This window comes from Nocardia amikacinitolerans NBRC 108937 (genome assembly GCF_001612615.1).
Taxonomy (GTDB): domain Bacteria; phylum Actinomycetota; class Actinomycetes; order Mycobacteriales; family Mycobacteriaceae; genus Nocardia; species Nocardia amikacinitolerans.
In genome coordinates, this window is the sequence record NZ_BDAU01000024.1 from 1 (window position 1) to 52,266 (window position 52,266).

Genomic DNA, 52,266 nt, shown 5'->3' on the forward strand with positions numbered 1-52,266 from the left:
GAAAGCCGAGCACCGCGAAACTCGGCGCCAACCCTAGGCACACGCCCACCGGAGCCCCTGCGCCTGCCCGCAACGCTGCGCCAAGGGTTGAACCCTCGGTGCAGCACCGGAGTTCGCGCATCACCTCTCGGCGCACTCAGCCCGAGAACGCCGGAAGCCACTGCACAGGTGACGTCTCGCGAATATGAACCAGCACGTCGAACGCGCCCGCCAGCGACGGCACGCTGATGTACGCCTCGGCGTCCTTCGCCGGGTCGTAGATCCCGCTGATCGTGCGCAGCTCGGCCGGGGCGTGGCGCCATGCGTCCACCAATTCGGTTGCCGCCGTGCGCAAATCGACAGAGAACGCCAGCAGGCCCACTTCGCCGAGCAGCGCGTCAACCAGCTCCGGCCGTGGCCGCGGCGCCTGCGCCATCCCGAGATCGCCGTGGTGGAATCCGATGGCGACGGCGACGTAGTCCGTGCCGAAGTGATCGCGCAGGTGGGCGCCCGTCCCGCGGAACTCGCCCGCGGCCGAGCCGACGCCGAGCGCCTGCGCGCTGACGTGGGCGATCCCGTCCCAGTACGCGATCTTCGCGCCGGTCTCGCGCTGCCATTCGATGACGCGCTCGGCCGACGGCCGCTCGTCGCGGGCGAAGCCGCCCTGCCCGGCGACGCTGTGCTCGTGGAACTCGACGATCAGTCGCGCGTGTGCGCGTGCCGTGCGGTGCTCTTCGGTGTCGGGCAGTCCGTCGAGCAGAGCGAACGCGTCGCGGGCGTGTTCGGCGAACGGCCGTCCGGGGTGAATGCCTTGGTGGCGCTGGACGTGCTCATCGATCTGGTGCGCGGTGCGGATCGGGTTCAGGTGGGATTCGGCACGCGCCAGCCGATCCGGTGCGACCCGGCGCAGATAGTCCAGCACCGCGTCGTAGTCGGAGGCCTCCGCATGCGGCGGTTCGACGCCGAAGACGCGGATCGGATCGTCCGGATGCTGCTGATTGAAAAGCCTGATCCAGCCCAGCGTTTCGACCATCTCGACCGTCCGCAGCGGCCGCCACGCCCCGGCCAGCGCGGTTTCCGGATCGCCCGCCCCGGTGCGGACGTACTCGTCGAGGCGTTCGCCGGAACGCGCGCTGTCCTGAATCGCCAACGCGCGGAACCCGTGCCGTTCGACGAGCGCGCGGAAGAGCCGCTCCCGCACGCCGTAGGTCTGCCGGGAGAACCTGGTCGACTCGCCGAGCCCGACGATCGTCGCCGAGCCGAGGGTCCCGACGAGTTCGTCGAGATCCGGCCCGACGACGCCCGGCTCGGTGTTCGCCACGGGGCGTGCGGTGGTGCGCAGCCAGGCCGCCAGTTCGGCGGAGGCGATGCTGGATGCAGAAGTCACTGTTCCTCCCGGAGTTCGCGTTCTGCCGCCAGCCTCATACATCAAGCATTGTTGAGGTCAAGCGCTCCGGGAAAAGGGATTACAACGTCGTACGCATCAACACCACGTTGTACTGACTGTGCACCGTCGTCATGAAGTACAGATCGCGCCCGGTCTGATACGGGAAGATCGACGGCGCGTAGGCCGACGGCAGCTCCCTCGAATCGATCAATACCTCCGGCTCGCTCCACGGCCCCTCGGGCGAAGAGGCCCGCCGCATCACGACCGAATTGAACGGGTCGGTGGTCAGCGAGATGTACTGGCCCAGATAGTCGTTCCACATGACCGACAGTTCGCCGACGCCGCCCATGATCGGCGCCGCCGCGTTGACGTCGTTCTTGCGCCAGCCTTCGCCGTCCCAGTACTCGTACTCGCCGAGGTTCTGGATGTCGTGCTCGCGCACCCGGGCGATGAACGCGGCGTTGTCGCGTCCGGAGGGTGTGCCGTACTCGTAGACGTATCCGCCGCTCTTCAGGAAGGCGTTCATCTGGAAGTTGGCGTTGCCGCCCTCGTTCGGGCGCCGGGTGTGCCCGAGATCGGCCCAGGTCTCACCGTTGTCGGCGGAAGCGGCCAGGCCCGAGTAATTGGTGGTCCACTCGCCGACGTTGTCCCAGGTCTTCACCGACATCAAGCTCATGTACTGGACGCCGTCGACCGAGATACCCGCGGTGGGAATGCGGCTGATTTCGATGAACGGAATCTTCGGGCTCGGAATGAGATCGCGCGCCTGCCCGAAGACATCGCGCACCGCGCTGTCGAAATAGATGCCGTTGGCGGGGTCCTTGGTATTGCTGCGCACCAGGATGTTGCTGCGCCAGGCCCACATGCTGCCCGCGAGCAGGTTGGGAAAGCCGAGTCCGGCGGTATCGCCGAACGCGGTCAGCATCTCGCCGTGGCCGTTGTCCCACATGATGCCCAGATCGGTGCCGAGCACGTTGTAGGTCTGGGTGTTGTTGGGGCTCGCCATGCCGGTCACCTGGAACACCGCTCGGCTTCGACCGGCCAGATTCGGCAGGCCGGTGGTGCCGTTGAGCACCGGAATCGGGTTGATCGCGTTTGGGTTTGCCGTGGCGGGGGTAGTTGCCGTGAGAAGCAAGGCCGTGCCACCCGCCAGAGTCGAAAGCAGGATTCTTGCGGTCTTGTTCAAAGTCGTGGGCCCTCCGGGTCTCGCCGAAACAGGCCCCGACACACCACCCCCCGATGTGTTCCGAAGCACATTTCGAATGGCTGGCAAATCGACCGAAATGCTAGCAGTCGAACCGGGGAAATTGGTGGCTTGCGATCTTGTCCCTACGAATTGTTGCTTTCGTTGTGCGATCTTCCATCTCGCTTCATGGCCAAGCGCAGTATCAACGGCAGCTGCGTCGCGCGCTCGATTCCGAAGGTGCGCCGGGCCGACGCGTGCCATGACCGCTCGAAGAGCCGCTTGGCGCCCGCGACCGCGTGCGGCGAGCGTGCCGCGATGCGTTCGGCCAGCTTCTCGGCGGCCGCCAGCGGGTCGGCGGTCACCTCGGTGATCAGGCCGATGCGCTCCGCGTAGGCGGCGTCGACCACATCCGCGGTCATGGTCAACAGCAGCGCCTTGTCGATGCCGATCAACCGGGAAAGGGTCGCCGCGCCGGTCATATCCGGGACCAGGCCGTGCTTGGCCTCCATCACCGAGAACTCCGAGTCGGGCGTGGCGAAGCGAACGTCGGCCGCCAGCGCGATCTGCAGTCCGCCGCCGAAACAGCGACCGTGCACCGCCGCGATGACCGGAACTTCCAGTCGCCGCCAGGCCCAGCAGGCCTCCTGAAACGTGTTGGTGCCGCGCCACGGCAGCGGCACGAAATTGAGCGCGCCCGCGAGCGGGTCCTTGGTCGCTTTGGCGACGTCCAAGCCGCTGCTGAAGCTGGGGCCGTTGCCGGACAGGATCACGGCGCGGACGTCCTTGCGTTTCGCGACCGTGCGCGCGGCGTCGACCAAGCCCTCGAGCATCCCGATGGTCAGGCCGTTGTGCTTGTCCGGCCGGTTGAGGTTCACGTAGGCGCGGTCGCCGTCGAACCGGAGCGCGATGTGGGAGTCCATGGCCAGATCTTACTCGCGAGTCAGTTCTTGTCCACGGGCTATTGCCCTGGTCGGAGGGGTCTGCTTCAATCGAAATCAAGTTACCGTCAATGTTGACGGTAACTGGAGTGAAGCGGAGGAACAATGCTGCCAGCCGGAATGGATCCGCGGACGCCGGTGCTCGTCGGCGTCGGGCAGGTCGTGCACAGGACGGGGGAGCCGGGGCTGCCCGGCCCGGTCGAACTCGCCACCGAATCGCTGCGCCGGGCGGGCGCGGACAGCGGCACCGGTGATCGGCTGCTGCGCGCCGCCGATCTGGTCGCCGCGGTCGCGCCGGTCAGCAAGCCATATCCGGATCTTGGTGCGCTGGTGGCGGCCGAACTAGGTGCCGCGCCGAAGCGCACGATGCAGTCCGTGCGATTCGGTGGTGACGCGCCGCAGCGGCTGCTCAACACGGTCGCGCAGGCCATTGCCGACGGGCGGTCCGAGGTCGCCCTCATCACCGGCGCCGAGTCCGTGGCCTCGTGGAACGCCGCGACGCGAGCGGGAACCGCGCCCGGCTGGCCTGAGCAGTCCGAGGATGTCGCGCCGACCGAGGTGATCGGCTCGGACAAGGCGCCCAACTCAGAGATGGAGACCGCGGCCGGGCTGTGGGGTCCTGTCTACTTCTACGCGCTGATGGAGACCGCCCTGCGCGGCAGGCTAGGGCTGAGCGAGGACGCGCACCGCGAGCGGATCGGCGGACTGTGGTCGCGCTTGTCGGCGGTGGCCGCGAAGAACCCCTACGCCTGGCTGCCCGCCGAGCAGACGGTCGCCGATCTGGTGACGCCCTCGTCGAGCAACCGGCTGGTGTCGACCCCGTACCCGAAACTGCTGGTCGCGAACCTGTCCGTCGATCTCGGCGCGGGACTGATCGTGTGCAGCGCGGCCGCCGCCGACGCCGCGGGAGTCCCGCGCGATTGGTGGGTCTTCCCGCACGGCGGCGCGACCGCGACGGACGTCTGGTTCGTCTCCGAGCGCGCCGACATGAGCGCATCGCCCGCGATCGCGGCGGCGGGCCGGTCCGCGCTCGGCGCGGCGGGCATCGGCATCGACGATGTCGCGCACGTCGACCTGTACTCCTGCTTCCCCGTCGCGGTGCAGGTCGCCGCGGAGGCGCTCGGTCTGCCGATCGACGACCCTGCGCGGCCGCTCTCGGTCACCGGCGGGCTGACTTTCGCGGGCGGGCCGGGCAACAACTACGCGACGCACTCGATCGCTACCCTCGCCACGCGGCTGCGCGAGGATCCCGGCTCTTACGGTCTGGCGACCGCGCTCGGCTGGTACATCACCAAGCACGGCGTCGGCGTCTACTCGACTCGCCCGCCCGCCAACCTGTTTCGCGCGGTCGAGGCCGAGGTACCAGACGCGCGTCGCGAGACCGCTCCCGGCTACACCGGCCCGGCGACCATCGAGGCCTACACCGTCGCCTACCGCAAGGGCCCCGCGCCGGAGCACGCCGACGAACCCGAGGCGGTGGTGATCAGCGCGCTGAATCCGACGGGCGCACGCATACTTGTTCGGGTTTCCGACGCCGAGACCATCGCGGCGTTCACCGACGGCGATCCGATCGGCGCGAGCGCCCAGATCACCGCCGCCGACCAGCTCACCCTGCGCACCGAGAGGACCCTCCGATGACCGACCAGGTACTCGTCGAACGCCGCGACGCGATCACGCTGTTGACTGTCAACCGGCCCGAGGCACGCAATGCGATCGATCTCGCCACCGCGCAGGCCATCGAAGCGGCCGTCGACGAATTCGAGGCCGACGCCGACGCGCGCGTGCTGGTGCTGACCGGCGCGGGCGGAACCTTCAGCGCGGGAATGGATCTCGTCGCGGCGTCGAAGGGCGAGATGCCGATGACACAGCGCCGCGGCCCGCTCGGTATCGCGGCGAAACCGCCCGCCAAGCCGATGATCTCGGCCGTCGAGGGTTTCGCGCTCGCGGGTGGTTTCGAGCTGGCGCTCTCGGGCGATCTGATCGTCGCGGCGCGGGACGCGCAGTTCGGAATCCCCGAGGTGAAGCGGGGTCTGGTGGCCGCGGGCGGCGGTGTTCTCCGGCTGACCCAGCGCCTGCCGCGCCCCATCGCGGCCGAGCTCGCGCTGACCGGCGGCCGCATCGGCGCCGAGCGGCTGTATCAGCTCGGGCTGGTCAACCGGGTCACCGAGCCGGGCGCCGCGCTGTCGAGCGCGCTGGAGCTGGCCGCCGAAATCGTCGCGGCCGCACCGCTTTCCGTTGCCGCGAGCAAGCGCATCATCGACGAGTCGCCGGACTGGACGGTGGCCGAGGCGTTCGCCAAGCAGGGTGAGATTGCGCTGCCCGCGCTGTTCTCCAAGGACGCCGCCGAGGGTGCGCTGGCGTTCGCGCAGAAGCGCGAACCGAAGTGGCGGGGGCGCTGACCCGATGACGGAACGCGTCCGGGAGACGCAGGCGCAGCGCCGCGCGCGGATGCGCACCCGGCTCCTGGACGCGGCGATCGAGAGCTTGGTCGAGGTCGGTTACGCGGGCACGACGACGCTCGAGGTGCAGAACCGCGCCGGAGTACCGCGCGGCACGTTGCAGCACCACTTCCCGACCAAGCCGGACCTGCTCGCCGGTGCCGTCGAACATCTTGCGGCGCGCCGATTGGCCCAGCTGACAACCGAATTCACGGCGATCCCCGAGGACGTCGATCGGCTGGCGACCGCCGTCGAGCTCACCATGCGCATGTTCAGCGGTTCGTCTTTCCTTGCCGCACTGGAGATCTGGGTCGGCGCCCGCACCGACGCGGAACTGCGTGCGGCCTTCCTGCCCTTGGAACAGCGCCTCTTCGAGCTGATGCACACCAGCATCCGCGACATCTTCCGCGCCGAGTTCCCCGACGATCCCCGGGTGCCGACGATCACCGAGTTCACCATCGAGATCATGACCGGCCTCGCCATGCGAGTGCTGTTGACGGGCAATGTGGAGCGAAACCGAATCCTGCAGCAGCGCTGGACCAATGCCGTCCGTGTCCTACTCGGCACGGCCCCGCCCGGCACCCTTCTCGACCCCCGCCCGGTGTGAATGTCAGCCCGACCGAAGGTTCCCGCGCTGGGTCCGGCCTGGCCACCCGCCCGCTGTGAAGTCCGCCCGACCGATGCCCCGCCGCGCTGGGTCCGGCCTGGCCGCCCGCCTGCTGTGAAGTCCGCCCGACTGAAGGTGCCCGCCGCGCTGGGTCCGGCTTGGACGGTCGCCTGCTGTGAAGTCCGCCCGACTGAAGGTGCCCGCCGCGCTGGGTCCGGCTTGGACGGTCGCCTGCTGTGAAGTCCGCCCGACTGAAGGTGCCCGCCGCGCTGGGTCCGGCTTGGACGGTCGCCCGCTGTGAAGTCAGCCCGACTGAAGGTGCCCCCGAGCCAGCCAGACGGACCGGATGTCACCTTCGCTCGAAATGTCACCCACGGTTGGGATCGACCGAAGGCGGCCTTCGGTCGGACTGGGTGGGTGGCGGCCACATTCGGTCGGCGGCGGGTCAGCGGGTGTGCGCTACCTGCGGTGCGCATCCAGCTGGTCCAGTAGCAGCCGCGCGCAGCCTTCTGGGTCGTCGAAGTACGGCGAGTGCCCGCTGCCGCGCAGCGTGACGTGCTTGGCGTTGGGCAGTTCCGCGCGCGCCCTGCGGTGCTGGGTTGCATAGGTGAGCAGGATGTCGCGGTTGCCCCAGGCGACGGTGACGGGAATGTCTGCGAGCGCACCGATTTCGGGCAGGCGGACGTCGGTGAAGGAGGCCAGCGCTTCGGCGAAACCGGTCGACTCGATCGCGCCCTCGGCGGTGCCGATCGCGACCTGCGCGTCCACCGCCCACGGCTTGCCGAAGATCAGGGACAGGAAGACGGTGCGGCCCGCGGCCGTGCCGAGGATCTTCGGGAGCAGCGGACGCAGAGTGCGCGCGAGAACGACCGACTTGCCAAGCGACTGCTGGCACCACACCCGGCCCGCGGTGTCCCAGAATCCGGCCGGGGAGTACGCGGTGACCGAGCGGGCCAGCCCGCGCGCGCCCAGTTTCAATGCGATCAGCCCGCCCATCGAGTTGCCGCCGAGGTGCGGACGCTCGATGCCCTGCGCTGCGAGCCACTCGGCCAGCGCGTCGGTGAGTTCGTCGACGGTGGTGTGCGGCAACGGGTCCGAGCGACCGAAGCCGGGCAGATCGACGGCGATCACGTCGAAAGACGCGGCGAGCGTGTCGATGATCGGCCCCCAGATCTGCCAGCGGCTGCCGACGCCGTGCACCAGGACCAGCGGTTCGCCCGTGCCGACTCGGTGATGGTTCCACGCAGTCATGCTCGTCCTTCGTCTGTTGGCGGTGCGCCAACAGTATCAGGGCATCCGCGTTTCCGCTGGCAGAGTGCTCGTGCGCGGGTACGATAAATGGTATGGCAACGCGTAAGGTCACCCTCTCGCTGGACGAGGCGGCCTGGTCGTTCGCGGAACAGGCGGCGGCCAGGGCGGGCATGTCGCCGTCGGCGTGGATTTCCAAGGCAGCGCGGCGGGAAGCGGTGCGCACGGGCGTCGGTCCGGTGACCGACGTGGCGGCGGAAGCCGCGGCCGACGAGGCGGAGCTGGCCGCCGCCGAGGAGGCGATGCGTGCGCAGGGGTGAACTGTGGAGCTATCACCCGCACGGTTCGCCTCGGCGCCGTACCGTCGTGCTCATCAGCAGCGACGGCATCAACGACTCCCCACGGCAATGGCTGATCGCCGCCGAACTGCTCGACCAGGATCCGCAGGACATCCTCGCGGTCCAGGTGCCAGGGCGCGGCTGGGTGCACGCGGGCAATATCGGCCGCATCTATCGCGGCTGGCTCGCCGAGCGCATCGATGACATGGACGCCGAGGTGCTGGAACGGTTGGACACCGCGCTGCGCGCCGCGATGGACTTGTGACGGGGGCGGGTTTGCCTGCGGATGGTGTGGTTCTCTGCACGAATACCCTGCAACGGGAAGGCACGGTCTGCTCGTGTGCCGTCACCGCACAAGCGCACGTGCCAGGGGCGGGAGCGGGGGCGGGTGTGCCTGCGGATGGTGTGGTTCTCCGCACGAATACCTGGCAACGGGAAGACACGGTCTGCTCGTGCGCCGTCACCGCACAAGCGCACATCCCCAGGGGCGGGGCGGGTGTGCCTGCGGATGGTGTGGTTCTCCGCATGAGTACCCTGCAACGGGGAGGCACGGTCTGCCGTCAACGGACATGACCACCTGGCTACCCGCGAACGAGCGGGGCGGGTATATCTGATCGGGTGCGGAAATCGGTGATCGCGGTGGCGTGTGTCGCGCTACCGCTGTTGGCGGGTTGTGGGGACGAGACGAGCACGGCGTCGGATACGGCGACCACGAGTGCGCCTTCGGTCACGTCCACGGCACCTGCCCTGCCCGCGGGGGACCTGAGCCAGGCCGACATCGCCGCGGCGCTGGCCGGAAAGGGGTTGCCCCCGAAGCAATCCGAGTGCGTCGCGCGAATCTACGTGGAGGAGAAGATCTCTCAGGACGGGTTGCGCAGGATTCTCGCCGCGGATCTGAGCGGCCCGGTCGATCCGGTGCTGCTCGGGCTCAGCGCCGAAGACCGGACGCGGGTGGGCACCGCCAGCCAGCGGATGGTGCAGGAGTGCATTTTCTGAGGGCCGGGGACGCGGCCACGCGACCGCGGCGAGCGGTTTACCGATCTCCTGGTGTCCACCCGTGCGGCCACGACCGATCGGAGCGGAACCGGTTGCCGAAGAGCAGGTGCACTCCCGGACGCAGCTCGAGGACGGACGTTCGATGCGGCTGCTCGGCCCGAGTTGTGCCAGTGACGCCTCGGGGACGGCGTTCGACGCGGTCGCTCGCCTGGAGTTGTGCCCGTCGACCTCTCCCGAGGCGTCAGATCGCGATCGTCAGATCGATCTCGGCGTGTGAGCCGTCGACGAGATCCTCGGCGATCCGGACCGGTTTCTTCACCGGCAGCACGTACGTCCCTCGCTTCTTGTCCGGGAACAACGAGGTAGACCACGTGCTCGCGCCGATCCTGACGTGCACGCGGACCGCACCGAACCCACCCGATCGGTGCCCGTAGCGCTCCTCGATCTCGTCGGCGATCTCCTCGGGCAGCGACACGAAATGCCAGGAGCCCTCGCCGGAGTGCTCCCACACCCGCGCCGTGAACGAATACCGCGAACCAGCCACGTGGTGACTGTAACGGTGCGGTCCGACATCGGACCGGCCCTGCGCAACAGCCGGACCGACACCGCCGCCGGTTCTCCTGATTTCGATCGCGGTGCGCGCAACCCGTGAGTACGCCGACCATCCGGTTCATCGTGGGGTGATGACATCCCCACCGGCCTTCGCGGACCTCCTGCGGTACAACTTCGAAACCCCCACCGACGGAACGGGTTTGCGTCGCGCGTTCGCGAACTTCCCGAGCGGTGTCGTCGCGGTCTGCGCCGAGGTCGACGGCGCACCGCACGGTCTCGCCGTCAGCACCTTCGTGCCCGTCTCCCTCGATCCGCCGCTGGTCTCCTTCTGCGTGCAGCACAGTTCCTCGACCTGGCCGCGCCTGGCAACCGCGTCTCACCTCGGCCTGAGCCTGCTCGGCACGAACCAGACCGACGCCGCCCGCGCGCTCGGCGCCCGCGACGGAGACCGCTTCCGCGCCAGCGAATTACACCGCGGAACCGGTGACGCCGTCTTCATCCGCGGAGCGTCCGCGTGGATCGAGGGCGTCCCCGAGGCGCAGGTTCCCGCGGGCGACCATCTCGTCGTCATCCTGCGAATCCACCGCCTCGCCACCCGCCACGACATCGACCCTCTCGTCTTCCACGGCAGCCGCTTCCGCCGCCTGCACGCCGAACCGAGCGAGATCGCCGACGTGGCGAGCTGACCACTCCCGGCTCTACCCTGGGCCGGTGCCCCTAGTCGAGGTGACCTACGCGCCCCACGTCCCCGAGTCGACCCTGCACGCCCTGGCCGAGCACCTCCCACACCTGGTCTCGCTCGCCGTGGAGTGCCCCGAGGAGCCCTACGACGGCGACCTCCAACCCGGCGATGTCGAACTCCGCTTCCGCCCCCTCGGCCCCTACGACCGCAGCGGCCTGGAGGCGGTCATCGAGATCCGCTCCAAGTACTTCGACTCCCGCGCCGCCACCCGCCAATCCCGCGTCGACACCCTCCACAGCGCGATCACCGCCCACACCCCCCTCACCGACTTCGGCATCTACCTCACCATGCCGGTCGCCGCCTGGGGCCAGACGGAGTAGCCCACGAGCAGCAAATTTCGGTGGTGGAGCCGATGGCGGGACTCGAACCCGACCGGTCTGCAGGAGCCCGATAGCTCAACAGGCCTAATACGTCGGACGCTCTGGATCCGTGCACCGTTCCGAGGAACAGGTAGTGCGTTGTGCGGGAACCACTTTGGTAGTCAACACCGTATGCCGTTAGAGTACGGGCAATTCGGTTGTGGGCGGGCCGGATTCGGTCGGTTATCGCCTGAGGAGCGGGTGGTCGCGGGTTCGAGTCCCGCCGAGGACTCCGGTTCTCGTAGCTCAGTGGGATAGAGCACCTGAAACGCCGGTCGGAACACCACGACCGCCCACTTCCGAATTGTCAGTGAAGACGGCCACGGGACCGCCTGATGACGGCGGCAAAGAGCGCCGCCCATGTTTCGTTGTCGTAGGTGTGCGCCAGGCGAGTTTCATTCGCCGCTGAACGGTTTCGAGCGAGTCATTTCATTCCCGCACCCGGCCCGAATCGGGGATCAGGCGGCCAGCGTCCTTCAGGGTCGCGTGGGCAGAAGTCTTCGCCCGGCATTCGCCGACGAGACAGTGGCGATGGATCTGCATCGTCGAATGCGCCGCGGCCACACTGGACGCTGCGTAGGTAGTGCTGTGGCATCCTCCGTGGCCGAGCAGCGCGAGGTCGAACTCGAATGGCTCCGTGTCCAACATCAGTGTGCCCGAGCCGCTAATGGTGGAACGTCGAGCGCGTTGCGGCCGCGCGATGTGTTGATGTAGGCGCGCCCGTTGTCGGTGAAGTCCCAGCGGTCACCGCAGCGATGAAGCCAGCCGCGGTAGGCAAGTTCGTCGACCGCGGCTCGCACCGACCTCCGGCTCAGTCCCGTATCGACTGCGACTTCCGCAATCGACTGCGGGCCATGCTGCTTCACCGCAGCCATCACCCGCGCTTCCGTAATGGTCATCGGCTGTACCCCTCCGCGTCAGTGTGCTTGGGATGCACCCGACGCCGGGGATGCAGGCAGGCCCGCCCGGCCCGACTCGAGGGGCTGACCGGGCGATCGCTCCGCCGCTCCGGGGCCAGGCTATTCACCCGGCGTCGGGGCACTGACGGACACTACGAACGGAGCGCCCAGTCCATCTACAAACTTGCGCGAACTTGCGCACCTCCTTTGAGATCAGTGACGAAAAACCCCCCGTCGATGGATGATTGGAGGACGTGCGCAAGTCCGCGCACACTGCGGGAAGGGGAAATCGGATGCGTCTAAGGTTCCTCGGTAGTGGCGGTTCTCATCAGAACGGCTGTCCGACTCTCTACACGACAGACCGCGACACTTACGTAGTGCAAGGCTGGGTCACCGATCGGCCGGGCACCGTCGAGATTCCACACCTCCTGCTCGGTTTCGCCGAGCCGGATACGTTTATCGGCGCGGCACTCACGGATACGGGGCGCGGCACGTTCACGATCACGGGCGCACCGGTCACAGACCCGGATGCGCCCGCGCACATGGCGATACCCGAGCAGGAGGCGGGTATCGAGGTGCCCAAGCAGGAAAGGACGTTCTACGGTGCAACTGTTGCAGGGTGACGCGATCAACGAACTGATCAGCGAGTGCAAGCGGGAGGCCCTGCACCTGGAATTGCTCGACGCCTACGACAACCCGGAGGAGTCCGCCGAGTTCCGACGGTTCCTAGCAGGCGAGCCCGACGATTACGCCTGGATGAACGGGTGGGCGGGATTCGTTCGCGAGCTCGGTGACCGGAACGTCGCGATGTGTCGGGCGCGAGTGGTCACCGTGCCGCATACCGATTGGACCCGTTGGGGTCTGGAGGTTGCGGCCGTCAATGTTGCTGCGGGCGAGGATGTCCGCTATTTGCCTCGACACTTGATCGACCCCGCCGACATCGGTGTCGACGACTGGTGGTTGCTCGACGACCAACTCGTCATCTACACCCTGTTCGACAGCGGCGGCGCGTGCATGGGCGCGGCGGCAACGACCGATCGGCACCTAGTCGGCCGGTGCCGTGAGATATGGGACCGCCTTTGGAGCAAGGCTGTTCCGCACGCTGAATACCACGTGACGACACCGCGGTGACGAACGCTGTACACGAAGCGCGCGAAGCTCTCGGGCTGCGGCTCCGAGAGCTTCGCCGCGACGCCGAGCTCACCGCGCGCCGCCTCGCCGAGCTCGCGGGCTGGCACGAGTCCAAAGTGTCGCGCATCGAGCACGGCAAGCAAACCCCGGCCGAGGCCGACCTCCGCGCCTGGTGCGAGCACACCGGTCACGACAACCAGCTCGCCGACCTCGTCGCGACTCTGCGCAATATCGAGGCGGCATACCTCGAATGGCGGCGTGTCCTGGGCACCGGGATCCGCCGACCCCAGAAGGCGCGCGTGCGCCTAGAGGCTCGAACGAAGTCGATGCGGTGGTACGAACCGACCGTGTTTCCAGGACTTTTGCAGACCCCCGCCTACGCCGAGGGGATTCTTCGCAAGGTGATCGCGTTCTACGGCATCCCCGACGACCTCGAGGAGGGCGTCGCAGCGCGCATCGAACGACAGCACGTGCTCTACGGGCGCCGCCGGTTCAATTTCGTTGTCGCCGAGCAGGTTCTGCACACCACCGTCGGCGACGACGATGTGATGCGCGGTCAGCTCGACCGCGTGCTGAACGTCATGACGTTGCCGAGCATTGCGTTCGGCGTCATCCCGGCCGCCGCCACGTACGAGGCGCCCGCCACGAACGGCTTCGCGATCTTCGACACCAGGCTTGTCCAGGTCGAAACGATCAGCGCCGAGTTGGCGGTCACGCAGCCGCGCGAGATTGCCCTGTACGAGAAGATGTTCACCGTGCTCGCCGGGCAGGCGCTCTACGGCGACGCCGCCCGTGTCCTGATCCGCGACGCACTCCAGTCTCGGCGCAAGTAGACCGCACCGTGCGCGGAGCAGCGCCGGAAGATCAGTAGCGGTCGTCGACTTCGTGATCGTTCTCAGCGACCGCCTGATGCACGTCGGCGACCCTGACCGCCGCGCCGGACGTCCCGGGCAGCAGTCCGCCCGGGTCTCGTCCTTTAGTTCGGGCCAGCACCGAAACGGCTTCGGAAACCGCCGTGTTGGCGTCCGGGCGCAGTTTCGATGCTTGGCACCTGTTCGGCGAGCCCGGGCCGCCTGATGAGCCCCGGCGTACAAGTCGGGCCGTGGGCCCTGTGGAGCCGCCACGCCCGGCCCCAATGTGGACGTTGGTGTCGAGAGCGATTCGGGTGCAGGCGTGTTCGCTCAGGAGTTGTGCGAGTCGGCGCGCTCGGCGCGTGCGATCGAGGCTCGTGCGTGGCCGCCGCGATGGCTGTTACACGGGCTCCACCATAGGCTCCACCTTTGGCTACAGGCCCTGGTCGAAGAAAGGCCCCAACCAAACAAACCTGCTGGTCAGGGCCCTGAAACACTGGAGCCGATGACGGGAATCGAACCCGCGCTGTCTGCTTGGGAAGCAGAAGTTCTACCATTGAACTACATCGGCGTGTGCGTAGACGCGTCCGCGACTCTATCAGAACCGGCCCTGTGGCGGTCAACTTCCACACCTGCCGGTCGGGTCCGCGGCGGCTGTTGGAGGCGCTTCTCGCAATCGACCCATTCGAGGTAGCCGGTGCCCGTGATCGGGGTTCCCGCGTGGATGCCGCGATAGGTGTGCGCACCTCGCAGTGCGTCCATCCCGGCGGCGTGACCTTGCGTGCGGCCGCAGGATGATCGCCTGCGTGAAAGGGGTGGTGGGGCCGTCTGCGTCGATCGATGCGCGGGGAGGACGTGATCGACCAGGGCGCAGGGCTACGGTACGGATCCGCCGAGCCAGCGGTGCGCGGATCTGGCCCGTCGTTCGATTCAGCGGGTGTGAGCCGTGAAATCAATCCAGTTTCGAAGAACCTCGCCAAGGCCGTCGGTGCTCGGATCGTCGGTGGCCCAAGCGGTGTAGCCGTCGGGGCGGATGAGGACGGTGGAGGGCGTCGGGATGTCGCCGAGACCGGGAATGGTCCAGTTGGCGACGTGGCTTCGGGCGGAGACGACCTCGACAGAGCGGTTCCACTCGGTGTCCAGCGGCTGGGTTTCGGCGAGCCGGAGCAGGACGGGGCGGGCGGGGCGGAGGAGTTCGTGGACGCGGGTTGGGCCTGCGGCGGTGGTGACGTCCACGTCGGGCACGCGACGGCCGGCGAGCGGGTGGTCGCAGCCGGTGGCGTAGCGGATATCCAGGGCGGTGATCATCAGCCCGAGGCGGTAGCGAACCTCGTCGGCGGCGATGAGCTCGCCCACGATGTCGCGCAAGGCATCGGTGTGCGGGCCGGAGCGGGAGAGAGCGGTTTGGGCGCGGGTGTTGTGCAGCACGCGGGCGGCGACGGGATGACGTTCGGCCTGGTAGGTGTCGAGCAGGGAATCGGGTGCGTCGGCGCGTAGCACGGCGGCGAGTTTCCAGCCCAGGTTCACCGCGTCCTGGACACCGAGGTTCAGTCCCTGACCGCCCGCCGGATAGTGGATGTGCGCGGCGTCGCCCGCCAGGAACACGCGACCGGCGCGATAGCGGGCGGCCTGCCGCGCCGCGTCGCCGTAGTGCGACACCCAGCGGGGACTGTGCATGCCGAAATCTTCGCCCGTGATGTCGAGGAAGTTGGCCCGGAAGTCCGCGAAGGAGAGTTTCGCGCCGCGCTCGAGCACCCGGTCGTGCCGCTGGACGATGAGCCGGTACCAGCCCGGCTGGAGTTCGACGACCGAGTAGTCGCCCGCGCCGCGCCGCCGACCGAAGAAGGGCTCGGCGGGTGGCTCGGCCAATTCGACGTCGGCGAGCATGCCGGTCATCGTCGCGTGGGTGCCCGCGAATTCGATGCCTGCCAGCTTGCGCACCGCGCTGCGCCCGCCGTCGCAGCCGACGAGGTAGGCCGCGCGCATTCGACGGACGCCCTGCGCGCCGCCAATCTCGACTTCCACCCCGGAGTCGTCTCGGCGAAACCCGATCACCGGCGAATCCCACGCCACGGTGGCGCCGAGTTCTGCTGCGCGCCTTTCGAGTTCGCGCTCGATCAGCGACTGCGGCAGCACCAGGGTGAAGGGGTAGCGAGTCGCGAAATCGCTGAAATCCAACGGGATTCCGGCGAAGTGACCGGCCTGGAGCGGCCGCCCCTGCGTGAGCACACCGTCGAGCATGCCGCGCTGATCGAGGATTTCCATGGTCCTGGCGTGTATGCCGCCCGCCCGAGACTCCCCGGTCCGCGCGGGCAGCGCGTCGAGGAGCGCCACCTCCAGCCCGAGGATCCGCAGTTCACACGCCAGCATCAGGCCCGTCGGTCCGGCTCCGGCGATCACCACATCGAACAAATCCGGTCAGGTGAAGCTGGACCCCGAGGTGATCGCGGATGCCGCGCTGACCCTGCTCGACGAGGTCGGCCTCGACGGCCTGACCATGCGCAAGGTCGCGGCGGCGCTGAACGTGCAGGCGCCCGCGCTGTACTGGCACGTCGCGAACAAGCGCGAGTTACTGGACGTGATGGCGCGGGCGGTCTTCGTTTCCGCGGTGGCGGACGTCGAGGCGCCGCGGCGTGGCGAGGATTGGCGGGACTGGCTCGTCGCGCTCGCGGGTCGGCTGCGGCGCGCCATGCTCGGCTATCGCGACGGGGCGAAGGTGCTGGCGGGCACCTATATCAGCGACGAATCAATGTGGCGCACGGTGGAATTGACGCTGCGCACGCTGGAGGACGCGGGATTCTCGAAACGACGAGCCGCGCGGGTCTTTCCAATCCTGTTGCACTACACCGTCGGCTTCGTCATCGAAGAACAGGCGCGCACCGGCGGCGAATACGGCGACCGCGACCCCTACCGGCCCGAGCGGCTCGCCGACCTGGTCGACGCGGACCGTTTCCCGCTCACCGCTCAGCTGGTGACCGAGGTGTTCGCGGGCGACACCGACGCGGAGTTCGCCGATGGCCTGCGCGTCATCCTCGCGGGCATCCACGCCGTCGGTATCGAACCCGCCGACTGACCCCTGTCCCAGGCTCTTCCGTGCAGATGCTTCGCACAGGTTCACGGTCGTTCTACCGCTGCGAAGCGTGCTCGAGGTCTATGCGGACAGAGCGTGCGGGCGCCTGCGGGTTTCACGCGGATCAGTCGTGCGATTCACACGGTTCTACCCGCCGCGAAGCCTGTGGCAGGTCACGCGTGCGGATGGCGGCGAGCGAGGCGTGGGTCAGGACGCGGTCTCCAAGTCCGCCTTCAACCGCTCGAGCGTCCGCCGAATGTTCCCACGCTGGAACTCCGCGAACCCGGGCTTGCCGGTCGCGATCTTGTCGAACCAGAGCGTCGGCAGATCGGGCCAACCCCGTCGATCGTCGGTCCAGGTTTCGGTGATCAGCGTTCCCTCTGGCACCGCCTCGAAGCGGTACTCCCAGCTGGCGATGGCGACCGGGAGGACCGGTTTGCGCAGACCGTAGCGGCGGACCTTGAACGCGAAGCGGCTGCCGCGGTCGGCGGCGGTGACCTCGCAGCCGGTGGACCAGCGCACGCCGCGGCGGATGTTGGTGCCGACGAAGCGCATGCCGACGCGGGCGGGTGCGCCGGGTTCGGCGACGAGCGCGCCGGTGTTCTCCGGGCTCCAGCGGTGGATCTGGGTGACGTCGCTGACACGGTCGTATGCCGTCACCGGGTCGATCGCGACGACGATGCTGTCGGAGACTTGCTTTGTTCGCGGCACGGATCGACTGTAGCGGCGGCCCGGGAGCGCAGCGTGAGGTAGCGGAAAACGGCCAGGCAGAGCAGGATCCACAGCGCCCCGATGGACCAGCCGGCGAGCACGTCGGTGGGCCAGTGCACGCCGAGGTAGACCCGCGAGGCGCCGACGGCGGCGATGAACAGGACGGCGATCAGCGCCGCGCCAACTCTGGCCGCCGCGTGCGCCAGCATGGGGATGAGCACGATGGCCACGATCCCGACCACCACGAATGTGCCCGTGCTGTGGCCGGACGGATAGGACAGGCTGTTCTCCACGGCGAGGCGGTCGGCGACGGGCGGGCGTTCCCGGCCGACGAGTCTCTTCGCGATCGCGACGATGAGTGCGGCGCCGAGCCCGGTCACGGCGATGAGCACCGCGCGCAACCGGTCGCGCTCGCGCAGCAGCGCCGCGCAGACGATCACGGTGAGGATCGTCATGGACAACGTGTCACCGCAGTTGCTGACCATCTGCGCGGTCGGCGTGAGCACCCCATTGCGGTTGTCGACGGCCCACCCCGAGAGCTCCGGGTCCATCGTCGCGAGCCCGCTGCTGTCGAGCACGTTGCGGGTGAGCACGGTGATGAACGCCGCGAGCAGGACGCCGAGCGCGACGAGCGTCGGGATCGTTGGCAGCGTTCTGCGGAGATTCGAGGTCACTGCTCCTAGGTTGCCCGCTCGCGCTGAGAATTAACTGAAGAACGGCAGCCGCCCGCCGAACGGCCCGATTCGCCGAACGCTACGCTCGTGCCGTGCTGCTTTCCGATCGTGACCTCCGTGCGGAGATCGCCGCTGGGCGTCTCGGGGTCGAGCCGTTGCTGGAGAGCCTGATCCAGCCGTCGAGTATCGACGTTCGCCTGGACCGGATGTTCCGCGTCTTCGACAACACCCGCTACACCCACATCGATCCCGCGCAGCGCCAAGACGAGCTGACCAGCCTGGTCGAGCCCGCGTCCGGCGAACCGTTCGTGCTGCACCCCGGCGAGTTCGTGCTCGGCTCCACGCTGGAGGTGTGCACGCTGCCGGACGATCTGGCGGGACGACTGGAGGGCAAGTCGAGTCTCGGCCGCTTGGGCCTGCTCACGCATTCGACGGCGGGCTTCATCGATCCCGGCTTCAGCGGCCACATCACGCTGGAACTGTCGAACGTCGCGAACCTGCCGATCACGCTGTGGCCGGGCATGAAGATCGGCCAGCTGTGCCTGTTCCGTTTGACCAGCCCCGCGGAGCACCCGTACGGCAGCGCGGTCGCTGGTTCCAAGTACCAGGGCCAGCGCGGGCCGACTCCGTCGCGCTCCTACCTGAACTTCCCGCTGCCGACCGAGGTGGTCGACGCCACGGAATCGCGGTAGGTCGCGACCCACGACCGAATCCGCCCCGCCGACTGCCAACAAAGGAGGCGGATTCGGCCGCCGATCGGCGGCGAGGACCGACGACGCATTCAGTCCCCGCCGCCCGCTCCCACCGCCAGCGCCGTCGTGACGACGGTGGACAGCGGCGGAAGCGTGTCGCCGCGGCTCGGCGGGTTCACCCAGAAGCACCCTTCCCGGGTGAAGCGTCCGAGCCCCGTCGGCAACATCACTGCACTGCCGATGGCAGGTATTCCGATATCCAGACGGTTCAGCACCTCCAGCACCTGCGCGCCGGGACGGCTGTCCGGCTCGGCAAGGAAGCTCCATCGGATCTGCCTGGCCAGCATGGGACCCCTCGTCCCCTGCTGTTCCAGTGCCGCCCTGACCTTTTCGGCTCGGACGGTCGGCAGATGAACGACGCAGACTCGGCCGCTGATCGGCAGCATCACGAAACCGCCACGCTCGGTTACGGGTAGCCCGTACTCGTGCCGGTAGAACGCCACCCAATCCTCCACTGTTCTGAGTTTGTCCACGTTCACGGCCAACTCCTTGCCTCCTGCTACCAGGGTCGGGCCATCGACCGCGACTCGGCATCGCCCCCATGCCCGCCTTCTACTGCCAATCCGCTGCCCTTGACCGAGAGAACCTCGCCGACCTGGGCCGCCGAATCGCGCAGCGCCCATAGCAACTGCGAATTATGTGTGGCAGTCACCACTTCGCCCTCGTACCCTGGATGAAAGTTCGTGCGGAAGGGATGACACCGTGATCCGGCACTGGTCAGGGAGAGAGACCCGCGCCCTTCGCGATGCCAAGCGGATGAGTATCCGGGAATTCGCGGCGCATCTCGGCGTCCACGAACGCCTGGTGTCCAAGTGGGAGGCGGGGGGCAGCCGAGTCCATCCGCGTCCCGTCAACCAAGCCGCGCTCGATACATCCCTTGCCAGGTCCGACGAAGTTGTGCGGGCACGGTTCGCGGCGCTGATCGGCGAATCGCCGGTCGATGGATCTGCCGCCGGATTCGACGTGCGTTCCGCAGCGGGGGCGCGTACGAGTTATTCGAGCGACGCGGACCTTCTTGCTCTCATAGACGCCGGTGCGATGAGAGGTGATGCGTTAGCAGCGATTTCGGAGAGGGATCTGATCATGGCGGCTGCCCACGAGGCCAGCGAACACGCAGGCCGGGCCGAGAGCACCAATGTGGGTGCGTCCACGTTGGAACAGCTCGACGCCGATGTCACGCGCATCGCGAACGAGTACGTGCATATTCCGCCTGTTCCGATGATGGTGGAGATGCTTCGGGTACGGCGCCGGGTGTATCGACTGCTCGAGGGACATCAGCGCCCGGCCGACACCAGCCACCTCTACCTGCTCGCGGGTACGTTGTCCGGACTGCTCGCGAACGCGAGCACCGACCTCGGCTACTACGACGCGGCGGGCGAACAGGCAAGGGCGGCATGGGCCTACGCCGAGCTGTGCGGGCACAACGGACTGCGCGCCTGGACGCGCGGCATGCACGCGCTCATCGAGTACTGGTCGGAGCGTCCGCGCCGGGCCGTGCTGCTCGCGCAGAGCGGGCAGGACTTCGCCGATTCGGCGACCGCCAAGGTCCGGCTGCTCAATATCGAGGCGAGGATCTGGTCCAAGATCGGCAGCGCCGCCGACACCGACCGCTGCATCCGCGCCGCCGACGAGGCGCGCGAGGTGGCCGCCACCGACGACCTGCACGACGAGATCGGCGGCGTCTTCGGATTCCCCGACGCCAAGGCCCAGTACTACGCGGGCGCCACCTACATCCATCTCGGCCAGGCCGAGCCCGCGCTCACCGCGACCGAGCGCGCCATCGACCTCTACTCGAACGGTCCATCGGAGAAGCGCTCGTACGGCGCCGAGGCGCTGGCCCGGGTGGACAGCGCGGCCGCGCACCTGATCAACGGCAGCCTGGACGGCGCAGCCGAGGCACTGCACCCGGTGCTCGGACTGGCCGAGGACAAGCGCATCGCCCAACTCGAGGAGCGGCTCACCGGGGTGCGAAGACGGATCGCGCAGCCCGCGTTCCGCGACGCGTCCGAGGCCCGTCATCTGGACGAACGCATCGAGGAGTTCTGCGGCTCGACCGCGGCCAAGGGCATCCCACCTGGCAATTCCGCGACCTGACGCGGCCTGACTAGCGTTGCTCCGCCTTTGCTACGGTCGTTGCGGCGGTCGACATGCTTCGTCGGCAGCGCCGAATTTCCCCTTGCAGGGGGATGGCACCATGGGAAGGTGAGCCCGAGTCATCTCCCCCACCATCCGCCGCGCGTTCTGGAGCAGTCCACGAAGTTGCAGAACGTCGTCTACGAGATCCGTGGACCGGTACACGCGCACGCGGCACGGCTGGAGGCGGAGGGCCACCGCATCCTCAAGCTGAACATCGGCAATCCGGCGCCGTTCGGTTTCGAGGCGCCCGATGTGATCATGCGCGACATCATCGCCGCGCTGCCCTACGCCCAGGGTTACTCGGAATCCAAGGGCATCCTGTCGGCTCGGCGCGCCATCGTGACCCGCTACGAGCTGGTGCCCGGCTTCCCCGTACTGGACGTGGACGACGTCTACCTGGGCAACGGCGTCTCCGAGCTGATCACCATCACCATGCAGGCGCTGCTGGACAACGGCGACGAGGTGCTGATCCCGGCGCCGGACTACCCGCTGTGGACGGCGATGACGAGCCTGGCGGGCGGCACCCCGGTGCACTACCTGTGCGACGAGTCCAACGGCTGGCAGCCCGACGTCGCCGACATCGAGTCGAAGATCACCGACAAGACCAAGGCGCTGCTGGTGATCAACCCGAACAACCCGACCGGCGCGGTCTACTCGACCGAGGTGCTCCAGCAGCTTGTCGACCTGGCGCGCAAGCATCAGCTGCTGCTGCTCGCCGACGAGATCTACGACAAGATCCTCTACGACGACGCCAAGCACATCTCGCTGGCCAGCCTCGCGCCCGACCTGCTGTGCCTGACCTTCAACGGCCTGTCCAAGGCCTACCGGGTCGCCGGATACCGCTCGGGTTGGCTGGCCATCACCGGCCCGAAGGATCACGCCGCGGGGTTCCTGGAGGGCATCGACCTGCTCGCTTCCTCCCGGCTGTGCCCGAATGTGCCCGCGCAGCACGCGATTCAAGTCGCGCTCGGCGGGCACCAGAGCATCGAGGACCTGATCCTGCCCGGCGGGCGGCTGCTCGAGCAGCGCGACGTCGCGTGGGAGCGGCTGAACATGATTCCCGGTGTGTCGTGCGTCAAGCCGAAGGGCGCGCTCTACGCGTTCCCGCGGCTGGATCCGAATGTGTACGACATCCACGACGATTCGAAGCTGGTTCTCGATCTGTTGCTTCAGGAGAAGATCCTGATGGTGCAGGGCACCGGCTTCAATTGGCCGAACCACGATCATCTGCGGATCGTCACGCTGCCGTGGGCCCGCGACCTCGCGGTCGCGATCGAGCGATTCGGCAACTTCCTGGCGAGCTATCGACAGTGATCTGCGTCGCGGGTCTCCAGGGCCTAATCGCCCCGCTTCTGGGTCGAAAACATACCGAATGTATGGATAGAAGCGAGTTTTGAAGACCCGCTAGCGCAAAAGAGCAACTTTTGTGTACAGTGGCTCTTGGCACTTCGAGTGCCCGGTCGGGTTGCCTACCCCCCCTGGGCAACCTGGCCTCGGGTTCGGCCGCCTACCCCCCTGGGCCGCCGGCCTGCGGGCGGCGGAGACATCCCCCTGCTCTCCGCCGCCCCGTCCCGCCTCTCCGCGTATAAGGCCAGACTCGGGTGCGTGGTCGGCTTGCGTTGGCGGCTGGCGGTGGGTGGGCTGCTCAGTTGGCCCGTACCCGGTGAGTTACCCGGATCTTGCGAGATCAGTTGTTGCGTAGCGATGCCCGTGGTGTTCGGCCTGTTCTCGAGAACGACATCTCTGGCTTCGGCACCGCGCAGTTGTCTCGCGGAGTCGGCTCTTGCGAGACGGCCCTTCGGCGGTCAGGCCGGAATCCGGTCGGCGGCAAGGAAATCGTCGACGAAGCCCAGTGCTCGGTTTTCCAATCCCGCATAGTGGGCATCGCGGACCGCGCCGGTGAGGGCTTCGTCGAGCAGCAGGTTGCCCGCGGCGTCCAGGCGCTGCCGCTTCTCCTCCGCGCCGGGCAACAGTCCCACCGACGACTGTGTGAAACCGCAGTAGTAGGCGATGCCGTCGTTGAGTTGCGCGCTCAGCGCATCCTGCATGAATTCGACGAGTGCGTCGTCGTCTGCCACGCCCGCCAGCCCAAGCCACAGCATCCGCTTGCCGGCGAGCCTGGGTTTGCTACGGCCGTAGGCGAATCCGTAGTTCCACACCCGATCGATCCAGCCCTTCAGGATTGCGGGGACCTGCATCCAGTACACGGGGAACGCCGCGACGATCACGTCGGCGGCGAGGATGCGCCGCATATGGTTTTCGACTTCGGGGGAGTAGGCCTTCTCCCGGTTCCCCCATTCCGGGAGGTCGGCGGCCGTCATCCGGGGATCGAAGTTCTCGGCGTGCAGGTCGAGCAGGTCGATCCGGTAGCCGTCCGCGGTGAGCCGCCGGGTGGCCAGTTCGGCGATATGGGCGGTCAGCGAATCGGGCCGGGGGTGGGCGACGACGACCAGCGCGGTGCGCGCGGTCGCGGGGTCCACGGTCGGGTTGTGCGGCACGGGGCCTCCTCGGTGGGGTCCGGAGTCTCGGACGATCGGTTGTGCGGTCTGGGTCAATTTCACACCCCGGGGCGATGGACGATCTATGGGTAAAGGTCTACATCTGATAGGAGTTCGTCTACCCTCGATGGTGTGGACCCATTGAGCAAACTGCTGGGCGGTATCCGTGCCGAAGGAGCTGTGGTCACGACCGCGGTCTTGGAAGGACCGTGGAGCATCCGGTTCGCCGACGAGGCGCCGCTGACCATGGTCACCGTGCTGCGCGGTGGGGGAACGCTGCTGCTGCCTGGCGGTCTGGAGCGTCGGATCACGGCGGGGGACAGTGCGATCGTGCGCGGCCCGGAGGCATTCGTCCTCGTCGACCGCGCGGAGACGGTCACCTTGCCGCACGAGGAGTACGAGGTCGCCTGCTTCGCTCCGGACGCGAAATGCGATTCCGCGCTGGACGGCGGTCGCTGGGGCAACGACCCCACGGGTGAGACCGCTCTGATAGTCGGCGCCTATCGGGCGTCCGGCCGACGACACGAACGGCTGTTGCGCGCTCTGCCACCCGTCCTGGTAGTGACCGATGACGTTGACGTGTGCGAGTGGATGGAGTCGATCGCCGCGGATGCGGCCCGGCGTCCGGCCGGAGCGCAGGCGATGATGGACCGGCTGCTCGACTGGGCGCTGGTGTGCACGCTGCGCACCTGGTTCGAGGAGCTGGACGCCGACGCGCCGGGTTGGTATCGCGGGCCGTCCGATCCGGTGGTCGGACCGGCGTTGGCGGCCATGCACGGAAAGCCTGCCGCCGGTTGGACGGTCGCGTCGCTTGCCGCTGAGGCGGGCGTATCGCGGGCGCTGTTCGCACGGCGGTTCTCCGAGGTCATGGGGCAGTCGCCCCTGGCGTATCTCACCGGATGCCGGATGGATGAGGCGGAGGAGTTACTGGCCGACCGGAGTCTCACCGTGGCGCAGGTGGCGAAGGCCGTCGGTTATGCGGACGCTTTCGGTTTCAGTGCGGCGTTCAAACGACACCGGGGTGTCCGCCCCAGCGATTTCCGCGCCATCGCTGATCTCGGAGCGTGAACAGGTGCTCGGTCGTGTCCCGGTGGTGGTTGGGAGCCTGATCTTGAAAACGACATCCTTTAAGCTCGGCACCGCGCAGTTGCCTCGGGGGAGTCAGCTCTTGCCGTCCGGCATGAGCATCCGGGGCCACGACGGACAGGGAGTTCGGTGACCGATCACCATCACCACCACCACGATCATTCCGGCCCGATCGCGATCGGCGATACCGCCGCGCGCGTCGTGGTCGGGCTGCTCGCCGTCATCGGCGCGCTCACCGTCATCGCCACGATCTGGTTGTGGCCAAGCCGTCAGCACGTCGAGATTCCGCTGCCGATGCAGAACGCGGGCGGCGGCGCGGTGGTGACCGAGGCGGGCACGGTCGTCGCGCAGGATGTGGGGCCGTGCGGCAGTCCGTCGATCGGCAAGGTGTTCGCCGACAAGCCCGAGCCGCCGCGCACCAACGCCTACACCTGCCAGCGCAGCCTGATCACCATCGACTCCGGTCCGCACGAGGGCAACAAGACGCTGCTGGAAATCGCGCCGGGCCCGGGGCAACCCGATCTGCGCGCCGGTGACGAGATCCGGGTCGTCCGGCAGACCGATCCGACGGGCACCCCGCTGTACTCCTTCGAGGACTATTCGCGCGGGCTGCCGCTGACGCTGATCGCGCTCGCCTTCGTGGTGGTGATCATCGTGGTGGCGCGCTGGCGCGGCGTGCGTGCGCTGATCGGTCTGGTGTTCGCGTTCGCGGTGCTGGTGATGTTCCTGCTGCCCGCGCTGCTGGACGGCAAGCCGGCGATTCCGGTCGCGTTGACGGCCGGGTCGCTGATCCTCTACGCCGTGCTGTATCTCGCGCACGGCGTCAATCTGCGCACCAGTTCCGCGTTGCTCGGCACGCTGTCGGCGATGCTGCTCGCCGCGGGGTTGTCCTGGCTGGCGATCGAGATGACTCATCTCACCGGTCTGTCCGAGGAACAGAACACCAACGTCGCCACCTATATCGAGCACGTCAGCATCACCGGCCTGCTGCTCGCGGGCTTCATCATCGGCTCGCTCGGTGTGCTCAACGACGTCACCATCACCCAGGCCTCGGCCGCCTTCGAGCTCGCCGCGCTGGACGAATCCGCTTCGCGCCGCGAGGTTTACACTGCCGCCATGCGGGTCGGCCGAGACCACATCGCCAGCACCGTCTACACCCTGGTGCTCGCCTACGCCGGCGGTGCGCTGCCGCTGCTACTGCTGTTCAGCGTCGCGGGCCGCTCCATCCGCGACGTGCTCGCAGGCGACGCGGTCGCCATCGAGATCGCGCGCTCCTCGGTCGGCGGTATCGCGCTGGCCCTTTCTGTGCCGCTGACCACCGGCATCGCGGCGCTGCTCGCGCGTCCGTTCGGACACAACAAGAAGGTGTCCGCACCCGCCCCGCGGCACGGGCGGCATTCGCGGGTGTGAGCGGTGTGCGCTCGCGCTGTGGCGTGGGCGACAGGTCGTATTCTCGGCCCGCGGAGGTCGATGCCAGCCACGCTCGGGACGGCTTACCGCGCTGGGGGAGTGCGGCTCCCGTATGACTCGAGGTGGCATTGTCCGGTGGCGGCGGGCGGGGTCGCGTGTCGCCATCACTGTTGACGTGCGGCGCGTGCCTGCCCTGTCACGGAGGCCGACGCCTGTGCCACGCTCGGAATGTCCTGCCGCACTAGAGGAGCAGGAGTGCGGATCCAGTATGCGGGGTCCGGTGGCGGCGGGAGATGGCGGCGCACGGCGGTCCGACCTCGGCGGCGAACGCCTCGGTGGCGGTGGCGCATGTCGTCCGACCTGCGGCGGGAGTGCGGATGGCTCGCGTCGCGGGGAGTTCTCAGGGTGAGAAGCTGACCCGAGATGGCGGTCCCGCACGGCGACAGGGCGGCCGTGCGCGGTGGTGTGGTCGACGGCGGCGACGGCTCATGCAAGCGATCTGGCGCACGGGTGGTAAGGGCGCGGGGAGCTCAGCGCGGTGGCGACGGGCGCACGATGGTTCGCACTCAGGCGGGATTGCCTCGGCGGGGCGGTGCATGTCGTCCGACCTGCGGTGGGAGTGGCGAGGACCTGGCGAGTCGGCAGGTGAGGCTGACCGGCGATGATTGCGGTCCCCGCGCGCGGCGACGGAGCGGCGGCGCACTGGGGTGTGGTCTGGGTCGGCGATGGCTCATGCCACCGACGCGGTGCACGGGCGCGCGGGGTTCAGCGCGGGGGCGGTGGTGGCGGGAAGGGGAAGACTTCGGGCGGGATGGTCGGGACCACGATCGGCGGGAGGCCGGGGACGACGAAGGTGTTCGGGCCCTGGGTGGGCGGTGGGGTCGTGGTGGTCTGGCGGCGCGGGGGCGGGGCGGCGATCGATTCCTCGGTCTCCGTCGTGGTGGCCGGTGCGACCGCGATCTGCGGATCGAGGGTGGTTGTGCGCGGCACGCCGCTCGGCGAGACCGACGTCGAGCCCTCGCTGCTCTGCGAATCCCGTTCCAGCACTTGGGGTCCGTAGCCCAGGCCGAGTCCGATCGCGGCGACGACGGCCAACGCGCTGACGGTCAGCACGGCGCCGTTCAGTTCGCGCTTCTCGCGGCGGCGCGGGTTGGCGGCGAGCCAGTCGTCGGCGAGACCGTCGATATCGTCGATGTCGTCCGGCTGCGGCCTGCCTTTCGGGCGCTTCGGGCGGCGCTTGGGCGGCGCCGACAACCAGGCCGGCGAGAGATCCTCGTCGTGGAAGCCGCCCACGGGCGCTTGGCTCGCGGCGGGAGCGGGCTGACCGACCGGGGCCGCGGGACGGACCGGTCTCGCGAGCAGCGCAGCGCCGCGCGCGACCACCGTCTCCGGGCTTTCCGGCACTATGACCGGCACGCCCATCCACCGCTCCAGCACCTTGCCGATCAGCGGAATCCTGGCGCAACCGCCGATCGCGAGCACACCGTGCACCGGACGATCGGAGCGCACGATCACATCCCGCGCCATCCGCGCCGACGACTCGATGGCCAGCATGATCAGCGATTCGAAGTTCTCCTGCGCGAGCAGCACCAGACCCTGCTCGCTTGGCAGCGCGACCGCCGTGTTGCTGGACAGCTGCTCCTTGGCCTCCCGGCACAGCGCGTCCAGAGCGGCGAGCCCGGCTGGGTCCTGCGGGTGCGCGATGCGGCCCGAGGCGATCTGCTGTTCGCGGATCAGCGAATCCAGGTAGTCGCCGCTGATGTCGCTGGTGCGCTCGCTGTGCCTGACCTCCCTGGTCTGGGTGTCGACCACGCTCACCGAGAGCCCGGTGCTGCCGAGGTCGTAGACCACCAGCGAGGAGATGCCCCGGATATCGCCGGTGGCCTGGGCGAATTCGAGCGCGGCGAAGACCTCGGGCACCAGTTCGTAGTTGGTGATCTGCTGGCGCGCCATGGCGGCGCGGACGGCCCTCGCCTGCTGTTCGCTGCGATAGGCGAACGCGGTCGCGCCGATCTGATGGGTCGCCAGCGTGACGCCGACCGCCTCGGCGGCGAGTTCTTCGGCGCGATGCTGGGTTACCGGAATGGTTTGCAGGTCGAAGGCGTCGGGCGTGACGTGGCCGGGGGGATTGCCGGCGTGTGGTCGCGCCATACGGACAGCGCCGGCCCCCACCGAAACTCCCAGTACCGAACTCATCAGCTGCCCATCTCGTTTCACGCTTCACGACAAAGCGAGTTCGCGTCGCCAAGGACGCGACCCGCTCCCGGGACCCTACCGGCGGCGCTCAGTCGCACACGAGGCAGGCAGGATCGGGAAATCCGGCGCGGCCTCGCCAGGCAACTTTACGGTGTGCCGAGTCCGGCGTACACCCATCCCGCCTCTCTCCAGGTGGCACGATTGAGACAGTTACGACCGTCGATGATCGACCTGCCGCGCACCACCCGATCCAGATCTCGCGGACGCAGCGCCGTGAACTCGTCCCACTCGGTGAGCACGAGGACCACGTCGGCGCGGTCGCAGGCCTCGGCCACCGAGGTCGCGTAATTCAAGGTGGGGAAGACCCGGCGCGAATTCTCCAGTGCCTTCGGGTCGTACACGGTCACCACCGCGCCGTGCAATTGGATCATGCCCGCGACGTTGAGCGCGGGGGAGTCGCGCACGTCGTCGGACTCCGGTTTGAAAGCCGCGCCCAGCACGGCCACGTTCGCGCCGAGCAGCGAACCGCCGCAAGCCTTTGCGGCCATGTCCACCACTTTGGTGCGACGGCGCATGTTGATGTTGTCGACCTCGCGCAGGAACGCGACGGCGTGGTCCGCGCCCAGCTCACCGGAGCGCGCCATGAAGGCTCGAATGTCCTTGGGCAGACAACCGCCGCCGAAACCCAAGCCCGCGTTGAGAAATCGGCGGCCGATGCGCGCGTCGTAACCGAGCGCGTCGGCGAGCACGGTGACGTCGGCGCCGGTCGCCTCGCAGACTTCCGAGACCGCGTTGATGAACGAGATCTTCGTCGCCAGAAAGGCATTCGCGGAGACCTTCACCAATTCCGCGGTGGCCAAATCGGTCAGCAGAAAGGGGACCTCCGCCGCGATGAGATCGGCGTAGATCTCGCGCACCAGGTCTTCGACCCAGGCGGCGTTGTTTCTGGCGTGGTCGACGCCGAGCACCAGGCGGTCGGGGCGCAGCGTGTCCTGCACGGCGAAACCCTCACGCAGGAACTCCGGATTCCACGCCACTTCGACGTCGGTGCTCGCCAGCTCCCTGGCCCGCGCGCCGAGCGCGGCGGCCGTGCCGACCGGAACGGTCGACTTGCCGATCAGCACCGATGGCCGCTCCAGCATCGGCGCGAGCGTATCCACCACGGCGTGCACGTATTTCAGGTCGGCGGCGTACTCGCCCTTCTTCTGCGGCGTGCCGACGCCGAGGAAGTGCACGTCGGCGTGCGCGGCGGCCTCCGGATACGACGTGGTGAACCTGAGTCGGCCCGCGTCGAGATTCCGGCGCAGCACCTCCTCGAGGCCGGGCTCGTAGAACGGCACCACGCCGTCGGACAGCTTCGCCACCTTGCCCGGATCGACGTCCACCCCGATCACGTCGTGCCCGAGTTCGGCCATGCAGGCGGCGTGCGTGGCCCCCAGGTACCCGGTTCCGAAGACTGTGCATCGCATGATCGATTGGTAAGCCCCCACGATGGCCGCGCCACGTCAGCGAGGCAAGGGTCACGGCAACAGCAGGTGTACAGGTGGAAACAGCCCCTGTTCGACGGCGGTGACCTGCGGTGATGCGGTGCCGATACGATCGGGGGCGTGCGACGACGTTCGGTGACCCGTGCCGTGATCGGCCTCGTCGCGCTGCTCGTCGTCGCTGTCGTCGCGCTCTGGCCGGTCTATGTCCGGCCGCGCACCGACCCGCCCGCGGCGGCCGACGCGATCCTGGTGCTCGGCGGCGCGCACGACGGCCGCGAGCAACTCGGTCTGCGCTTGGCCGCAGCGGGTTACGCGCCACGGGTGCTCTTCTCCGACCCCTACGAGTACAGCGCCCGGATGAACCGCATCTGTCACGGCGGTTACCGCTTCGACGTCATCTGCTTCGACCCGTCCCCGCGCACCACCCGCGGCGAGGGACGCGAACTCGCTCGCCGGGCACGCGCCGAAGGATGGCGCCGCGTCGTCGTCGTCACCTTCACCCCGCACATCTCCCGCGCCCGGTACATCCTCGAAAAGTGTTGGGACGGAGAGCTTCTCTTCGTCGATCCTGAGCCGGATCTCTCGGTGCTCCGATGGGCGTACGACTACGTCTACCAGTCGGCGGGATACGCGAAGGCGTTCTTCGAGGACTGCTGACCGGTCACCGAACCCGGACCGTACGGCCCGGTCATCGAAGTCGGCCACCCTCTTTCCTGATTCGCTGGCAGGGAGGGCGGATCATCGGTTGGATAAGTCGCATGAGTGAGAATACCGGCGAGTATTCGACCACCATGCCGAGAGACGTCGCGGAGGCCGCTCGCGCCCGCAGCGGGCCATCCAGATTCTCCAGCGATGTGGCCGCAGCGGTGGCAAGGCAGATCGAGCGGGACAACCTGAACGAGATCGTCGCCGTCGCCGAGGAGGAGCACGGGCCCGTCACGGAGGAAGAGGTGCAGGCCCTGCGTGATCAGCTCGATCAAGTGCGGGCACCGCAACGTGCGACGGACGGGGTATGAGGGGCCACCCTCCTCGGTCGCGCGGGTCTGCACGGCCACGAGCACGCGATCGACGCCATACTCTGCGCTACTGCGCTCGCCGCACCAGGACCCACGACGATCCTCACGTCCGATCCGGAGGACCTCACCGCCTTGTGCGGGGCGAAGGTCGCGGTCGTGAAAGTGTAAATTGGGCAAGGGGTTTCGTTGCGGCTCGTCCCACGGTAGCGCGACCGAGCTGATTTCGATCAGTTCCGCGAGACGCGTCAGGGGAGGGTATGGGATACCACCGGAACGGTTTGCGGGTCGCGTTGGCGGCGTTGATGAGTGCCGCGGCGAACGACCCTATCCTCAACGCCGAGAACTGCGCGGCGCAAACATTTTCGCCTCCACAGGCAACGGCATCCCCGGCATCTACGACCTGCCCGGCGGAAAGTTCCGCCTCGAGCCGCCGGAAGAGACGCCCCAGGTCGTCGCCATCGGTAGCGTCATCGAGGCGGGCGTCAACTGGTCCACCCGCAACCTCAACAACCGCCTCAACCAACTCGGCATCCCCGCCACCTTCGTCTACCGCGAGACCGGCACCCATTCCTGGGGCTACTGGCAGGACGACCTCGAGTCCTCCTGGCCGACCCTCGCCAAGGGCCTCGGCCTCTACGGCGCGCCATAGTCCGCTACGGCGCACCGAGGCACCGCGGGGAGGCCAGGCGTCTCTCCCGCCGCCCAAACTGCGGGCGGGTGGCTTCAGTTTGATTTCCGGCGAGCGCGGGGCTTACATTGGGGGCATGTTGGCCGGTGGCCAATAGTGGTGCACCGTGGCATACCCCCGCCGGGAGGACAGATGGATTACGACTGGTCAGCGGCCGATCTGGCCTTTCGGGACGAGGTGCGGGGCTTTCTCGACGCGAAGCTGACGCCGGAGTTGCGGCGGGCGGGGCGGCTGGCGACGAGCGTGTATCCGGACCACGAGGCCAGCATGGAGTGGCAGCGGATTCTGCACGAGCGCGGGTGGGCTGCGCCGCACTGGCCGGTGGAGCACGGCGGCTGCGACTGGAGCCTGACCCAGCACTACATCTTCAGCAGGGAGTCGACGCTCGCCGGCGCGCCGACGCTGTCTCCGATGGGCATCCGGATGGTCGCGCCCGCCATCATCGCGTTCGGCACGCCGGAGCAGAAGGCCTTCTACCTGCCGCGCATCCTGACCGGCGAGATCTTTTTCTGCCAGGGTTATTCGGAACCGGAAGCGGGCTCGGACCTGGCCTCGCTCAGCATGGCGGCGATCGATGACGGCGAGGATTTCGTCTGCACCGGAAGCAAGATCTGGACCACGCACGCCACCGAGGCCAACTGGATCTTCTGTCTCGTGCGCACCTCGCGCACGGGCAAGAAGCAGCAGGGCATCACCTTCCTGCTCATCGACATGAACACCCCCGGCATCGAGATCCGGCCGCTGGTGATGACCTCTGGCGAGCAGGTGCAGAACCAGGTGTTCTTCGACAACGTCCGGGTGCCGAAGAGCAACGTGCTCGGCCGCATCGACGACGGCTGGACGGTGGCGAAGTACCTGCTCGTGCACGAGCGCGGTGGCGCGGCGGCGCCGATGTTGCAGGTCATGGGTCAGGAACTGGCCGAGGCGGCGGCGCGGCAGCCTGGCCCGGACGGCAATCCGCTCATCGACAACCCCGCTTTCGCGCTGCGCTTGGCCGACGCGAGGATTCGCACCGATGTGCTGGAAGTGCTGGAGTACCGGACGATTTCGGCGATGGCGCAGGGCAAGGATCCGGGTCCGGCCTCCTCGATGCTGAAAATCCTTGCGACCGAGCTGAGTCAGCAACTGACGGAACTCGCGTTGGATGCCGCGGGCACGGTCGGGCGCGTCTATCAGCCGCATGCCACCGCGCCGGGCGGGCCGATCGCCGAATTCACGCCGCCCGCAGACGGTTACCACAGCGGCGCCGACTGGCAGGCCGTCGCGCCGCTGCGCTACTTCAACGACCGCGCCGGATCGATCTACGCCGGTAGCAACGAGATTCAGCGAAACATCCTCGCCAAAGCAGCATTGGGGCTCTGATGGACTTCACACTCACCGAGGAGCAGCAGCTGCTGCGCGACGCGGTCGCCGGATTTCTCGGCGTCCGCTACGACTTGGAGAAGAGCAGGGCAGCAGCCAAATCCGCGCAGGGATGGCAGCCCGCCGTCTGGCGCGGATTCGCCGAGGAACTCGGTATTCTCGGCGCGACGCTGCCCGAGCGGGTCGATGGAATGGGCGGCGGCGCAGCCGAATTGATGGTCATCGCCGAGGAATTGGGACGTGCGCTGGTCGTCGAGCCGTTCGTCGACACCGTTGTGATCGGCGCCGGCCTGCTGGAGCGATCCGGCGGAGCGCGGGCGGACGAAGTGTTGCGCGGGATCGTCGCTGGCGATGTTCGGACCGCGTTCGCGTCGCTGGAGCCGACTTCCGGTCCGACGCTGCACGACGTCGGCACCGTCGCGCGCCGAGACGGCGACTCGTGGGTGCTCGTCGGAGCCAAATGCGTGGTGACCAGCGCGCCGCTCGCGACGCACCTGCTCGTCTCCGCGCGCACCGCGGGTGATCGGCGCGATCGAGCCGGAATCTCCTTGTTCCTCACCGAATTCGACGCGGCGAATCCGCCCGCCGGGGTCGAGGTGCACTCCTACCGCACCATCGACGACCGAGTCGGCGCCGATCTCACCTTCACCGAATTCCGGCTCCCCGCCGACGCACTGCTCGGAACCGAAGGCACGGCGTGGGACGCGATCGAACCCACCGTGGACGTCGCGATCGCCGCGATCTGCGCCGAGGCGGTCGGCTGTATGCGCAAAGTGCTTGCCGACACCGTCGAATACGCCAAGCAGCGCCAGCAATTCGGCGTTCCGATCGGCAGTTTCCAGGCTCTGCAACACCGCATGGTCGATATGTACATGGAACTGGAGCAGGCCATCGCCGCGGCCCACCTCGCCGCCCACGCCCTCTCCGCCGCCCCGTCCGACCGCGCCCGCGCCCTCTCCGCCGCCAAGGTCACCATCGGCCGCGCGGCCCGCTTCATCGGCCAGAACGCCGTCCAACTGCACGGCGCCATGGGCATGACCGAGGAACTCGCCGTCGGCCACTACTTCAAACGCCTCACCGCCCTGGAACGCGAATTCGGCACCACCGACGACCACCGCGCCCGCTACGCGCGGTTGACCAGGCCGTCAGCGCTATCCGAGTGACATCAGAACTAGTTCTGACATACTTGTCGCATGGGTGCGACAGCTACATGGTCAGAGTTCCTACGTGACCCGAATCGGGTCATCGAGGCGATGGAGGAGAACGGGGATGTGACCCTCGTTCGTCGCTCCGCGCCGCCCGTGCGGCTGTCGGATGCGGCCGAGGCCGCCGCGACCCAGGAGACGCTCGGCGCACTGACCCAACTGCTCGCCTTGGCGCTGGACGACGAGCTGCTCGAGCGGCTCGTCGACCGGCTTACGATCGCGTTTCCGTGGATCGAGTTGTTGCCCGAGGACCAGCGGCCGGAGTTCGTGGCTGACTTCCTGAACAACGCCCGCGGCGGCCTCTCGGTCGGCCGCCTCTCCGGCCTCACCGCGACACTCGCCGCATGGCGCGACACCGCCGCCGCCTACGCGGACCCCCGCATCCGCGTCGACGCCTCCGACCTCGACTACCTCGACGAACCGGTCCCGGTTCCGAACCCCGAGGGTGACGAGTGAGCAAGCGACGGGATGTCACGAGGCCGCTGAAACGCACCGAATACGAGATCGTCTTCATCACCAGCGAAGCGCAGAAAGGCTGGACCGACTGCCTCGCCGCGGCGCGTAACGCGATGGTCGACGCCTGGGACCTGCTGACCCGCGAACCCGAGGTCCGCTCGGCACGGCTGTATCCGCTGAAGGGCGAGCTTCGCTACGGCAGCTACCAAGGCCAGACCTACGAGCGCTACCAGTACAAGTTCAGCGACGGCGGACGACTCTGGTATTTCGTCGAGCACGCTCCGAAAGGCAGCCGAACCGCGGGCCGCGTACTGCTCGAACGTTGTCTCCCCGGGCATCCCAAGGAGACGGAGTAGAGCGCGGGATCGGGAGCCGCAAAAGCACTCGGCCCGGGTTCGGAGGGAACCCGGGCCGAGTGCTGTGTTCAGTTGGGGGCCGTGTCAGTTCTTGCGGCCCGGAGCCTTCGCGCCCGACTTGAAGCCGAGGCCGCCCGGCTTGGCGGTCGGGGGTGCGACGGCGGAGCCGTTGCCGGAGGTGCCGTTGGTGGGCTGTTCCGGTGCGGGCTGCGGGGCTTCGGCGGCCGGGGCCGGGTCAGTGGAAACCGGTTCGGCGGCAGCCGGCTCGGCGGGGGCCGGGGTCGCGGCGGCGCCGGGAGCCTTGGGCCCGGGGCGCTTGAAGCCGGACTTCATGGCGAGACCCTTGGCGGGAACGGTCGGCTTGGTTTCGGTAGGAGCCGGAGCCGAGGCCGGTGCCGAAGCCGATTCCGCCGCAGAGCTTTCCGCGGCCGGTTCGGCGGCAGCCGGAGCAGCGGCCTTGGCGCCGGGCGCCTTCGCGGCACCCTTCATCGCCAGACCCTTACCGCCGGGCGCCTTGGCCGCACCCTTCATCCCCAGACCTTTGACGGGCGGACCCGCGGGCGCTTCCGCGGCGGGAGCTTCAGCGGCTTCGGCAGCCGGAGCCGCCGCCTTCGCACCCGGCGCCTTGGCGGCGCCCTTCATACCCAGACCCTTGCCCGGCGCCTTGGCCGGACCCTTCATGGCCAGGCCCTTGACGGGCGCGGCGGGAGCGGCCGAAGCCTCGGCAGTCGAAGCCTCCGCGGCCGGAGCCGCTTCCGCCTTCGCGCCGGGCGCCTTGGCGGCACCCTTCATACCGAGTCCCTTGCCTGGAGCCTTGGCCGGACCCTTCATGGCCAGACCCTTGGCGGGCGCGGCTGCTTCCGCGGCCGGAGCCGCTTCCGCCTTCGCACCGGGCGCCTTCGCCGCGCCCTTCATGCCCAGACCACCGGGCGCCTTGGCCGGACCCTTCATGGCCAAGCCACCACCGGTCGGCGCCGCCTTGGCGGCCGCAGGCGCCTCGGTCGCCACGGCGACGGGCTCCGGTTCCGGCTCGGGCTCCGGTTCGGCCTTGGGCTCCTGGATGACGGTCAGGTTCTCGGTCAGCGTTGCGGGCTCGACGCGCTCGATGGCGTCCAGCATCAGCTGGGCCACGTCGACGACCTCGACGCCTTCGCCTTCGCCCTTCTCCTGACGCGCGGTGACACCGTCGTTGAGCATCACGCGGCAGAACGGGCAACCGGTCGCGATCTTCCCCGGCGCGGAGCCGTTCGACGACGCCAGGGTCGACAGACCCTCGTCGACGCGGTCGATGTTGATGCGCTTGCCGAGCTGCTCTTCCATCCACATGCGCGCACCACCGGCGCCACAGCACATGGACCGCTCGCCGTGCCGCGGCATCTCCACCAGGGTGGAGCCCGAAGCTTCCATCAGCTCACGCGGCGCGTTGTAGACCTTGTTGTGACGGCCCAGGTAGCAGGGGTCGTGGTAGGTCACGTTCTGCGTCACCGAGGCGACCGGGATCAGCTTCTTCTGCCGCACGAGGCGGTTCAGCAGCTGCGTGTGGTGCACGACCTCGTAGGTGCCGCCGACCTGCGGGTACTCGTTGTTCAGCGCGTTGAAGCAGTGCGCACAGGTGACGACGATCTTCTTCTTACGATCCTCGACGCCCTCGAACACCGAGTTCAGCAGCTCGATGTTCTGCTGCGCCAGCTGCTGGAACAGGAACTCGTTGCCCGCGCGACGGGCCGAGTCACCGGTGCAGGTCTCCTCCTGGCCGAGCACCATGAACTTCACGCCGGCGGTGGCGAGCAGCTCGGCGACGGCCTTGGTGGTCTTCTTGGCGCGGTCCTCGTAGGCGCCCGCGCAACCGACCCAGAACAGGTATTCGTAGCCGTCGAAGCTGTCCGCGTCCTTGCCGAAGACCGGGATCTGGAAGTCGACCTCGTTGATCCAGTTCAGGCGGTCCTTGGCGTTCTGGCCCCAGGGGTTGCCCTTGTTCTCCAGGTTCTTGAACAGACCCGCCAGCTCGGAGGGGAACTCCGACTCGATTAGCACCTGGTAGCGGCGCATGTCGATGATGTGGTCGACGTGCTCGATGTCCACCGGGCACTGCTCGACGCACGCGCCACAGGTGGTGCAGCTCCACAGCACCTCGGGATCGATGATGCCGTTGACGTCCTCGCCGCCGACCAGCGGACGCTCCGCCTCGGCCTTGGCCGCTTCCGAGATCTTGGCCAGCGCGGCCTCGTTCGGCTTGCCTTCGGCGTCGACGAGGCCGACCTCGTCGCCGCCCATGTCCTTGCGGCCACCGGCCAGCAGGTACGGCGCCTTGGCGTAGGTGTGGTCGCGCAGCGACATGATCAGCAGCTTCGGCGACAGCGGCTTACCGGTGTTCCACGCGGGACACTGCGACTGGCAGCGACCACATTCGGTGCAGGTGGTGAAGTCGAGAATGCCCTTCCAAGAGAAGTCCTCGATCCGGCCTGCGCCGAGGGTGTCGTTGTCCGGGTCGACGTTCTCCATGTCGAGCGCCTTGCCGCCCGACATCATCGGCTTGGCCGCGCCGAGGGCGACGCCGCCGTCGTCCTCGCGCTTGAAGTAGATGTTCGGGAAAGCCGAGAAGCGGTGCCAGGCCACGCCCCACGTGACGTTACGGCCGACCAGGTAGAGGAAGGCCATACCCGACATCAGCTTGATGAACGCGAAGATCGACACCATGACCGGGCTCGCGGGCAGCAGCTTGGCGACCTGCATGGTGAAGAAGTCGGTCGCGGGGTTGGAGTGGTGGTAGGTCGCGATCTTGCCGGCCTTCACGAAGACCATGCCGAGGCCCTCGAGGAGAACGATCGCCTCGATGACGTAGGCCGGTGCGAACTTCGAGCCGCTGAAGCGGGACAGCCGCTCGGGCAGGCGCGGGTGGTTCAGCTGCCGGATGACGATCAGCGCGCCGATGCCGACCACGGTGCCGATGCCGAGGATCTCGTCCCAGAGGTGGTAGATCGCCGTGTCGCCGATGATCGGCCAGTGGAACGCCGGGTCGAAGGTCTGACCGTATGCCTCGAACCACAGCATGGCGCCGCCGAGGAAGCCGATCATCACGAGCCAGTGCGCCCAGCCGACGGTGCGGAACTTGTTCATCCGCGTATGCGCGAGGAACTCGACAAGCATCTGCTTGAAGCGCGGGAAGAACGGACGCCACCGATCCGGTGCGCCCTGTCCGACCATGATGGTGCGAGCGATGTTCCTGACGCCGCCGAAGAACGACGCCCAGCACAGGAGGCTGAGCGTCGCCCCAATCGTGCCCAGCGTCACTGTCAGGGCATTCATGTCGCGACCTTTCTTTGAGGCAACACGAGCGTTCTGGTGCGGCAGGCCTGCCACACCGGTTGGCTCGTATCGTAACCGCCAGTAAGTTACCCGCCGGTAACTTCTGGTGTCTATCGTACGATCGGCATTTGAGGGCTAGCCCTGCTTGCTGGGGCTTGACCTAAAATTTACCTGTGATCAATCTCACATAGAATCTTCCGGGTTCGTCGTGAGATCGGCCGGTAACCACCGTAAACGCCGAGCAAGTCGTCCTATTCGGTAAGGACAGGCTTACTCGGCGGATTTTGTTATCGATCTCGCTTCTGGGCGCTCGTTCGATTACGCTCACGTGCGTTCTGTTTGCTACGCCTGTCTTCACACCCGCTCGGGGAGAATCCGAAGGGGCCGACCGTCTTTCGGGTTGATTGAGAGCTCTCGCGTGTGTAAGAGCGGCGCGCGGACAACAACCCTGATGATGGATTGGAAACCGAATGAACTTCCGCAGAACCACCGCGGCCGCCGCGTTGGTCATCGGCGCGATGACCGTGGGTATGGGCACTGCTCACGCCGAGCCCGCGCCAGCTTCTGCCGAGCCCATCAGCTACTCCGTCAAGCTGGTGGACAAGACGGTCGTGACGACGCTCAAGGGGGGGACCTTCGAGCTGGCCAAGTCGTCTGATGATGTCCAGGAAAACGACATCTACCTGGTCAAGGACAGTGCGGGCAACACCGTGGTCGAGCTGCCGCTCGGCTTCAAGGTCGCCGACATCGCGGTCCCGGTGAAGCCGGAGCTCAAGAACGACAACAAGGTGCTCGAGCTGACGCCGGACCAGAACGCCATCCCGGCGGACAAGAAGGCGACCACGAAGGTCGACGCGGTGGGCGTGGCTTTGAAGCCGGTTGCCTCCCCGATGGAGAACCAGCGGGCGCAGAACGAGTTCGCCAGTCAGTTCGGCATCGCGACCGCCGTCGGTGGTTTCCTCGGTACCGCCGTCGGTGTGGTTGCCGGTGGCGTGATCGGCGTTGCGGTCGGTCTCATCGAGTGCCTGACGATTATCGGCTGCATCGCGGCGATTCCGACGATCGCTGCCTTCGCCGGTATCGGAGGCATTCTCGGCACCATCGCGTTTGGTGCTCCGGCCCTGGCCGTCGCGGGCATGGACCTGATCAACACCCTGCAGGCCGCGCCGGGCACCACCAAGTGGGCTGACAAGCCGAAGACCGAGGAAGCGCCCAAGTAGTCCTCTTCGGCGCCGTAACCGCGGTTCGGCGTCGCGTCACGATCAACGGCCGGCCCGTTCCCTTCGGGGAGCGGGCCGGTTTTCGTTGGTTCAGCTCGGCAGTGTCAGTGAGCCGTGAAATGAGACCGCCCCCAAGCGAATCCCCATCGCGCCGTAGGACCGCTCCGCCATCTCGAACGTCCCGTTCTCCCGCACCAGCAGCACCGTGCTGGCCCTGGTGCCGTGCACGTCGTTGGCGATGAACCGCGCCGACAGCGCCCGCTCCATCTCCAGCGGCACGCCCGTGCGCGGCAACTCGTCGTCGGGAACCTCGTTGCGATCGGAGAGGACGTCGAAATACCGGTCCACCGCACCGGGATCGGACTCCACCACCTTGCGCAGCTCGGTCAAGCCGTCCCGCACCTTGGGCCAGATCCGCTGCGGCGCTTCCAGTTCGGCGCCGGGGACAGGCTCCGCCGAGGTGACGAAAGTGCCGTTGGACAGCCCGTGGAAGCCGGGCGCGAGCGGTTGCGGAGGGTTCGCGCTGCGGTTCGAATGCCACCACAGCGCAGCGAGATCCGAGACGACGAGGTTGTAGCCGTTGTAGTCGTCGGGCGCCGCGGCGACCTCGCGAACGTACTTCTCCGGGCCGGGGAAGTCGCCAGAAGGATGCCGGTCGTCGCCGCCGCGCAGGAAATCCATCAGCAGCGCGCCGCGTGAACGAGCGCCGATCCGTTCGTCATTCGGATTTCGGACGTTGGTCACCGCGGCGAAGCGATTGTGTGCGCCGGCCACGGTCGCTCCGAGCCAGGTGCCGGGCGGATCGCCCTCGGCCCTGCCGACCGCGCCCGTATCCCGCCCCGCGAGCAGTCCGGGCACCTCCGGCCACCACCGCATGGATTCGGTAGGCCTGAGGTAGAACTCGTCCCGGTTGGCGGCCACGATCAACCGGTAGTCCGGGTGTGCGCGCCAGCCGATCAACACCAAACACATTGGTCCAGAATGCCGGAACATACCCCGCCCGGTCATCGGAAAGGGCAGCGAAAACCGGTGTTGGAAGCAGTAAAAAGGCGTACCTCCGCCTTCGCTCCGGCCGTGTGCGGGCGAACGACGCCCGAGAACAGCGAAGGCCGCCGACGCGGACGTCGACGGCCTTTCGTGGACCTCGAAGGTCAGTTGGTGCGGATGCGCAGCCCCGGGTTGTCCGAGAGGACCACACTGACCGGCTGCGCGAACAGCTGCGGCGCGTTGCCGGTGAGCGCGCCGATCAGGTTGGGGATCTCGCAGATCGGGTAGTCGGCCACCGACGAGGCGCTGGAGATGCCGAGCGCGAGACGTCCGGTGACGATCGGGCCGCCGCTGTCGCCGGGCAGGGCGCAGATGTTGGCCGAGAAGCTCTGCGTCAGTTCACGATCGCCGACCTGCACGGTCTGGTCGACGGCGTTGACGATGCCGCAGCTGAATCCGGTGCGCGAACCCGACTTGCAGACCGGGGCGCCGACCACCGGGGTGGCCACACCGTCGATCGCGACCGGCGCGGCGCCGGGCACCCGCACGCTGTTGTTGCTGAAGCGGTCGGTGAAGGCGTCGTTGATCCGGATGATCGAGTAGTCCTGGTTGCCGAGCACCGACTTCTGGAACACGCCGAGCTGGGCGCCGCGCTGCTCCCTGGGCAGCAGCTCGTGCACGGCCGAGGCGTTGTCGAGGTCGGGGTTGCAGTGGCCCGCGGAGATGTTCACGACGTTGCCCGCCCGGTCGGTGCCGTTGAAACCGAACGAGCAGCGCAGCTGGCTCCCGCCGCCCACCGACGCGTAGCCGTCGCCGCCCGCCAGCGCGGCCCTGCTGTCGCCCTCGGCGATGGCGGTGCCCTGCGGCAGCTGCTCGGCAGCCACCGGCGGCGCGATCACGATGACCCGCGCCGGGTCGACGAAGCTGGGCATCGGCAGACCCGCCTGGTCCACCCGCACCGCGATGCTGTTGTTGACGGTGTCGATCACGACGCCGCGCACCAGGGCGGCGACCGCCTCGGGCTGGCCCTCCAGCCACCGCTCGAACGCGCTCTTCTCGCCGCGCAGCGCGGCCTCGCTCTTGGCGACGTTGCGGACCTCGAACCCAGCCGACGCGGCGGCGTTGCGTGCTTCCTCCGCGCCGGGCCCCTGCGCGATCGCGACGACGGCCTTGCCCGCGTCGTCGAGCCAAGCGCCACCGAAGACCTCCGGGTACTGGCGCTGCGCCGACGTGGCGAAGGCCGCGACCTGCTGGCCGAGATCGGCGCGGCGCAGGTATTCCTCGGGGGAGATCTTCAGATCACGGGTGACCGCGGCGATGAGATCCGCGGGCAGGCCAGGGGCGGGTTCCGCGTTCGCCACTGCCGCCGTCGGCCCGAACAGCAAGATCGCCGCCGAGGCGGCGATCACTGATTTCCGGAACCTGGTCTGTCGCGCAGCGGATCGGAACTGACCTATACGTGGCAGGAGCATGACCAGACTATATGGGGTCCGGGCCGGTATTCCCACCCGACCGGGACCCCATTTTTGCCCGAATCGGACTTATCGGTTATCCGACGTTCGGTCGGGTCCGCACCTGGATGCCGCTGCCGATCCCGCCGCCCGCCGTCGCGTCGATGTCGGCGAGGATCGAGCGGATCGGAATCCCCAGCGTGGCGGTGCCGCCGTAGGGCGCGAGCGCGACGTTCGCCTCGTTGCAGTCCGGTGCGTCGGCGGCGTTGGAGCCGCTGGTGATGCCGAGGGCGAGGGTGCCCGAGACGATCGCGCCGCCGCTGTCGCCGCCGAGGGTGCACGCGGAGCTGGCGAAGCCGCGGATCGTCTTGCTCTCGCCCTCCGCGGTGTAGAGCTGCGTCTCGACCCGGTCCGCGACCACGAAACCGCAAGTGAACGTGGACGACTGGCCCGACTTGCACACCGGAGCGCCGGTGATCGGGTCGGCGGTGCCGGTGATCGCCAGGGTGGTGCCGTTGGCGCCGCGCACCGAGGGCTGGTCCATGCCGGCACGGACGGCGCGCTCGTTCAGCTTGATCACCGAGTAGTCAAGCGCGTTCTCGCCGCCGAGCGTGGCGGTCACGAAGGTGCCGAGCTCGGGGCTGTTCGGCAGGTCCTTCAGGTTGGGCAGGTAGACACCGGCCTCCTGGTTCGCCTTGCTGAGATTCGGGTCGCAGTGGCCCGCGCTGATGTTGAGCGCGTTGCCCGCCGCGTCGATGCTGTTGAAGCCGAAGGAGCAGACATCGACGTTGCGCAGCGAGGAGTCGTGCAGCGAGCCGGGCGCGCTGATGTAGGTGTCGCCGCCCATCGGCCTGCGCTCGACCGGGCCGCCGCCGCCTGGCGAGAGGATGACCTTGATGTTGGCGATCAGGGTCGGCAGGTTCAGCACGTGACCCGCGGGGGTGTTCGCGACGCTGAGCACGAGCTGGCTGTTCAGGAAGTCGATGGCCACCGAGTTGATCGCGTTGGACAGCTCACGCGGCAGCGAGGTGATCCACTGGTTGAGCTGCATCAGCGAGCTCTCCAGGTTGTCCGCCGAGACCGGGGCGAGCCGGGTCTGGTAGCCGTCGGCCGCGGCGATGCTCGCGGCGTCCGGCGAGGTCACCGCGACGACGGCCTTGCCGTCGGCGGCCATCCACGCGCCCGCGAAGGAATCGGGACGCTCGGAACGGAAGTCGCGGGCGTATTCCCTGAGCTGCTGGGCGCGAGCCGCGCGATCGAGGTACTCGGTGGGCGTCATCTTCAGATCGCGCGCGATCGCCTCGACCAGTTCCGCGGGCAGGGCGTCGGCGCTGAGCTGTGGCGGTGCGGGTTCCGCCGTCGCCGTGCCGGACAAGGGGGCCAGGAGAACGGTCGCCGCTGCTCCGAGCGAGGCAGCTTTGACCGCGGCGCGACGCGCCACCAACTTGCGCATGAAGTCCCTTCGTCGGCACGCCAAGTGCCAGCTAAATCTGTGGGCCGTCGGCGGCGAACCCGTTGGCGCACAGTCCTCGTCCAGCGACTCCGATTCGCCCGAGAAACGTCGGACGAACCGGTCAGCGCTTCACTCTAGGGCACAAACCGCTTCCGTTCGCTATTAAACGACGGCGAATCAGCGGGGGCGATTGTTTCCTGGCGGCTGCCACTGCGGAGTCCACCATTCGTACGGGTTCTCGGAGTCGTACGGGTACCACGGGTTGGTGGGGCGCGTGGTGGTCCGACGCGGCACGGTGGTGGTCGGCGGCGCGGTGGCGCTCGGCGTGGTGGTCGACTCGGTGGTCGTCGGGGGCGGCGGTGGCTCGGGGGTCGGCTCCGGCTCGGTGGTCTCGGTGACGACCACCGGCGGCTCGGCGACCGGCGGCGGGGCGCTCGGTGGAGGCGGTGGTGGCGGGACGGCGGTACTCGACGTGCCGGACTGCGCGTCGCGCACCTGCGGAACGGTGGGCGACTCGTCGCCACGGAAGAGCACGGCGACACCGAGGCCGCCGAGGGTGAGGCCGATGAACGCGGCGACCGCGATCAGCACCGTGATGCGACGGCGATCGCCGGATTCGACTGGCGGAGCCGGTTTTTCGGCAGGCGTCGCCTCGGTGAGCAGCTCGGTCGGCAGCGGTGTCGCCGGCATGGCCGCCGAATAGGCCTGCACGGTGGGCTCGGGCGCGGGCACCGCGGGGATCACGTCGGTCACCACGGTCGAGTTCTCGGCGGCGCTCGGATCCGGCGGCGTCGCGCCCGCGGGGGTGGCGAGCACCGAGGCAAGCGCGGCCCGTGCCGCGTCGTAGGCGAACGACTTGCCGGGTTCGGCGGTGTCGACCGCGGGCAGATCGGCCTCGCTGACCAGCACCACCGACTTCAGGCCCAGATAGTCCAGCGCCTCGCGCAGCGACTGCACCTGCGGTGCGGGCCAGGCGCCGGGGTGGGTGGCGTAGAACTCGGCCGCGCCGCTGAGGTGCTCGGTGGTCAGGTTGATCAGGCAGAACAGGGCGGTGGCGACCAGGTCTTCGGCGCGATACGCCTCGCCGTCGTCGACGGAGATACCTGCGGGGTTGCCTACCGCGCCGACGAAATCGGTGATGGAGTGCGAGTGGTCCGACGGCGCTTCGCCGCCGAGCACGGTGTCGCCGTCGTCGGACATGTGCAGGACCGACTCCCGGACGACGTAGTGCAGGTCGCCCGAGTCGGTGACGATCGCGGCGGTGCAGTCCTCATCGGAGATCCGCAGGCCCACCCCTGTGGCCATCACATTCCTCGTTTCGACGTCGATCGGCCCGCCCCGAGGCGATCACACAAGCAACGAGCCGTGTCCCATGGCGCGGAGCATTGACAATAACTCCGAGCGGGATCGCGCACCGATCCGACGTCGGATCCGCGCGACGTGATGCTCCACCGTCTTCGCGGAGATGTACAGCCGCGCGCCGATCTCGCGGTAGGTCAATCCGAGCAGGACCAGTTCGGCGACTTCGCGTTCCCGCTCGCTCAGAATCGCGGCGCCGTCGGCGGGCGCCTCCGGCGTGTTCGAGGCGCGCGGCGCGGCGGTCGGTGGCACCGGCTGTTCCTGCGGCTTGGACTCGGCGCGCACCATGCGGGCCAGCTTGAGCAGCGCGGTCGCGGTCGAGGATTCGGCGGCCGAGAGCGCGGCCTCGCTGGCCAGCCGGGCCGCGTCCCAGGTCAGGCCGATCTCGCGCAGCCCGTTGACGGCCACCTCGACCGGCTTCACTTCGACTTGCCCGCGCAGCACGAGCACCCAGGTGCGGCCAGCGTCCACCAACACGGCCGCGTGCCGGTTGCCGGCTTCCGCCGCGGCCTTGAGCAGGCGCGCGTGCGGCAGCAGTTCCGCGGGGCTCTCGTGCGCGATGGCGGCCTGCACGCCGTACCAGTGGAAAGCGTTGGCCCAGGCGGGCGGCTGATCGAGGCGGTCGAGCAGTGCGAGCGTCGCGTCGACGAGCGGTGCGATGCGGCGTTCGTCGCGCAGCCGGATACCCGCGAGCCACAGCTCGCCGATCGGCAGCACGGTGAGCAGGTCGGCGTCGACGTCGTCGAAGAGCGGGTACGCGGCTTGCCAGGCGCGGGTCAGCGCGGCGTGGTCGCCGCCGCGGCGGGCAAGGCCGACCGCGACGCCGTGCGCCAGCAGCCGGTCGCGGACGTCGAGCTGGTCCCAGTCGAAGGCGGCGACGGTGTTGGCGGCGGCTTGTTCGTCACCGCCGAGAATGGCCGCCCACGCGGTGAGCACTTGGAGTTGATGGCAGCGCAGCCCGCTGGTGGTCGCCCGGCGCAGCGCGTCACCGGCGCGGCGCGGCTCACCCGTGCTCAGGCACAGCAGGGTCGCGATGGAGACGGCCGTGCACGGCAGGAAACGGTCGACGCCGGAGTCGGCGTGCGCGGCCTGGATGAGCGCGGAAACCGCGGTGGGCGTTCCGCTTCCGTGATCGGCGAGGGAGTTCGCGAGCGCGGTAGCGATGAGCTGGGCGTGCGCGCCCGCCTGGGTGGGCGGCCAGTTGCCCGCCGTGCCGGAGAGTTCGGTCGCGGCGGGCACGTTGCCCGCCAGGTACAGCACGGTGGCGCCCACCGCCCAGTCCGGCCCGACTCGGTTCGGGCCGAGCCAGCCGTAGAGCTGGGCGGCGCGGCCGATGAGACCGCGGCGAGTCAGGACACCCGCGCAGATCCGCACGGCGTCGGCGAGGTCGGGTCCGTCGACGCCCGCCCTTGCCAGCACGGGTTCGGCCAGCCGCATGGCGGTCTCACCGTCGCCGGTGCGTGCGGCGGCCTCGGCCCAGCGCAGCGCGATCTGATTGGCGTCGGCGCCCGCCGAGGCGGCTGCCGCGTAGTAGCGGACCGCCTCGCGCCCGGCGGTTTCGGCCGCGGTGCAGAGGAATTCGGCGAGGCGTGGGTCGCGGACGCCGGACTCGGCGAGCAGCAGCGCGGTGTGGTCGCGCAGCAGGCCCGCGTCGAGGCGGGCGGTGAGCAGCCTGCGCTGCACCGCGACGAACCTGCGGTCGCCGAGCATGGTGCGCAGCGGCGCGACCGCGGGGGCGAGCAAGAGGTCGGCGTCGGTCACCAGGGCGGTGGCGCGTGCGCGGTCGATGAGCGATTGGGCGGCAGTGGATTCGACGCCGAGCACCTCGGTGAGTTCGCTGGAGTCCAGGCCGGTCCCGGTGGTCGCGACGACCAAAGTCTCCAGTAGATCCGGTTCCAGGTTGTCCAGCTGCGAGCGCGACCAGTCGGCCACCGCCTCGTCCACGACGCGAATCCCGGCGTCCAGGCGCGCCGAGCAGGCCGCGGTGAGCGCGGCGACGACGCCGCCGCGAATACCGCCGGTCTGCTGGTGGATGTGCTGGGCGACGGGTCGCGGCACCATCATGCCCAATTCCCTTGCGAAGGGCAGGATGTCGGCGACGCCGAGCGGTCGCAGGTCGACGATGCGGCCGCGCCGGGCAACTGTCTCGGCGAGGGTACGCAGTTGCGGGTCGTGCGGGCGCGGCTGCACCGCGATCACGGCCGTGTAATTGCCGGATTCAACAGCGGCGCAGAGCGTTTCCAGTTCCGGCGCGCCCAGGGTGTGGGCATTGTCGATGACGAGCGCCGGGCGGGGCGCGGCCGGGTCGACGCTGTCCACGTGGCCGGGGTGCGCGCCGTTCGTCGCCGCCGTCGGACCGGGTGCGGCGACGTTGTCCTGCAACGGGATACCGCGTCCGCGCAGACGCGTCCTGATCACCGAGAGCAAGGTGGACTTGCCGGTGCCCGAGCGGCCGCGGATCAGGTAGACCGCCGGTTCCTGCTCGGTGTTGTCGAGTTCGCGCAGGATGTCGCGGGCGCTCGGCAGGGTGTCGAACGCCGTGTCAGCCACCGTTCCCCCCGAGGATCTCACCCGGCGCGCGCAGCACCGTGCCGACCGCGCCGCCTACTCCGTCCACCACCTCACCGAGCGGTTCGGTCAGCACTTCGGTGGGGAGGTCCGGGGCCTGCGGTTGTTGGGGCTGCGGCAGCGGTTGCGGCGCAGGGGGATTGGGGCCGGGGGTGGGTTGCGGCGCCGGCTGCGGCGCTGCCTGTTCTCCGGGTGCGGTGGGCGCGGGCTGTCCCGGCGCGGGTTGTCCGGGCGCGGGCTGGTTGTTCACCACCGCGACCGTGCTGGAGCCGGGGACCGAGTTTGGTGCCGAACCAGGCTGTGAGGCAACGGGTTTCGGCTGCTGCGAGGTGCCGTTGCCGGGATCGGCGACGGGGGCGTCCGTTCCGGGTGCGCCCGTGCCGCCGGGGGCCGCGACGTCGGCGGGTCCGGTCGACGTGGACTGCTCGGCGGTCGGCGAGTTCGCCGGGGAGTGCGCGCCGGTGCCGATCGCGACGGTTCCGGTGGCGAGCAGGCCGATGACCAGGGCCGCGCCCGCGACGATCGCGGCGCGCTGACGGCCGGTGAGCCTGCGGATACGGGAAACCGGGAGCGCGCTCTCCTTGCCGCCGGGACGGCCGGGCCGCTCGAGGGCGGGCAACTCCTTGGTCCTCGGAGCGGCGGGGGTCGCCGGATCCTGGGCGAACGCCGTGGCCGGGGCGGTGTCGATCGCACTGTCCAGTAGATCGGCGGCCAATGCGGCCGCACCGCGGGCACTGGTGTTGGCGGGCTCGGGCGCGGCGACCAGCGGGAGGCCGAACTCGCTCGAGATCAGCTCGCCGACCAACGGAATCGCGCCGCCGCCGCCGGTCAACAGCACCCGGCTGATATCGCCGATGTCGAGTCCGGCGCGGTGCACGGTGTCGCGGATCAGATCGATCGAGGTGAGCAGCGGACCACGGATCAGCTCTTCCAGCTCGCCGCGAACCAGGCGGATCTGGTCGCCCGCCGGAGAAGTCGGGTCGAGGCGGACGGGGACGACAGTGGCGGTATTTATGGAAAGCTCTTCTTTCGCATTTTTGCAGCGCTCTCGTAATACCGACAATTCGCGTTCCACGACCGGGTCGAACGGATCGAAATCATTTCCACGCAATGCGTTTGCCAGCACGTAACGCATGGTCAGCAGATCGAATTCCGAACCGGCGACGTCGGTGGAGCGCAGCGACGCGAGCAGTGCTGTCTGGCTTCCGGTGCGCACCACCGAGACTGTCGACCCGGTCGCGCCGAGGTCGTAGACGACCAGCGCGCCCTCGCCGAGCGGACCGTGCGCGGCCTCGAGCCACTGCACCGCCGCCGTCGGCTCTGGGACGAGCGTCACTTCGTGTAGGCCCGCGGCGTCCAACGCGGCGCGCTGCACGTCGATCGTGTGCCGCGACCACCACGCCGGGTGGCAGGCGACGACCGCCCCGGGCTGTTCCCCTGTGACATCGGCGATTTCGTCGATGAGACAGGTGACCGCCGTGGCGACCAAGTCCTCCGCCGCGTGCGCGGAACCGTTTTCGGCCAGGATGTCGACCGGATCGCCGACCCGAGCCAGAAACCCTTCCAGCACCGCGTCACTGGAGTGTCTTCCGGTGCGCCCCGCGCCGGACCCGAAGGCAGGCGGGGCGTCCTGGCTCAGACGCAACACACTCGGGTGGCTCACGACGGCTCCGCCCGCTGCCGGGCCTGCCTGGGTGTCGCCGATCTCACCCGTCGTCGCCACGGCGACCGAATTCGACGCTCCGACCTTGATGCCGAGCGCCAGACGCTGTGTCATTGGTGAACCTCGTATGGGGAAAACCGTGGGATCCGGTAGTCGCTGCTGTGTTGTTCGATTGTGCGAGATAGCCGTGTGATCCGGCCTGTCAGATCTGTCGGTTGCTGAGGGGCCGCCGTTACCGGGGCTGGGGAAAGAGCGGGGATATTCCCCTAATGGCGTGCGCGCCCCTAATGGGTCGCTCCGGCGATTGGTGGGGGTCCGCCCCGTTCCCCCGTAACGCGAGGCGTGCCTAGCGTGAAATGCATTCCAACGAGTGCGGATCGCGTGGTCCGCCGATCCCAGGAGACGATCCTCGATGACCCCCAATGTGATTCTCGAGTTCATCCTCGGCCTGCTGCGCGACCGCGAGGCCGCGGTGGGTTACTGCGCCAACCCCGAAGGCGCGCTCGCTGCCGCGGGACTCTCCGCGGTGACGCCGGAGGACATCGCCGCTGTGGCGCCGATGGTCGCCGAGTCGGCCTTGGTCGCCGGCGGCTCGCAGCTGTCGGCGATCGTCGCGGCGGGCACGTCGGCCGGTGCCGCCGCGGGTGTCGGTCTTGGCGCTTCGGCGGGTGCCAACGCAGGTGTCGACGTGAACACCGACATCGATCTCGGTGCGGGTGTGAACACGGATATCGGCCTCGGCGCCGGCGTGAACACGGACATCGACCTCGGTGCGGGCCTGAACACGGACATCGACCTCGGCCTCGGCACCGGCCTGAACGGCGACCTCGGCGCGGGCCTCGATCTGGGCGGCGCGCTCGGCGCTGGTTTGGGTGGTGCTGTCGGCGGTGCATTGGGCGGTGTCGGTGATATCGCTGCCGGTGCGGGAGCCGGTCTGGGCGGCGTGCTCGACGGGGTTCTCGGTGCGGGCGCTGGTCTGGGCACGGGTGTCGGCGCTGGTCTCGGCGGTGCCGTCGGTGGTGTGTTGGACGGTGTCGGTGATATTGCTGCCGGTGCGGGAGCCGGTCTGGGTGGTGCGCTCGATGCGGGCCTCGGTGCGGGCGCGGGTGCTGGCGCTGGTCTCGGCGGTGCCGTCGGTGGTGTGTTGGACGGTGTCGGTGATATTGCTGCCGGTGCGGGTGCCGGTCTGGGTGGTGCGCTCGATGCGGGCCTCGGTGCGGGCGCGGGTCTCGAAGGCTCGGTCGGCGCGGGCTTGGAAGGCGCACTCGGCGCGGGCGCCGGCCTCGGGGGCGCCGTGGACGCGGGCGCGGACCTCGGCGCCGATCTTGGCGCGGGCCTCGAAGGCGCACTCGGCGCGGGCACCGAACTCGGCGGCGATCTGTCGGCTGGAATCGGTGGCGCGCTCGATGCGGGTACTCAGGCGGGTGCCGACCTCGGCGCCGGCCTCGGTGGCGCGCTGGATGCGGGCCTCGGCGCGGGCGCCGAAATCGGTGGTGACCTGTCGGCCGGTCTCGGTGGCGCTCTCGACGCCGGTACCCAGGCCGGTGCCGATCTGAGCGCGGGTCTGGGCGGCGCGTTGGACGCGGGTGCCGAGTTCGGCGGCGATCTTGCCGGTGGTCTGGGTGGTGCGTTGGACGCGGGCCTCGGCGCGGGCGCCGGGCTGGGTGCGGGACTCGAGGGCGCCATCGGTGCGGGTGCTCAGGCTGGTGCCGACCTCGGTGCGGGCTTCGATGGCGCGCTCGATGCGGGTGGTGAGTTCGGTGGTGATCTGTCGGCTGGTGTCGGCGGTGCGATCGACGCGGGTGCCGAAGCCGGCGCCGGATTGGGCGCGGGTCTGGGTGGTGCACTGGATGCGGGTGCCGAGCTCGGCGGCGGTCTGGCCGGTGGCCTGGACGGCGCGTTGGACGCGGGCCTCGGCGCGGGCGCCGGGCTGGGCGCGGGACTCGGGGGCGCCGTCGATGCGGGTGCCGACCTCGGCGGCGATCTGTCGGCCGGACTCGGTGGTGCACTCGACGCGGGGGCTCAGGCGGGTGCCGACCTCGGTGCAGGTCTCGGCGGTGCGCTCGATGCGGGCGGCGAGTTCGGCGGTGACTTGTCCGCTGGTGTCGGTGGTGCGATCGACGCCGGTGCGGAAGCCGGTGCTGGTCTGGGCGCTGGCTTGGGCGGTGCTCTGGATGCGGGTGCCGAGTTCGGCGGTGACTTGTCCGCTGGTGTCGGTGGTGCGATCGACGCCGGTGCGGAAGCCGGTGCTGGTCTGGGCGCGGGCGTAGGCGGTGCGTTGGATGCCGGCGCTGAGTTCGGCGGTGACTTGTCCGCTGGTGTCGGCGGTGCGATCGACGCGGGTGCCGAAGCCGGTGCGGGCTTGGGCGCGGGTCTGGGGGGCGCGATCGACGCGGGTGCGGACTTCGGCGGTCAGCTCGCCGGTGGTCTGGACGGTGCGCTGGACGCGGGCACCGAGTTCGGTGGTGACCTGTCGGCTGGTTTCGATGGTGCTCTCGGTGCGGGTGCGCAGGCCGGTGCCGATCTGGGCGCGGGCGTAGGCGGTGCGCTGGACGCCGGCGCTGAGTTCGGCGGTGACTTGTCCGCTGGTGTCGGTGGCGCGATCGACGCGGGTGCCGGTTTGGGTGCTGGCCTGGGCGGTGCCGTCGACGCGGGTACCGAGTTCGGCGGTGATCTGGCCGGTGGTCTGGAAGGCGCGTGGGATGCGGGCCTCGGTGCGGGTGCCGAGTTGGGTGGTGACCTTTCCGCAGGTCTCGATGGTGCGCTGGGTGCGGGCGCTGAGGCGGGTGCCGATCTGGGCGCGGGTCTGGGCGGTGCGATCGACGCGGGTGCGGACTTCGGTGGTCAGCTGGCCGGTGGTCTGGACGGTGCGGTTAATGCTGGGCTCGGTGCGGGCGCCGGTCTGGGTGCGGGTCTGGAAGGTGCCGTCGACGCGGGGACCGAGTTCGGTGGTGATCTGTCGGCCGGTCTGGATGGCGCGATCGACGCGGGCGCCGGGCTGGGTGGTGACCTTTCCGCTGGTCTCGGTGGCGTGATCGACGCGGGTGCCGGGCTGGGTGGTGACCTTTCCGCTGGTCTCGGTGGCGTGATCGACGCGGGTGCCGAGGCGGGTGCCGACTTCGGTGCCGGGCTCGGCGGTGCCGTCGATGCCGGCGCAGGGTTCGGCGGTGATCTGGCGGCCGGTGTCGGCGGTGCGGTCGGCGCGGGGACCGAGTTCGGTGGTGACCTCGCTGCCGGTTTCGATGGCGCGCTGGACGCGGGGACGGATCTCGCTGCGGGCGTAGAGGGTGCGCTCGGAGCGGGTGGTGCGGTGTCGAGTGGGTTCGAGGGCGCGTTCGACGCGGGTGCTGATCTCGCTGGCGGCCTCGAGACCGGGTTCGGTGGCGCAGTCGACGCGGCCGCGGACTTCGGTGGTGATTTCGCAGCGGGCCTCGAAGGTGCTGCCGGTGCGGGCGCCGGACTGGCAGGTGGCCTCGAGACCGGGTTGGGTGGCGCGCTCGATGCC

Annotated in this window: 46 protein-coding genes and 1 tRNA gene; 26 read left to right on the forward strand and 21 right to left on the reverse strand. The window is 68.8% G+C overall.

Annotated elements, in window-relative coordinates; translation table 11 throughout:
• Positions 1 to 136: 136 nt before the first annotated feature.
• The 3 genes from NAM01S_RS18865 to NAM01S_RS18875 all read right to left on the reverse strand — a co-directional run bounded on the left by NAM01S_RS18865 (position 137) and on the right by NAM01S_RS18875 (position 3,460).
• Positions 137 to 1,366, reverse strand: a complete 1,230-nt coding sequence (locus NAM01S_RS18865) for an erythromycin esterase family protein (protein WP_253799119.1) — start codon at positions 1,364 to 1,366, stop codon at positions 137 to 139.
• A 79-nt stretch (positions 1,367 to 1,445) separates the two neighbouring features.
• Positions 1,446 to 2,552, reverse strand: coding sequence for a glycoside hydrolase family 183 protein (locus tag NAM01S_RS18870; protein ID WP_067787085.1), 1,107 nt, complete (start codon positions 2,550 to 2,552; stop codon positions 1,446 to 1,448).
• Between the two features lie 143 nt (positions 2,553 to 2,695).
• Complete coding sequence (locus NAM01S_RS18875) at positions 2,696 to 3,460, reverse strand: crotonase/enoyl-CoA hydratase family protein (protein ID WP_084483072.1); 765 nt, start codon at positions 3,458 to 3,460, stop codon at positions 2,696 to 2,698.
• A gap of 135 nt (positions 3,461 to 3,595) precedes the next feature.
• On the opposite strand from NAM01S_RS18875, the gene NAM01S_RS18880 reads away from it, so the two are divergent.
• From NAM01S_RS18880 to NAM01S_RS18890, 3 genes are read left to right on the forward strand one after another with little or no spacing between them, the layout of a single operon-like run.
• Entirely contained in the window at positions 3,596 to 5,128 is a 1,533-nt protein-coding gene (locus tag NAM01S_RS18880; RefSeq protein ID WP_067787090.1) for an acetyl-CoA acetyltransferase, read from the forward strand.
• On the forward strand, positions 5,125 to 5,889 hold the full coding sequence (locus tag NAM01S_RS18885; RefSeq protein WP_067787092.1) for a crotonase/enoyl-CoA hydratase family protein: 765 nt from the start codon (positions 5,125 to 5,127) through the stop codon (positions 5,887 to 5,889). Before NAM01S_RS18880 ends, NAM01S_RS18885 begins: the two co-directional genes overlap by 4 nt.
• Before the next feature lie 4 nt (positions 5,890 to 5,893).
• Positions 5,894 to 6,535, forward strand: coding sequence for a TetR/AcrR family transcriptional regulator (locus NAM01S_RS18890; protein WP_067787094.1), 642 nt, complete (start codon positions 5,894 to 5,896; stop codon positions 6,533 to 6,535).
• Positions 6,536 to 6,994: 459 nt separating this feature from the next.
• Here the strand turns inward: NAM01S_RS18890 and NAM01S_RS18895 are convergent, their stop codons facing one another.
• Positions 6,995 to 7,786: an alpha/beta fold hydrolase gene (locus NAM01S_RS18895; protein WP_067787096.1), complete on the reverse strand. Its 792-nt coding sequence runs from the start codon at positions 7,784 to 7,786 to the stop codon at positions 6,995 to 6,997.
• Positions 7,787 to 7,878: 92 nt separating this feature from the next.
• Between NAM01S_RS18895 and NAM01S_RS18900 the strand changes: the two genes are divergently transcribed.
• From NAM01S_RS18900 to NAM01S_RS18910, 3 genes are all read left to right on the forward strand, one after another.
• Entirely contained in the window at positions 7,879 to 8,103 is a 225-nt protein-coding gene (locus NAM01S_RS18900) for a hypothetical protein (RefSeq protein ID WP_067787098.1), read from the forward strand.
• The gene (locus tag NAM01S_RS18905) at positions 8,090 to 8,386 is read left to right on the forward strand and encodes a hypothetical protein (protein WP_067787099.1); all 297 of its coding nucleotides are present in this window, start codon (positions 8,090 to 8,092) and stop codon (positions 8,384 to 8,386) included. Before NAM01S_RS18900 ends, NAM01S_RS18905 begins: the two co-directional genes overlap by 14 nt.
• A 353-nt stretch (positions 8,387 to 8,739) precedes the next feature.
• The gene (locus NAM01S_RS18910; protein ID WP_157107796.1) at positions 8,740 to 9,117 is read left to right on the forward strand and encodes a hypothetical protein; all 378 of its coding nucleotides are present in this window, start codon (positions 8,740 to 8,742) and stop codon (positions 9,115 to 9,117) included.
• A 241-nt stretch (positions 9,118 to 9,358) separates the two neighbouring features.
• Here the strand turns inward: NAM01S_RS18910 and NAM01S_RS18915 are convergent, their stop codons facing one another.
• Positions 9,359 to 9,661 (reverse strand): DUF1905 domain-containing protein, encoded by a 303-nt coding sequence (locus NAM01S_RS18915; protein WP_067787103.1) that lies wholly within the window; start codon positions 9,659 to 9,661, stop codon positions 9,359 to 9,361.
• 139 nt (positions 9,662 to 9,800) lie between these two features.
• Here NAM01S_RS18915 and NAM01S_RS18920 point away from each other — a divergent pair, with 139 nt between their 5' ends.
• Together NAM01S_RS18920 and NAM01S_RS18925 are read left to right on the forward strand one after the other, a co-directional pair.
• The gene (locus tag NAM01S_RS18920) at positions 9,801 to 10,355 is read left to right on the forward strand and encodes a flavin reductase family protein (RefSeq protein WP_084483074.1); all 555 of its coding nucleotides are present in this window, start codon (positions 9,801 to 9,803) and stop codon (positions 10,353 to 10,355) included.
• A 25-nt stretch (positions 10,356 to 10,380) separates the two neighbouring features.
• The gene (locus NAM01S_RS18925; protein ID WP_067787105.1) at positions 10,381 to 10,731 is read left to right on the forward strand and encodes a hypothetical protein; all 351 of its coding nucleotides are present in this window, start codon (positions 10,381 to 10,383) and stop codon (positions 10,729 to 10,731) included.
• 686 nt (positions 10,732 to 11,417) lie between these two features.
• On the opposite strand, the gene NAM01S_RS35115 is transcribed toward NAM01S_RS18925, so the two are convergent.
• Positions 11,418 to 11,669 (reverse strand): MarR family transcriptional regulator, encoded by a 252-nt coding sequence (locus NAM01S_RS35115; RefSeq protein WP_157107797.1) that lies wholly within the window; start codon positions 11,667 to 11,669, stop codon positions 11,418 to 11,420.
• A gap of 377 nt (positions 11,670 to 12,046) precedes the next feature.
• Here NAM01S_RS35115 and NAM01S_RS18935 point away from each other — a divergent pair, with 377 nt between their 5' ends.
• The 3 genes from NAM01S_RS18935 to NAM01S_RS18945 are packed head-to-tail and all read left to right on the forward strand — an operon-like array spanning position 12,047 to position 13,633.
• Positions 12,047 to 12,292 (forward strand): hypothetical protein, encoded by a 246-nt coding sequence (locus tag NAM01S_RS18935; RefSeq protein WP_253799122.1) that lies wholly within the window; start codon positions 12,047 to 12,049, stop codon positions 12,290 to 12,292.
• A complete protein-coding gene (locus NAM01S_RS18940) occupies positions 12,273 to 12,800 on the forward strand; it encodes a DUF6879 family protein (RefSeq protein ID WP_067787110.1) in 528 nt (175 codons plus the stop codon). Before NAM01S_RS18935 ends, NAM01S_RS18940 begins: the two co-directional genes overlap by 20 nt.
• On the forward strand, positions 12,797 to 13,633 hold the full coding sequence (locus NAM01S_RS18945; RefSeq protein WP_067787112.1) for a helix-turn-helix domain-containing protein: 837 nt from the start codon (positions 12,797 to 12,799) through the stop codon (positions 13,631 to 13,633). The genes NAM01S_RS18940 and NAM01S_RS18945 overlap by 4 nt, the downstream gene beginning before the upstream one ends.
• A gap of 515 nt (positions 13,634 to 14,148) precedes the next feature.
• Here the strand turns inward: NAM01S_RS18945 and NAM01S_RS18950 are convergent.
• A tRNA-Gly gene (locus tag NAM01S_RS18950) sits at positions 14,149 to 14,222 on the reverse strand.
• A gap of 359 nt (positions 14,223 to 14,581) precedes the next feature.
• Positions 14,582 to 16,054: an FAD-dependent monooxygenase gene (locus NAM01S_RS18955; RefSeq protein WP_084483068.1), complete on the reverse strand. Its 1,473-nt coding sequence runs from the start codon at positions 16,052 to 16,054 to the stop codon at positions 14,582 to 14,584.
• 19 nt (positions 16,055 to 16,073) lie between these two features.
• Between NAM01S_RS18955 and NAM01S_RS18960 the strand changes: the two genes are divergently transcribed.
• A complete protein-coding gene (locus tag NAM01S_RS18960; RefSeq protein WP_067787114.1) occupies positions 16,074 to 16,724 on the forward strand; it encodes a TetR/AcrR family transcriptional regulator C-terminal domain-containing protein in 651 nt (216 codons plus the stop codon).
• 204 nt (positions 16,725 to 16,928) lie between these two features.
• Here the strand turns inward: NAM01S_RS18960 and NAM01S_RS18965 are convergent, their stop codons facing one another.
• Entirely contained in the window at positions 16,929 to 17,432 is a 504-nt protein-coding gene (locus NAM01S_RS18965) for an SRPBCC family protein (RefSeq protein ID WP_067787116.1), read from the reverse strand.
• Positions 17,378 to 18,106 carry a phosphatase PAP2 family protein gene (locus tag NAM01S_RS18970; RefSeq protein WP_067787118.1) on the reverse strand — a complete coding sequence of 243 codons (729 nt, stop codon included), beginning with the start codon at positions 18,104 to 18,106 and terminating at the stop codon, positions 17,378 to 17,380. The genes NAM01S_RS18965 and NAM01S_RS18970 overlap by 55 nt, the downstream gene beginning before the upstream one ends.
• A gap of 92 nt (positions 18,107 to 18,198) precedes the next feature.
• Between NAM01S_RS18970 and dcd the strand changes: the two genes are divergently transcribed.
• Positions 18,199 to 18,798 carry a dCTP deaminase gene (gene dcd, locus NAM01S_RS18975; protein ID WP_067787120.1) on the forward strand — a complete coding sequence of 200 codons (600 nt, stop codon included), beginning with the start codon at positions 18,199 to 18,201 and terminating at the stop codon, positions 18,796 to 18,798.
• Positions 18,799 to 18,887: 89 nt separating this feature from the next.
• On the opposite strand, the gene NAM01S_RS18980 is transcribed toward dcd, so the two are convergent.
• Positions 18,888 to 19,337: a hypothetical protein gene (locus NAM01S_RS18980; RefSeq protein WP_067787164.1), complete on the reverse strand. Its 450-nt coding sequence runs from the start codon at positions 19,335 to 19,337 to the stop codon at positions 18,888 to 18,890.
• A 277-nt stretch (positions 19,338 to 19,614) separates the two neighbouring features.
• Here NAM01S_RS18980 and NAM01S_RS18985 point away from each other — a divergent pair, with 277 nt between their 5' ends.
• Positions 19,615 to 20,952 carry a helix-turn-helix domain-containing protein gene (locus tag NAM01S_RS18985; RefSeq protein ID WP_084483069.1) on the forward strand — a complete coding sequence of 446 codons (1,338 nt, stop codon included), beginning with the start codon at positions 19,615 to 19,617 and terminating at the stop codon, positions 20,950 to 20,952.
• A gap of 108 nt (positions 20,953 to 21,060) precedes the next feature.
• A complete protein-coding gene (locus NAM01S_RS18990) occupies positions 21,061 to 22,308 on the forward strand; it encodes a pyridoxal phosphate-dependent aminotransferase (RefSeq protein ID WP_067787124.1) in 1,248 nt (415 codons plus the stop codon).
• A gap of 491 nt (positions 22,309 to 22,799) precedes the next feature.
• Here the strand turns inward: NAM01S_RS18990 and NAM01S_RS18995 are convergent, their stop codons facing one another.
• The gene (locus NAM01S_RS18995; protein ID WP_157107798.1) at positions 22,800 to 23,492 is read right to left on the reverse strand and encodes an NAD(P)H oxidoreductase; all 693 of its coding nucleotides are present in this window, start codon (positions 23,490 to 23,492) and stop codon (positions 22,800 to 22,802) included.
• 132 nt (positions 23,493 to 23,624) lie between these two features.
• On the opposite strand from NAM01S_RS18995, the gene NAM01S_RS19000 reads away from it, so the two are divergent.
• Both NAM01S_RS19000 and NAM01S_RS19005 read left to right on the forward strand, forming a co-directional pair.
• Positions 23,625 to 24,560, forward strand: a complete 936-nt coding sequence (locus NAM01S_RS19000) for an AraC family transcriptional regulator (RefSeq protein ID WP_067787125.1) — start codon at positions 23,625 to 23,627, stop codon at positions 24,558 to 24,560.
• Between the two features lie 147 nt (positions 24,561 to 24,707).
• Entirely contained in the window at positions 24,708 to 25,988 is a 1,281-nt protein-coding gene (locus tag NAM01S_RS19005; RefSeq protein WP_067787126.1) for a YibE/F family protein, read from the forward strand.
• Positions 25,989 to 26,753: 765 nt separating this feature from the next.
• Here the strand turns inward: NAM01S_RS19005 and NAM01S_RS19010 are convergent.
• Together NAM01S_RS19010 and NAM01S_RS19015 are read right to left on the reverse strand one after the other, a co-directional pair.
• Positions 26,754 to 28,184, reverse strand: coding sequence for a DUF7159 family protein (locus NAM01S_RS19010; RefSeq protein WP_483869974.1), 1,431 nt, complete (start codon positions 28,182 to 28,184; stop codon positions 26,754 to 26,756).
• Positions 28,185 to 28,330: 146 nt separating this feature from the next.
• Entirely contained in the window at positions 28,331 to 29,653 is a 1,323-nt protein-coding gene (locus NAM01S_RS19015) for a UDP-glucose dehydrogenase family protein (RefSeq protein ID WP_067787129.1), read from the reverse strand.
• Positions 29,654 to 29,791: 138 nt separating this feature from the next.
• On the opposite strand from NAM01S_RS19015, the gene NAM01S_RS19020 reads away from it, so the two are divergent.
• The 7 genes from NAM01S_RS19020 to NAM01S_RS19050 all read left to right on the forward strand — a co-directional run bounded on the left by NAM01S_RS19020 (position 29,792) and on the right by NAM01S_RS19050 (position 34,754).
• Entirely contained in the window at positions 29,792 to 30,328 is a 537-nt protein-coding gene (locus NAM01S_RS19020) for a YdcF family protein (protein ID WP_067787132.1), read from the forward strand.
• A 101-nt stretch (positions 30,329 to 30,429) separates the two neighbouring features.
• Positions 30,430 to 30,687: a CopG family transcriptional regulator gene (locus NAM01S_RS19025; RefSeq protein ID WP_067787134.1), complete on the forward strand. Its 258-nt coding sequence runs from the start codon at positions 30,430 to 30,432 to the stop codon at positions 30,685 to 30,687.
• Positions 30,688 to 30,856: 169 nt separating this feature from the next.
• Positions 30,857 to 31,336, forward strand: coding sequence for a hypothetical protein (locus NAM01S_RS35975; protein WP_067787136.1), 480 nt, complete (start codon positions 30,857 to 30,859; stop codon positions 31,334 to 31,336).
• A gap of 171 nt (positions 31,337 to 31,507) precedes the next feature.
• On the forward strand, positions 31,508 to 32,737 hold the full coding sequence (locus tag NAM01S_RS19035; protein WP_067787139.1) for an acyl-CoA dehydrogenase family protein: 1,230 nt from the start codon (positions 31,508 to 31,510) through the stop codon (positions 32,735 to 32,737).
• Positions 32,737 to 33,900, forward strand: a complete 1,164-nt coding sequence (locus NAM01S_RS19040; RefSeq protein ID WP_067787140.1) for an acyl-CoA dehydrogenase family protein — start codon at positions 32,737 to 32,739, stop codon at positions 33,898 to 33,900. Before NAM01S_RS19035 ends, NAM01S_RS19040 begins: the two co-directional genes overlap by 1 nt.
• Before the next feature lie 30 nt (positions 33,901 to 33,930).
• Positions 33,931 to 34,398, forward strand: a complete 468-nt coding sequence (locus NAM01S_RS19045) for a hypothetical protein (protein WP_067787142.1) — start codon at positions 33,931 to 33,933, stop codon at positions 34,396 to 34,398.
• Positions 34,395 to 34,754 (forward strand): hypothetical protein, encoded by a 360-nt coding sequence (locus NAM01S_RS19050; RefSeq protein ID WP_067787144.1) that lies wholly within the window; start codon positions 34,395 to 34,397, stop codon positions 34,752 to 34,754. The genes NAM01S_RS19045 and NAM01S_RS19050 overlap by 4 nt, the downstream gene beginning before the upstream one ends.
• Positions 34,755 to 34,838: 84 nt before the next feature.
• On the opposite strand, the gene NAM01S_RS19055 is transcribed toward NAM01S_RS19050, so the two are convergent.
• A complete protein-coding gene (locus tag NAM01S_RS19055; RefSeq protein ID WP_067787146.1) occupies positions 34,839 to 38,060 on the reverse strand; it encodes a (Fe-S)-binding protein in 3,222 nt (1,073 codons plus the stop codon).
• A gap of 518 nt (positions 38,061 to 38,578) precedes the next feature.
• Between NAM01S_RS19055 and NAM01S_RS19060 the strand changes: the two genes are divergently transcribed.
• Positions 38,579 to 39,280 (forward strand): DUF8020 domain-containing protein, encoded by a 702-nt coding sequence (locus tag NAM01S_RS19060; RefSeq protein ID WP_253799128.1) that lies wholly within the window; start codon positions 38,579 to 38,581, stop codon positions 39,278 to 39,280.
• Between the two features lie 90 nt (positions 39,281 to 39,370).
• Here NAM01S_RS19060 and NAM01S_RS19065 read toward each other — a convergent pair whose 3' ends face one another.
• From NAM01S_RS19065 to NAM01S_RS19090, 6 genes are all read right to left on the reverse strand, one after another.
• Positions 39,371 to 40,252, reverse strand: a complete 882-nt coding sequence (locus NAM01S_RS19065; protein ID WP_067787151.1) for an NRDE family protein — start codon at positions 40,250 to 40,252, stop codon at positions 39,371 to 39,373.
• Positions 40,253 to 40,431: 179 nt separating this feature from the next.
• A complete protein-coding gene (locus NAM01S_RS19070; RefSeq protein WP_245910282.1) occupies positions 40,432 to 41,676 on the reverse strand; it encodes a S1 family peptidase in 1,245 nt (414 codons plus the stop codon).
• Positions 41,677 to 41,815: 139 nt separating this feature from the next.
• Positions 41,816 to 43,171, reverse strand: coding sequence for a S1 family peptidase (locus tag NAM01S_RS19075; protein WP_067787155.1), 1,356 nt, complete (start codon positions 43,169 to 43,171; stop codon positions 41,816 to 41,818).
• A gap of 177 nt (positions 43,172 to 43,348) precedes the next feature.
• Complete coding sequence (locus NAM01S_RS19080) at positions 43,349 to 44,476, reverse strand: hypothetical protein (RefSeq protein ID WP_067787157.1); 1,128 nt, start codon at positions 44,474 to 44,476, stop codon at positions 43,349 to 43,351.
• 42 nt (positions 44,477 to 44,518) lie between these two features.
• Positions 44,519 to 47,080 carry a LuxR C-terminal-related transcriptional regulator gene (locus NAM01S_RS19085; RefSeq protein ID WP_067787158.1) on the reverse strand — a complete coding sequence of 854 codons (2,562 nt, stop codon included), beginning with the start codon at positions 47,078 to 47,080 and terminating at the stop codon, positions 44,519 to 44,521.
• Positions 47,073 to 48,875 carry an Hsp70 family protein gene (locus tag NAM01S_RS19090; protein WP_169810873.1) on the reverse strand — a complete coding sequence of 601 codons (1,803 nt, stop codon included), beginning with the start codon at positions 48,873 to 48,875 and terminating at the stop codon, positions 47,073 to 47,075. The genes NAM01S_RS19085 and NAM01S_RS19090 overlap by 8 nt, the downstream gene beginning before the upstream one ends.
• Positions 48,876 to 49,173: 298 nt before the next feature.
• Between NAM01S_RS19090 and NAM01S_RS37325 the strand changes: the two genes are divergently transcribed.
• Positions 49,174 to 52,266 (forward strand): IniB N-terminal domain-containing protein (locus NAM01S_RS37325; RefSeq protein WP_373862681.1); only part of this gene is annotated, 3,093 nt, incomplete at its 3' end.

What these genes read in the sequence shown, in the direction of transcription:
- NAM01S_RS19045 (WP_067787142.1), top strand. Translation starts at nt 33,931, where the DNA reads ATGGGTGCGACAGCTACATGGTCAGAGTTCCTACGTGACCCGAATCGG.
- NAM01S_RS18895 (WP_067787096.1), bottom strand. Translation starts at nt 7,786, where the DNA reads ATGACTGCGTGGAACCATCACCGAGTCGGCACGGGCGAACCGCTGGTC.
- NAM01S_RS19080 (WP_067787157.1), bottom strand. Translation starts at nt 44,476, where the DNA reads ATGGCCACAGGGGTGGGCCTGCGGATCTCCGATGAGGACTGCACCGCC.
- NAM01S_RS19040 (WP_067787140.1), top strand. Translation starts at nt 32,737, where the DNA reads ATGGACTTCACACTCACCGAGGAGCAGCAGCTGCTGCGCGACGCGGTC.
- NAM01S_RS18885 (WP_067787092.1), top strand. Translation starts at nt 5,125, where the DNA reads ATGACCGACCAGGTACTCGTCGAACGCCGCGACGCGATCACGCTGTTG.
- NAM01S_RS18890 (WP_067787094.1), top strand. Translation starts at nt 5,894, where the DNA reads ATGACGGAACGCGTCCGGGAGACGCAGGCGCAGCGCCGCGCGCGGATG.
- NAM01S_RS19075 (WP_067787155.1), bottom strand. Translation starts at nt 43,171, where the DNA reads ATGCGCAAGTTGGTGGCGCGTCGCGCCGCGGTCAAAGCTGCCTCGCTC.
- NAM01S_RS18880 (WP_067787090.1), top strand. Translation starts at nt 3,596, where the DNA reads ATGCTGCCAGCCGGAATGGATCCGCGGACGCCGGTGCTCGTCGGCGTC.
- NAM01S_RS19060 (WP_253799128.1), top strand. Translation starts at nt 38,579, where the DNA reads ATGACCGTGGGTATGGGCACTGCTCACGCCGAGCCCGCGCCAGCTTCT.
- NAM01S_RS35115 (WP_157107797.1), bottom strand. Translation starts at nt 11,669, where the DNA reads ATGACCATTACGGAAGCGCGGGTGATGGCTGCGGTGAAGCAGCATGGC.
- NAM01S_RS18985 (WP_084483069.1), top strand. Translation starts at nt 19,615, where the DNA reads ATGAGTATCCGGGAATTCGCGGCGCATCTCGGCGTCCACGAACGCCTG.
- NAM01S_RS19015 (WP_067787129.1), bottom strand. Translation starts at nt 29,653, where the DNA reads ATGCGATGCACAGTCTTCGGAACCGGGTACCTGGGGGCCACGCACGCC.
- NAM01S_RS19025 (WP_067787134.1), top strand. Translation starts at nt 30,430, where the DNA reads ATGAGTGAGAATACCGGCGAGTATTCGACCACCATGCCGAGAGACGTC.
- NAM01S_RS19065 (WP_067787151.1), bottom strand. Translation starts at nt 40,252, where the DNA reads ATGTGTTTGGTGTTGATCGGCTGGCGCGCACACCCGGACTACCGGTTG.
- NAM01S_RS18920 (WP_084483074.1), top strand. Translation starts at nt 9,801, where the DNA reads ATGACATCCCCACCGGCCTTCGCGGACCTCCTGCGGTACAACTTCGAA.
- NAM01S_RS19090 (WP_169810873.1), bottom strand. Translation starts at nt 48,875, where the DNA reads ATGACACAGCGTCTGGCGCTCGGCATCAAGGTCGGAGCGTCGAATTCG.
- NAM01S_RS19010 (WP_483869974.1), bottom strand. Translation starts at nt 28,184, where the DNA reads ATGAGTTCGGTACTGGGAGTTTCGGTGGGGGCCGGCGCTGTCCGTATG.
- NAM01S_RS19055 (WP_067787146.1), bottom strand. Translation starts at nt 38,060, where the DNA reads ATGAATGCCCTGACAGTGACGCTGGGCACGATTGGGGCGACGCTCAGC.
- NAM01S_RS18900 (WP_067787098.1), top strand. Translation starts at nt 7,879, where the DNA reads ATGGCAACGCGTAAGGTCACCCTCTCGCTGGACGAGGCGGCCTGGTCG.
- NAM01S_RS19035 (WP_067787139.1), top strand. Translation starts at nt 31,508, where the DNA reads ATGGATTACGACTGGTCAGCGGCCGATCTGGCCTTTCGGGACGAGGTG.